Origin of the sequence: Streptomyces sp. NPDC059582 (genome assembly GCF_042735715.1) — a bacterium.
Lineage (GTDB): Bacteria > Actinomycetota > Actinomycetes > Streptomycetales > Streptomycetaceae > Streptomyces.
Map to the genome: position 1 here is coordinate 28695 of NZ_JBHWCC010000037.1, position 57671 is coordinate 86365.

The following is a 57671-nucleotide window of genomic DNA, read 5'->3' on the forward strand; positions in this document are numbered from 1 at the left end:
GAAGACGGGTTATCCGGTGGAGATGTTGGAGCCGGGGATGGATGTGGAGGCGGATCTGGGGATCGATTCGATCAAGCGGGTGCAGATTCTGGGGGCGTTGCAGGAGTCGTTTCCGGTGTCGGAGGACGTGGATCCGGAGGTGCTGGCGGAGCTGCGGACCCTCGACGACATCGCCGGGTTCCTCGCGTCGACCGTGTCCGCGTCCGCGTCCGCGTCCGCGTCCGTGGCCACCGGATCCACCCCCGGGTCGGCTCCCGCGCCCACCCCACCCCTCGCCGTCACCTACCCCCCGGCCCCCGGCATCGGCCGTACCCACGAGACCGTCACCGACATCGCCCCGCCGCACATCGTCGTCGGCGCGTACGCCGAGCAGCGCACCGCGGTCGTCGTGGACGACGGCTCGACGCTGACCCGGCCGCTCGCCGGGGCGCTGCGTGGGGACGGCTGGCGGGTGGAGGTCGTGGCGCTGCCCGGCGTCGGCACCGTCGTGTCCGAGGCGGACGCCGTGCGTCGGCTGGGGACCTGGGACGAGACCGAACTCGCCGGTGTCCTGGTGAGCGGACGGGCCGACCTGGTCGTGCAGATGGCCGCGGCCGCCGGGCCGGAGTGGGCGGAGGGGCTTCAGCGGCTCGAACACGCCCTCCTCGTCGCCAAGCACGGTCTGCCCGCGCTCAAGTCGGCCGCCGCCCGGGGCAGTCGGGCCGCGTTCGTGGCCGTCACCCGGCTCGACGGGGCGGGCGGCCGACGTGGCAGCGGTGACGCCTCCCCGCTGCTCGGCGGGGTATCCGGACTGCTGAAGACCCTCGCCGTCGAGGTACCCGAACTCTTCACCCGCACCGTCGACTTCGCACCGGAACTGGCCCCGACCACGGTCGGCGCGCGGTTCCTGGAGGAGATCGGCGACCTGTCGGCGCGGCCCGCCGAGGTGGCGCACGACACGGCGGGACGTCGTACCGTCGCACTGTCCGCCGGGCCGACGGCCGCGTACTCCGCCGAGGTGCCCGAACTCGCCGTCGACGACCTGCTCGTGGTCACCGGGGGCGCCCGCGGTATCACCGCGGAGTGCCTGCACGCCCTCGTCTCGGCGCGGCCCGTCGGCCTGCTGCTGCTCGGCCGCAGCGCGATCACCCCCGAGCCCGGGTGGGCCGTCGGGCACGAGGGCCCCGCCCTGCGCGGTGTCATCGCCCGGCGGGTCGTCGAGAGCGGGCAGAAGCCGAACCCGCGGGCCGTCGAGGCGGAGTTCCGCGAGATCACCGCCGGCCGGGAGATCACCGCCAACCTCGCCCGGCTCACCGCCACCGGCGCCCGGGTCGAGTACCTCGCCGTCGACATCACCGACGCGAGCGCCGTACGCCGGGTCCTGACCCCGTACGCCGGACGTGTGACCGGTCTCGTGCACGGCGCCGGTGTCCTCGCCGACCGGCTGATCAGCCAGAAGTCGGGCGACGAGGTCCGGCGGGTGCTCGCGACGAAGGTGCTGGGCCTGGGCAACGTCCTGGACGTGCTGCGGGGTGTCGCCGAACTGCGGCACCTGGTGTTCTTCTCCTCCGTGGCCGGGTTCTTCGGCAACCGCGGCCAGTCCGACTACGCGATGGCCAACGAGGCGCTGAACCGGATCGCCGTACGGCTCAAGAGGGAACTGCCCTCCGCCCGCGTCACCGCCATGAACTGGGGCGCCTGGGACGGCGGGATGGTCTCCGACGACCTGCGGCGGATGTTCGTCTCGCGTGGCATCGCGCTGGTGCCGCCGGCCACCGGCGCGGGACTGTTCGCCGAGCAGTTCACCACCGGGCACGGGCACGACACCGTCATCGTCACCGGACCGCTGACCCCGCTGTCCGCGCCGCCCGCGTCGCGCGGCCCGTCCTCGCTGGTCCTCGACCGCACCCTCGCGGACCTCGAGGGGCTGCCGCTGCTGACCGACCACGCCATCGGAGACCGGCGGGTGCTGCCCGCCACCGCCGCGCTGGGTGTCATCGTCAACGCCGTCGAGGCCGCGACCGGGCAACCGGTCACCGGGGGCGGCGACTTCAAGGTCTTCAAGGGTATCGCCTGGGACGAGCCCGAAGGCCGGAAGCCGCAACGGCTCCGGCTGTCGGTGGAGCGGCCCTCCGGCACGGACGGCCCCGGCACGGACGGCCCCGGCACGGACGGCGCCGATGTCATCGCCTCGTCCGTCGACTCCGCGGGGCGCAGCCGCCCCGCCTACAGCGTCCGGCTGACCGGCGGCGACCCCGGCCCGCGCCCCGCCGACCGGACGGACCTCGCGGCCCTCGCCCGGGCCGGGAACGGGTCCGACCGGGACGCGGCGCGGTTCTACCGGGACGGCACCCTCTTCCACGGCCCCTCGCTGCGCGGCCTGCGCTCGGTGCCGGTGAGCGACGAGACCCGGCTGCTGGTACGGGCCAGGCTCGCCGACGACCGGCCCGCGCACGGCGGTTACCACGGGCGGCTGCACAGCCCGGTACTCGCCGACCTGCTGCTCCAGGCCGTGCTGGTGTGGGTGCGCGAGCAGCGCGGCCGGGCCTGCCTGCCGATGGAGATCGGCCGACTGCGCCTGTACGAGGCGCTGCCGTCCGACGCGGACTTCCTGATCGCCGTCGAGGACGTACGGCCCGGCCGGACCGGTGTCACCTGCACGGTGACCGCCCTCGACCCGCGGGGCCGGGTGCTCGCGGTACTGGAGGACGTGGTGGCGGTCGAGGACGCGGAACTGGAGACCCGGTTCCGCCGGCCTGGCGGCCGGGTCGCCGCGGTCTCGGTCTGACGGCGCGGAGGCTGATCCCATGGGCACGTACGCGATCGTCGGCCTGTCCTGCCTGTTCCCCGGCGCGGCCACGCCCGACGCCTACTGGCGCAACCTGATGGACGCGGTGGACTCCCGCACGGAGGGCGGCGAGCGGATCTTCGGACCTGAGCCGCTCGGCGGGCCGGAGACCGAGGACCGGCACCGCATCTACTGCGCCCGCGGCGGCTTCCTCGACGCCGCCGACGAGGCGGACGCCTCCGCCGCACTCGAGGGATACGCACTGCCCGCCGACTACCTGGCCGGCCTGGACCGCTCGTTCCACTGGGCGCTCAGGACGGCCGCGAACGCCCTGGCCGACGCGGGTGGACCCCCCGCTGCCGCGTCCGGCCGGGCGACGGTCCGGAGGACCGGAGTGGTGTTCGGGAACTATCCGTTCCCGACCCCGGCCTCCGGCCGGACAGCGGGGAAGCTGTGGGACGCCGCGGTGACCGAGGGACTCGTGGCGGCCGGCTTCCCCGCGGCCGGGCTGCCGTCCAGTGCGGAGGACGGCGGCCCGGCCAGTGACCGGACGGACGCGCACAACCAGTGGCCCGGCGGGCTGCCCGCCCATGTGGTGGCCGCCGCCCTCGGCCTCGACGGCCCCCGGTACACCCTGGACGCGGCCTGCTCCTCGGCGCTGTACGCCCTCAAGCTCGCCTGCGCCCAACTGGCCACCGGCCGCGCCGACCTGATGCTCGCGGGCGGGGTCTGCGCCCCCGACCCGACCGTGATCCACCTGTCCTTCTCCGACCTGCACGCCTATCCGCCGGACGGCTTCAGCCAGCCGTTCGACGCCCGCTCCAAGGGCATCATCACCGGCCAGGGCGCGGCGATGGTCGCGGTGAAGCGGCTCGCGGACGCCCGTCGCGACGGGGACCGGGTGTACGCGGTGGTCGACGCGGTCGCCCTCGGCAACGACGGTCCCGGCAAACACCTCCTCCAGCCCAACGTCGACGGCCAGCTGGCGTCGTACGCCCTCGCCTACAAGGAGGCGGGTCTCGCCCCCGGGAGCGTGCAGTACGTGGAGTGCCACGCGACCGGCACTCAGCTCGGCGACCGTACCGAACTCGACGGCGTGGCACGGTACTTCGGCCAGGAAACGCTGCTCGGTTCGGTGAAGGGCAACATCGGGCACCTGCTGACGGCGGCCGGGATGAGCAGCCTGCTCAAGGTGGTCCTCGCGCTGGCGCACGACACCCTGCCCCCGACGATCGGCGTGGAACGACCGCTGCCCGGCACGGTCGCCGACCGGGTCGTCCGCGAAGTCACCCCCTGGCCGGACCCGGCCGGCGGGGTGCGGCGCGCGGGCGTCTCGGCGTTCGGCTTCGGCGGCACGAACGCGCACGTCGTCCTGTCGGGCCCCGAGGCGGTGGACACCACTGTCCCGGACGACGACGAGCACCGGCCACCGCCGCCGATGGCCGTCATCGGGATGGGCGCGCACTTCGGCGGCTTCACCACTCTCGACGCGTTCGAACGCGCCGGATACGAAGGACTCAGCGCTGTACGGGAGTTGCCGGAGCGGCGGTGGCGGGGCTTCGAGTCGGTCGACGGCGGACCTCTGGACCGGGCCGGCCTGACCGGCGCGCAGGTGCCGAAGGCCGCCTATATCGACGGGTTCGAGGCCGACGCGACCTCCTACCGCATCCCGCCCAACGACCTGGAGCACTTCAACCAGCAGCACCTGCTGATGATGCGGGTCGCCGAGGAGGCCCTGCGGGACGCCGGTTACGAGCGGGGCACCAAGGGCGGCCGCCGGGTCGGTGTCGTCCTCGGCATGGAGATGGAGCCCAGCGCGCACGGCCACGCTGCCCGCTACGCCCTCGGCCGCAAGCTGGCCGCCTGGTGCGCACGGGCCGGGCTGGACCCGGCGCCGGAGCAGCTCGCCGCGCTGACCCGGGCCGCCCGGGACGGCATCCACGACTCCATCGAGGCCAACGAGGTCCTCAGCTACATCGGCAACATCATGGCCGCCCGGATCTCCTCGCTCTGGAATCTGACCGGTCCGTCGTTCACCGTCTCCTCGGACAGCGCCGTCGGCGTCGACGCGCTCGACGCCGCCCGGCTGCTGCTGCTCGACCCGAGCGTGGAGGCGGTGCTGGTCGGCGGGGTCGACCTGGCGGCCGGCCCCGAGTCGGTGCTCGCCCGCGAGCTGCTGGAGCCCGGCAGCGTACGGGACGGGGTGCGGATCCTCGGTGAGGGCGCCGGCGCCGTGGTCGTCACCCGGCCGGGCTCCGTGCCGCCCGACCGCACGGTGTACGCGACCGTCGAGGCCCTGGCCGTGCACCACTCCGCGACCCTCGCGCCGCGGCCCGATCCGGACCTGGTGGCCGCCGCCGCGGAGGAGGCCCTCGCCGCGGCCGGACTCACCCCGGCCGACGTCGAACTCGTCGAGGCGGGAGCCGGGGCCGCCCGGCCGGAGGTCCTGGCGGGACTGACCCGGGTCTGGACGGCCGAGCGCACCGGGGGCACGCTGCGCACCGCGCTGTCGTCCGCCGCCTCGGGGGTGGGTGACACCGGGTGCGCCGCCGTGCTCGCCTCGGTGATCCGCGCCGCGCTCTGCCTGCACTACGCCTACCAGCCGGTGGCGCCGACGGACGTCGACGGGCCAACGCTCGAAGGCACCGGGTTCTTCCTCGCGGCCGACGCGCGGCCCTGGCTACGGCGGCAGCGGGAGGGCCGCCGCAGCGCCTGCGTCAGCGTCACCGGCACCGCGGGCAGCCACGCCCACCTGGTGCTGGGCGGCGCGCAGACCCGGGGCGAGGTGGCCGCCACCGACTGGGTGCGCTCCGGCGGCAGCCTGGTGGTCCCCGTCGGCGCCGACGACCTCGACACCCTGCTGCGCCGCCTGGCCGCCCTGCGGGACGCCGTCGAGTCCGGCGCCGACTGGGCCCGCCTCGCGGTGGACGAGCCGGCCGCGCTCAAGGCCGTCCTCGTCGCCGACGACCAGGCGGGACTCGTACGGCAGTTGGCACAGGCCGCCAAGGACCTGCCGGGGGTCCACGCGGCCGGCGGCGAGTGGAGCTCGCCGTCCGGGAGCTGCTTCGCGGCCCGCCCGGCCGGCGGGCCCGGAACCCGCACGGCCCTCGTCTACCCGGGCGCCTTCAACTCCTACCTCGGCCTGGGCCGCGCCCTGTTCCGCGCCTTCCCGGGGCTGCTGCCGCGCTACGAGACGCAGGCCGAGCGCCCGGCCGAGATGCTGCGCGCGCCGAGCCTGTACCCGCGCTCCCTCGGCCCGCTCGACCGGCGCGAACTCATGCGCCGCGAGGCCGAGATCATCGAGGACATCCCGCTGATGCTGGCCGTCGGCACCAGCTACGCGCTGCTCTCCACCGACCTCGTCCGCGAGGTGCTCGGGGTGCCGGTGCACGGCGCGTTCGGCTACAGCCTGGGCGAGAGCAGCATGCTGTTCGCGACCGGCGGCTGGCGCAAGGACGCCCGCGCGACCACGAAGATCGACGCCTCGCCGCTCTTCGTCGACCGGCTGCGCGGCCCGAAGCGGACGGTGCGTGAACTGTGGGGCCTCGGCGACGACGTCCCCGACGCGCAGGTGTGGGGGACGTACGTGCTGCTCGCCCCGGCCGATGCCGTGCGCGCGGCGGTCAGCGCCTACGACCGTGTCTACATCACCCACGTCAACACGCCCGACGAGGTGGTCGTGGCCGGCGACCCGGTCCAGTGCCGGGCCCTGATCGACGCCCTGGGCTGCCAGAGCGCGCGCTCACCCGCCAACCACGTCATGCACAGCCCGGTCGTGGACCGGGTCCTGCCCGAGCTCGCCGACCTCAACCGCTACCCGACGGGCGACGTGAAGGACCTGGTCCTCTACAGCAGCCGGCACTACGCCCCCGTGCGCGACTACGACCAGGACGCCGTCGCCGAGAACATCGCGATCACCCTGCGCGAGACCGTCGACTTCCCGCGCCTGGTGCACCGCGCGTACGAGGACGGCTTCCGCTGCTTCATCGAGGTGGGCCCCTCCAGCACCTGCACCCGCTGGATCCACGAGACGCTCGGCGACGCCCCGCATCTCGCGGTCCCGGTCGACCGGCGTGGCGCGCGCGGCGCGACGGACATCGCCAGCCTGGTGGCCCGCCTCGCCGCCCACGGCGTCCCCGTCGACCTGACACCGTTCCGCCCCCGTACGGCCCCGGCGCGCCGACCCGTGGGGCTGCGCACCTTCCCGGTGGGCGGGGCCCCGGTGGCACCGCTGGTCACGACGGAGGCGGCACCGGTGGTGGCGACGCTGGAGCCCGCCCGACGACCGGTGTCCGTCGCCACGGCGACCGAGGAGCGGCCGGTGTCCGGCCCGGCGACGCCCGTTGACCTGTCGGTGTCCGGCCCGGCGACGCCCCTTGACCTGTCGGTGTCCGTCGCGCCGACGCCAGTCGCCCTGCCGGTGCCGGCCCCATCGTCCGTGGCCGAACCGTCGGTTCCGGTCGTCGGTCCGTCGGTGTCGGAGCCGTCGGCTGCGGTGGCCGGTCCCGCGGTGGTGGAGCCGTCGGTTCCGGTCGCCGGAACGCCAGTGGTGGAATCGCCGGTTCCCGCGGCCCGGCAGGCCGTGGGGGGACCGCAGGTCCCGGACCGTGACCGGCCGGCCGCCGTACGGATTCCGGCACAGGGGCGGCCGCCCGCCGGCGGACCGATTCCCTCGGGGGAGCCTCCCGTCCCGGTGACCACCGGGGCCATCGACCATGCCACGGAATGGGACACCGCGATGCCGATCAGCCCCGCCGGTCAGCCCGTACCCGCGCTCACGCTGGAGCGGGAGCCGGTCACGATGCTCCCCGCCGACGCCGTCCGGCCACCGGTTTCGGCGCCGGCGCCGCCCCCTGCACCGCGGCGGCCCGAGCAGGCCGACGTACCCCCGCACCCGGCCATCTTCGGCGCCCCCCTCCCCGTACCCCCGAAACCGGACCGGCGACCGGCACCGGGCGCGGACGACCAGGCCTCCACCCTCGCCCTCGTGCGCAGTCTGCGGGCCGAGATCCTGGAGGCGCACCGCGAAGTCCTGGACGCCCAGCGGGCCTTGCGCGACGAACTCACCGCGGTGCTCGCCACCTCCGCACCGGCCCTCACGCCCCCCGCATCCGTACCCGCATCCGTACCCGCGCCGGTCGCGGAACGGGCGCCTCGGCCACCCAAGCCCGAAGGCGTCGTCTGGGACGAACAGGACCTCCTCGCGTTCGCCACCGGCAAGGTCGGCGACGTCTTCGGCCCCCGCTTCGCCCGCATCGACGGCTACCAGCGCCGCGTACGACTTCCCGCGCCGCCCTACCTCTTCGCCTCCCGCGTCACCCGACTCGACGCGGAACCGGGGGAGTTCGAGCCGTCCTTCATCCGCACCGAGTACGACATCCCCGAGGACGCCTGGTACGCCGTCGACGGCCAGGTCCCGCCCGCCGTCACCATCGAGGCCGGGCAGTGCGACCTACTGCTGATCAGCTATCTCGGCGCGGACTTCACCAACCGGGGCCAGCGCGTCTACCGGTTGCTCGACAGCAGTCTCAGCTTCCTGGGCGACCTGCCGCGCACCGGCCAGACCCTGCGCTACGACATCTGGATCGACCAGTTCGTCCGGCAGGGCGACACCCTGCTGTTCTTCTTCCACTACGACTGCTACGCCGACGGCGAGCTCATCCTCAAGCTCAACAACGCCTGCGCCGGCTTCTTCACCGACGAGGAGCTGGAGAGCTCGCCCGGCCTGGTCCAGGGCAGGGTGGTGCCCGCACCGGCGGCGGACCCGGCGCGTGCGGGCGGCTTCAAGCCGCTCGCCCGTACCGAGCGCACCACGCTCACCTCCGCCGACCTGGACGCGCTCGCCGAGGGCCGGGTCGCCGACGTCTTCGGCCCCGGCCACCGGCAGCCGCCCGGCTGCAACACCTCCCTGCGGCTGCCCGACCGCATGCTGCGGATGGCGGACGAGGTCACCCTCCTCGACCGCACCGGCGGCAGCCACGGCCTGGGCCGGATCGAGGCGGTCAAGCGACTCGTCCCGGACGAGTGGTACTTCACCAGCCACTTCCCGGACGACCCGGTCCTCGCCGGCTCCCTGGTCGCCGAGGGCGCCGTCCAGTTGCTGGAGGTGTACGCCCTCTCCCTCGGCCTGCACCTCACCCTGCCCGACGCCCGCTTCCAGCCCGTGCCGGACCTCAAGACCGAGGTGAAGGTGCGCGGACAGATCACCCCGCGCAACTCCCGCATCGAGTACCGCATCGACATCACGGAGCTGACCCTGCTGCCCCGGCCGGCGCTGGTCGCGGACGTGGTGGTGCTGCGCGACGGCACCCCCTCGATCAGCGTCACCGGACTCGGCATCCGGCTGCGCGAGAAGCCGGGCACGCCCTACCGTCCGGAGACCGCCGGCACGGTCCCGCACTTCCTGGGCCGGCTCTCCCCGGCCACCGGCGAGCCCGCCCTGCTCAACGAGTTCCACATGGCGCACGCCGCCAAGGGCGACCTGGCGACCGCGATGGGTCCCGAGTTCGAGGTCTACGCCGACAGCAGGGCCCCGTACATCCCCAACGGCGACTTCCTCTTCGTCGACCGGGTGATGCGCCTCGACGGCACCCGCGGCACCCTCGAGCGGGGCGCGGTGATGGTCACCGAGTACGACTCCCCGGCCGACGCCTGGTACTACGCCGACAACGGCCATCCGTACATGCCGAACTGCGTGTTCATGGAGTCCAGCCTCCAGGCGGCGATCCTCCTCGGCTACTACCTCGGCGCCACACTGCCCTTCCCCGAGGAGCGGTTCAGCATCCGCAACCTCGACGGCCGCGCCACCCTCGTCAAGGACATCGACCTGCGCGGGCGGACCGTCCAGCACAGCTCCACGCTGCTGTCCAGCGACCGGATGCCCGGCTCGATCCTGCAGAACTTCTCCTACGAACTCTCCTGCGACGGCGAGGTCTTCTACACCGGGGAATCCCTCTTCGGGTACTTCAACGAGAAGGCCCTCTCCCGGCAGATCGGCCTCGACAAGGGCGAGCACGTGCTGCCCTGGCTGGACCAGCGGACCGGGCGGCCGCCGGGGGTGCGCCGGGTCGACCTGCGCTCCTTCCGCGCCACGCAGTCCCGGCGGGGCGGCCCCCGGCCGGCCGGCGGCCACCTCGACCTCGTCGAGTGGGTCGACATCCTGCCCGGCACCGGTGGCGAGCACGGCCAGGGCTATCTGCGCGGCCACCGCTCCATCCGGCCCGACGAGTGGTACTTCTCCTGCCACTTCCACCGCGACCCGGTGATGCCCGGCTCCCTGGGCGTGGAGGCACTGCTCCAGGGCATGCAGGTGTACGCGGTGGAGACCGGCCTGACCGACGGGCTGCGCAACGCGCGCTTCGCCCTCTCCCGCGGCATCGAGACGACCTGGTCCTACCGGGGCCAGATCCTGCGCGACGACCCCGACATGGAGTTCGACGTGCACGTCAAGGAGATCCGCCGGGAGCCGGGCCGGATCGTCCTCGTCGGCGACGGCCACGTCTGGAAGTCGACCCTGCGGATCTACCGCCTCGACAACATCGCGATCGAGATCCACCACGACTGAAGCGGATCCGACCCGACCCGATCCCCACGCGACAGGACCCGACAGGAGACGCACCATGACCACCGAGCAGCCGCGGCCGCGGTGGAGCGGGCCCGAGGCACCCGCGGTCGGCGAGACCGGGATCCAGGAGACGCTCACGCGCCTCGACGAAGCCGTCTACGTCGTGCGCGGCCCGTACGGCCTGGGCGCGGCCGCAGGCGGGGGAGTACGGGCCGACGGCGAGCACGAGATCATCGCCGCCGTACCGGCCCTCGGCCCCGAACGGCTGGGCAGCGCCGCCTTCCTGGCCACCTACGGGGTGCGACAGGCCTACATGAGCGGCGCGATGGCCAACGGCATCGCCTCCGCCGACCTGGTGATCGCCATGGCCCGGGCCGGATTCCTCGGCTCCTACGGCGCCGCCGGACTGCTCCCCGAGACGGTCGAGAAGGCGCTGCTGCGCTTCGCCGCGGAGATCCCGGGACTGCCGTACGCCTGCAACCTGATTCACAGCCCGAGCGAGGAACGCCTCGAACGCACCGCCGTCGACCTCTGTCTGCGCCACCGGGTGCGCTGTGTGGAGGCGTCCGCGTTCCTCCGGCTCACCCCGCACATCGTGCGCTACCGGCTGGCCGGGCTGCGGGCGGGCGGTCCGCACGGGGTCGTCGCGGAGAACAAGGTCATCGCCAAGATCTCGCGCACCGAGATCGCGGAACTCTTCATGCGGCCCGCACCGGAGCCGATGGTCCGCGCCCTGCTGGAGGAGGGCGCGATCAGCGCGGAGCAGGCCCGGCTCGCCGCCCGGGTGCCGCTCGCCGACGACATCACCGTCGAGGCGGACTCCGGCGGGCACACCGACCGGCGTCCGCTGCCCGCCCAGTTGCCGGTGATCATCCGGCAACGGGACGCCCTGATGAAGGAGCTGGGCCACCCGGTGCGCATCCGGGTGGGCGCGGCCGGCGGCATCGGCACCCCGGAGGCGGCCTGGGCGGCCTTCGCGATGGGCGCCGACTACGTGGTGACCGGATCGGTCAACCAGGCCTGTGTGGAGGCCGGCACCTCCGAGAAGGTCAAGGAGATGCTGGCCCAGGCCGACCTCGCGGACTGCGAGATGGCCCCGGCCGCCGACATGTTCGAGCTGGGCGTGGAGCTCCAGGTGCTCAAGCGCGCCACCCTCTTCCCGATGCGGGCCCGGCTGCTCTACGAGCTCTACCGCGACCACGACGGCATCGACGACCTCCCGGCGCCGGTGCGCACCCGGATCGAGCAGCAGATCTTCCGGCGGCCGCTGGAGGACATCTGGCAGGACACGGTGACGTACTTCGAGCGCCGCGACCCCGCCCAGTTGGCCCGAGCCGCCGACACCCCCAAGCGGAAGGCCGCGCTGATCTTCCGCTGGTACCTGGGCATGGCCACCCGCTGGGCGACCACCGGCGAGGCCGACCGCGCCGTCGACTACCAGATCTGGTGCGGGCCCGCGATGGGCAGCTTCAACTCCTGGACGCGCGGCACCTATCTCGCGGCACCGCGCAACCGGCGCGTCGCCGACGTGGCCCGCCACCTGATGACCGGCGCCGCCTTCCACCAACGGCTGTCGCTGCTGCGCGCGGCCGGCCTGGCACTCTCCCCGGCCATCGCCGACTACCCCGTACCGCAGCCGAGCGGCGACGGCGACACGAGCCTGCGGGTCGGGCCGTGAACGCCGCCTTCACGGCCGCGGCCCGCCTCGACGGCCTGCTGGGCGATCCCTGGGCGCCGGACAACCCCTACGGATTCGCCGTCGGGACGGCCCGGGACGCCGCCGGGGAGTTCCCGACGGCCTTCGCCGCGCGGCTCGCCTCGGTGGACTTCCCGCTCGCCTACCTGCCGCCGTCCCTCGGCGGGGCGCTGCGCGGCCTCGACGACACCCTGCTGCTGGTACGGGTGGCGGCCCGGCGCGACGCCGCCGTCATGCCCGCCACCCTGCTGTCCTGCTCGGCCGTCATGACCGTCCTCGCGGCCGGCACGCCCGAGCAGGCCAAGACCGTCGCCGGCTGGGTGCGCGAGGGACGCACGATCGCGTTCGCGCTCTCCGAGGAAGAGGCGGGCAGCGACGTCCTGGCCAACCGGTGCCGGCTGGAACCGGCGGACGGCGACTGGACGCTCACCGGCGGCAAGTGGCTGGTCGGGCGGGGAGCCACCGCCGACGCGGCGGTCGTGGTGGCCCGCACGGCACCGCGCGGCGCGGCCGCCTTCACCGCGGTGCTGCTCGGCCCCGAGGATCTCGTCGACGTCCGGCGCCGGGCGGCGCAGCGGGTCACCGGCCTGCGCGGCATCGACTTCGCCGACCTGGACTTCCCGGGCACCCCGGTACCGCGCGAGGCGGTCGTCGGCGGCGTCGGCGGCGGCCTGGCCGCGGCGATGCGGGCCCAGCAGCTGGTACGGCTGCTGAGCACCGCGGCCTGTCTGGCCACCGCAGACACCGCGCTGCGTACGGCCCTGCGGTTCACCCGGACCAGGCGGGTGACCGGTGTGCCGGTCGCCGACACCGGCCACGGCGCACGAGAACTCGGCCTCGCGGCCGCCGAGTTGTTCGCCGCCGATCTCGTCTCGCTGACCGCCGCGCGCTACGCGCAGCTCTCGCCCGGCACCTTCGGGCTGTGCTCCTCCGTGGTCAAGCGGGCCGCCACCCGGCTGACCGCGTCCGCCATCGGCCGGGCGCGCGGGCTCCTGGGCGCCCGGGGGGTCCTCGGGCACGGCCCGGGCGCGATCGTGGACAAGGCACAGCGCGACAACGCGGTCGTCGAGTCGATCGACACCAGCCCGTTCGGCGTCCTGCGCGCGGTCGCCGTACAACTACCTTCCTACGCACGAGCGTTCACGGCGGCAGCGCCGTCCGACGCGGACGAGCTCGACGCGCTCCTCGCCCTCGGCGAGCGGCTGCCCGACCTCGATCCGACGGCCCTCGACCTGTCCGCACGCCCCAAGGACCTGATCCTGCTGGGCTTCGCCACCCACGCCGAGACCGTCGCCCGGACACTGGACGAGCGCGGCGCGCGGCGGGCCGCGACACTGGTGCGCTCCGTCCGCGCGGCCCTCGCCGAAACCTTCGCCACCGCGGCCGAGGCACAGCGCGACCGCACCCGCGCCCTGGGCGCCTCACCCGAACCGCTCGACCTCGCCGACCGCTGCTGCCTGCTGTACACGGCCGCCGCCGCGGCCCTGGTCTGGTGGCGCCACCCGGACCGCGGCCTGTACGGCGAGGACCCCGGCGGGGCGGGCTGGCTCACCGCCGTCCTGGCCGCCCTGCTGGCCGAGGCCGACGGCCGCGATCCGCGGCGCGCGGGTGCCGACCTGCCGCCCGCGGCCCACGCGCTCACCCGGCTCGACGCGGCACGGCTGCTGTTCACCGCGCACCCGGTCCAGCTGTCCGACGGACCGGGCACTGGACAGCCGGAGGAGCCCGAGGAGCCCGAGGCGGGCGAGGCCCACCAGGCAGGCGAGGCACGCCAGGCACGCCAGGCACGTGACGTACGTGGAGAAGGGGACGAGACGACATGACCGATCTGATCGCGCTCATGGCGGACCTGGAAGATCATCTGGGCGACCCCTGGGACGCCTCGGGACCCATGCCGTACGCCCGTGTCCTCCAGTACGACGAGGACGAGCGATACCCGCACGCGTTCGTGGACCACCTCGCCGCCTGGGGCCTGTACGACTGGATCGTGCCCGCCGGTCACGGCGGCCGGGCGGTCCACGTCGAGGACGGCTTCAGCCTCTACCGCCTCGTCGGCCGCCGTGACCCGACCTCCGCCACGGCCATGGTGCTGACCAGCCTCAGCTACATGCCGGTCTGGATCGCCGGCACCCCCGCCCAGCGCCGGCACTTCGCCGACGCCATCCGCGGCGGCTCCAAGCTGGCCTGGGGTCTGTCAGAGCGGCGGCACGGCAGCGACGTCCTCGCCAACGAGACCACCGCCACCCGTACCGACGGCGGCTGGCTGCTCAACGGCGAGAAGTGGACCATCGGCAACGCCACGGTCGCCGCCGCCGTCATGGTCTTCGCCCGCACCTCCGACAAGGGCGGACCCGGCGGCTACTCCATCTTCGCCGTGGAGAAGGCCGGCATACCGCAGGAGCAGTTGGCGCACCTCCCCGACGAACCCCTGCACGGACTGCGCGGCCTCGACATGAGCGGCGTACGCCTGACCGACTGCTTCGTGCCGGACTCGGCGCTCGTCGGCCGGGTCGGCCAGGGCCTGGAAGTGGCCCTCAAGAGCAGCCAGCTGGCCCGGACCGCGATCTCCAGCATCGCCATGAGCTGTGTGGACACCGCGCTGCGGACGACCCTCGACTTCGCCTCCGACCGGGTCATCTTCGGCGGTGCGGTGAGCGAAGTGCCGTACTCCAAGCGCCAGTTGGTGGAGAGTTTCGCCGAGCTGCTGGTAGCCGACGCGCTGACCACCGGCGCCGTACGGGCCCTCCAGCTGGCGCCCGCCCAGGTCAGCGTCTGGTCCTCGGTCGTGAAGTACTTCGTGCCGACGTTCCTGGAGGAGACGCTGGCGCGGCTCACCACCGTCCTGGGCGCCCGCTACTACCTGCGCTCCCACCCGCGCCACGGCATCTTCCAGAAGGTGCTGCGCGACTTCGCCATCTCCAACTTCGCCGACGGCAACACGGTGGTGAACCTCAAGAACATCGCTCTGCAACTCGACCGGCTGCTGGCGAGCGCCGTCGAGCAGGAGCCCGGCGCGGTGCAGCGGGCGGTCGCCGCCACGGCCCGGATCTTCGACCCCGCACAGCCGATGGCCCCCTACGAGCCCGCCGCACAACAGCTCTTCAGCCGGGGCGGGGACGACTGCGTGCTCGCCCTGCGCTCCGCCGTCGCCGAGCTGCACCGGCGGGCGGACGCGGCCCGGGGGCGCGACGCCGCCTGGCTCGCCGGATGCGGGGAGAGCGCGGGACTGATCGCCGACGAACTGCCCCGCATCGCCGACGAACACACCAAGCTCCTCGCCGAACAGGGGCGGCAGGCCGGGCAGTCGGCCGAACTGTACGACCTGGCCAAGCAGTACAGCGCGGTGTCCGCCGCGGCCGCCTGCGTCCACCTGTACCTGCACGGACGCGACAGCTTCGCGCCCGCGCTGCGCTCGCCCGCCGTGCTCCTGGTCTGCCTGGAACGGCTGCTGCGCCGCTTCCACCCCACGCTGCGGGTGACCGGCCCCGACGACATCGCCTTCGTCGCCGAGGCCATGGCCGAGGCCCACCGCACGGGCCGGCTCTTCTCCTTCCGGCCGTTCCGGGTGAGGTGGTGACAGCGCCATGCCGACGATGACAGCGGACCTCGACGCGCCGCCCGGCGACGCCGGCGATCCCCTCGCCGGCGGCGCCGACGTGTGGCTGCTCGCCGAGGACGACGTGGAGCGGTTCGCCGCGGCCACCGGCGGCCTCGAACTGCTCACCGAGGAGGAACGGGCCCGCCACGACCGGCTGCTCTTCCCGGCCGCCCGCACCCGTTTCCTCGGCGCACGGCTGCTGTCGCGCCAGGTGCTCTCCCAGTACGCCGACGTGGCGCCGGGGGAATGGCGCTTCGACAAAGGGAAGTTCGGCCGGCCGACGGTCCACGGAGCCGACTGGGGGCTCGACTTCAACCTCACCCACACCAACGGCCTGATCGCGGCCATCGTGGTGCGCGGCCGTACCGCCGGTGTCGACGCCGAGAACACCCCGGCCCGCGCGGAGGCCCTCCAGTTCGCGCCCAAGGTCTTCACCCCGCTGGAGCAGGAGGTGCTGCGCCGCGACCGGGAGGACCAGCAGGGCCACGCGTTCGCGGACTCCTGGGTCGCCAAGGAGGCCTACACCAAGGCCACCGGCATGGGCATGGCCCGCGGCTTCGACGCCTTCTCCGTGCACCGGCTGCGGGCCGGTGGACTGGCCGTCGTGGACGAGGAGATCCCCCAGGAGGAACGCCCGCTGTGGCAGATCCAGGTCCTCCAGGTGTGGGACCGGTTCGCCCTCGGCATCGCCATCCGCGCCACCGAGGACGACACCGGCCCGATCCCCGTACGGCTGCGGTCCGCGATGGCCGAACTGCTGCCCCGCCGCGCCCCCGGGGACGCGCGGTGACCGGGCGCGGACGGTGCACGGCCCCGCGAAGCCGTCGCCGTGCTGTCCACTCCCGGTCTGGCCGCTACCTGACATCGCCACCGACACCCGGGCGGCACACACGGTGTGTTGCATGGAAGGCGGGATCCGTCGACGTACGGACGTGGCCATACGGAGGACGAGCGATGCCGCCGAAGGGGAACGCGGAGCTGCTCGCGGGCTGCGCCCGTGGCGAGACCGAAGCATGGGACGAGACGGTCGACCGTTTCGGCAGACTGGTCTGGTCCGTGGCCCGCAGCCAGCGGGTGAGCCGGACGGACGCCGAGGACGTGCGCCAGCTGACCTGGTTCCGGCTGATGCAGAACGCCGACCGGATCCGTGATCCGGACCGGCTCGGCGACTGGCTCGCCACGGTCGCCCGCCGCGAGGCCATCAAGGCCGCGACCCGCGACCGGCGTCTGGTGATGATCGGGGACAGCGAGACCCTGGAGTACCTCTTCGACCACCACCGCGGGCATCACGAGAGCCCCGAGCAGATCACCCTGCGCGCCGACCGCGGCCGCGAGGTGCTGCGCGCCATCGACAGCCTCTCCGAGCAGTGCCGCGAGATGCTGCTGCGCGCGCTGGACGACCCGCCGGCCTCCTACGGGGAGATCGCCGCGGCCCTGTCCATGCCGGTCGGCTCCGTCGGCCCCATCCGCACCCGCTGCCTGCGCCGGCTACGGCGCGCCCTGGACCAGGCCGCCCAGACCGGCGAGACACCCTCGCCCGGCCCCGACGACTGTGCCCGCTGCCCCGCCCGCACCGGCCCGGCAGGCCCCGACGACGGAACGGATCCCCCGGTGACTTCCCTGACCGACATCCCGCGCCCGGCGGTGGCTTCTCGTGGCGGGATTCCGCTCCGGGTTGTCCCGGCCGGTCCCGACGTGACGGAGGTGGCGCGGTGACTTCCCTGACCGACATCCCGCGCCCGGCGGTGGCTTCTCGCGGCGGGATTCCGCTCCGGGCCCACCCGGCCGGTTGCGGCCCGGCGGAGGTGACCCCGTGACATCCCTGATCGAGACCCCGCCGGCCACGCTGCTGGTCAGCCGGGAGATCACCACCGGTGAGGAACTCGGCAGCGTCGAGTTGTCCGCGCCGGACCGGGTGGCCTCGGCCGGGCGGCGCGCCGCCGCGGCGGCCCCCGGCTGGGCGGACACGCCCGCCGAGGAACGCGCCGGGATCGTCGAGCGTGCCGCCGGCCTGCTTCAGGCCCGGGCCCAGCAGGCGCAGGACCTCCTGGTGCGCGAGGGCGGGGCCATTCCCGGCAAGGCGTACTTCGAGGTCCTCGCGGCCGCGGCGGAAATGCGGCACGGGGCCCGTCTCGCCCGCGAATCCGGCGCCGTCGACACCGCCACGGCCACCGCCACCGACGACCCGACCCGCACCGCCCGGGTCACCCGCGTCCCGCTGGGCGTGATCGGCGTGATCGTGCCCTGGAACTTCCCGCTGCTGCTCGGCATGCGGTCCGTGGGCCCGGCGCTCGCCCTCGGCAACGCCGTGCTCCTCAAGCCCGACCCGCACACCCCGCTCAGCGGCGGCCGGCTCTTCACCGAGGTCTTCGCGGAGGCCGGGCTGCCGCCGGGCGTGCTGGAGGTCGTGCACGGCGACGCGGAGACCGGGGCCGCGCTGGTGCGGGCGCCCGACGTGGCGATGGTGTCGTTCACCGGATCGACCGAGGTGGGCCGGGAGATCGGCGCCGCGTGCGGCCGGCTGCTGAAGCGCGCGGTCCTCGAACTAGGCGGCCAGAACGCCTTCGTGGTCCTCGACGACGTCGACGTGGAACAGGCGGCCGGCGCCGGCTCGTGGGGTTCCTTCCTGCACCAGGGGCAGATCTGCATGTCCGCCCGGCGCCATCTGGTGCACGCGTCCATCGCCGAGGAGTACACCGAGGCGCTGGCCCGGCACGCGGCCGCTCTGCGGATCGGCGACCCCTACCGCTCCGACGCCCAGCTCGGCCCGATCATCGACCACCGCCAGCTGACGACCGTCGCCAACGCGGTGGAGCAGGCCGTCGCCCAGGGCGCCCGGCTCGTCACCGGCGGACGACCGCGGCCGCCGTACTACCCGCCGACCGTCCTCGCCGACGTCACCGAGCAGATGGACGTCTTCCACACCGAGGTCTTCGGCCCGGTGGCCACGGTGACCGCGTTCACCGACGACGCCGACGCCGTGCGCCTCGCCAACACCTCCGACCACGGGCTGACCGCCGCCGTCTACACCGGCGACAGCGTCCGCGGCGAGGCCGTCGGCCGGCTGCTGCGCTGCGGGGTCACCCACATCGGCGACCAGACCGTCGTCCAGGACGCGGCGCTGCCGTTCGGCGGCATCGGCGCCTCCGGCAACGGCTCCGGCTTCGGCGGACAGGCCAGCCTGGAGGCGTTCACCCGCTGGCGCACCCTGACCACCAGCACCCCACCGCGCACCTACCCGTTCTGACGCTGACCCTGCCGACCCGTAGGACCGCCTCTGACCTCGTGTGACCGATCCGCAACGACCCGCCCCCCACACCCTTCGAGGAGTCTTCGTGGCAGCCAAGGTCGAGCTCGTACCCCAGGTGGCCCAACCGCCGGAGGGCACGGTCGTCTTCCTGATCGGCATGCGGATCAACAGTCTCTGGAAAGTGCACCGCTGGCTGCCGTCCTTCGTGGCGATGGTCCCGATGCTGATCGAACTGAACAAGCAGAAGGAGTACGGCCTGCTGGGCGCCCGCACCTGGCTCGGCCGGACGGTCGTCGTGATCCAGTACTGGCGCGGCATGGACGAACTGATGGCGTACGCGCACGACACGACCGCCGGCCACCGGCCCGCCTGGGCCCGCTTCAACCGCGCCGTCGCGAACAACGGCGCCGTCGGCATCTACCACGAGGCCTACGTCGTGGACCCGGCGCGCATGCACACCGTCTACCGCAACATGCCGCCGTTCGGCATCGCCAGGGCCACCACGAGCAAGCCGCAGCGGGCCACCCCGGTTCCGCGCGGCGGCAGTTGAGAGGGAGGACACCGTGTCGACCCCGACCCCGACCCCGACCCCGGGCTCCGGCCCCGTGCGGGCGGAGCAGCACGACGTGCAGTGGCGCAGGTGCGCCTCGTGCGGCACGTTCATCTACGCCAAACGCCTCGACCGCAACCGCAAGGTCTGCCCCGAGTGCCAGTTCCACTTCCGGATCCCGCCCGACGTACGGATCGGGCAACTCGCCGACCCGGGCAGCTTCGAGGCGTTCCCCGACACCCAGGCGCCCCGCGACCTGCTCGGCTTCGTCGACAGCAAGCCCTACCCGGACCGGCTGCGTGACGCGCAGCAGCGCACGGGACGGCAGGACGCCGTGCTGGCCGGACGGATGGCCGTCCGCGGACGGCAGGTCGTCGTGGTCGTCCTCGACTTCACCTTCATGGGCGGCAGCATGGGCGCCGTGGTCGGCGAGGCCGTCGTCGCCGCCGCCCGGTACGCGCTCGCCGAACGGCTGCCGCTGCTGCTGGTCGCCGCCTCCGGCGGGGCGCGGATGCAGGAGGGCGCGCTGTCGCTGATGCAGATGGCCAAGACCGCCCAGTGGGTCGCGGCGCTGCGCGAGGCCCGGGTGCCGGTGATCAATCTGAACACCGACCCGACCTTCGGCGGGGTCAGTGCCTCCTTCGCGATGCTCGGCGACGTGATCCTCGCCGAGCCGGGCGCCCTGATCGGCTTCGCCGGGCCCCAGGTCATCCGCAACACCATCCGCCAGGAGCTGCCGCCCGGCTTCCAGAGCGCCGAGTTCCTGCTGGAGCACGGCATGATCGACGCCGTCGTACCGCGCGAGAACCAGCGCGAGCACCTGGGCCGGCTGCTGGCGCTGCTCGGTCCGTCGGTCCCGGCGCTGCCCGGTCCGGCCGACCCCGCCGACCTGTTCACCCGGCCGGTGCCGAGCGTCCGGACGACCCGCGAGACCGTCGCCCTCGCCCGCGACATCCAGCGCCCCACCACGCTGGAGTACATCGGGTACGTCTTCGACGACTTCGTCGCCCTGCACGGCGACCGGGTGTTCGCCGACGACGAGGCGCTGGTCGGCGGACTGGCCCGGTTCGGCGGCCAGAGCGTCGTCGTCCTCGGGCACCAGAAGGGCCACGACACGGCCGAACTGGTGCGCAGCAACTTCGGCATGCCCGGGCCCGAGGGCTACCGCAAGGCCCTGCGGCTGATGCGCTTCGCCGACCGGTTCGGGCTGCCGGTGATCGCGTTCATCGACACCCCGGGCGCGTACCCGGGCATCGGCGCCGAGGAGCGCGGGCAGAGCGTCGCCATCGCCGAGTGCATCCTCGAACTCTCCCGGCTGCGCGTCCCGGTCGTCTCCGTCGTCACCGGCGAGGGCGGCAGCGGCGGCGCGCTGGCCCTCGGCGTCGCCGACGCCGTCCTGATCCTGCAGAACGCCTACTACTCGGTGATCAGCCCCGAAGGCGCCTCGACGATCCTGTTCGGGACCGCCGAACACGCCGGCCGCGCCGCCGACGCGCTCCGGCTGACCGCCTCCGACCTGCTGCGCCTGGGCGTGGTCGACGGCATCGTGCCGGAACCACCGGACGGCGCCCACACCGCTCCGCACACCACCGCGCTCAGGGTCAGAAGCGCCCTGGTGCAAAGCCTCGCCCCGCTGCTCGAGAAGTCCGGGGAGCAGCTCGTCGACGCACGACGGAAGCGGTTCGACCGCTTCGGGGACCCCCGACTTCAGCCCGTAGTGGACTGGGAGAAGCACGATGAGCACTGAGGTGACCAGCGCCGCCGAGGCGGCCGAGATGACAGTGGAGGAGCTGCGGGCCCAGACCCGTCTCCTCGCCCGCGAACTCCCCGGCACCCTGCGGCGGATCACCCTGCGGGCCGGGTCGCTGAGCGTGGACGTGGAGTGGGAGGCGGCACCGGCCGCGCCCCTCGCGGCCGTACCGGCGGCCGCCGCCGCCGCGGCCGCCGCGCAGGAGTCCGACCCCGACGAGACGCCGGCCGACGTCGTCCGCGTCACCGCACCCCTCGTCGGCACCTTCTACCAGGCCGCCTCCCCGGGCGCCGAGCCCTTCGTGAAGGTCGGCGACACCGTGGAGGCCGGCCAGCAACTGGCCATCATCGAGGCGATGAAGCTGCTCAACTCCATCACCGCCGAGGTCCGGGGCGTGGTCCACGCCATCCATGCGGGCGACGGCGACATCGTCGAGTACGCGCAGCCGCTCGTCGACATCGTCCCGGCGAGCTGAGGCGGCCGACATGTTCGACAAGGTGCTCATCGCCAACCGTGGCGAGATAGCGTTGCGGATCATCCGGGCCTGCCGTGACCTCGGCGTACGCACGGTCGCCGTGTACTCCACGCCCGACGCCGACGCCCGGTTCGTACGGGCCGCCGACGAGTCCGTGCACATCGGGCCCGGCGCGCCCACCGCCAGCTACCTCAACATCCCCAACATCATCGGCGCCGCCCTCAGGACCGGTGCCGAAGCGGTCCACCCCGGCTACGGATTCCTCTCCGAGGACCCGTACTTCGCCGAGATCTGCGCCGACGCCGGGCTCACCTTCATCGGGCCGCCGCCGGACGTGATGGAGAGCGTCGGCGACAAGGCCACGGCCCGCAAGCTGATGACGGCCGCCGGGCTGCCGCTGCTGCCCGGCACCACCGAACCCGTCGACTCGGCGGAGTCCGCCGAGGAGATCGCGCGGGAGATCGGCTACCCGGTCATCATCAAGGCCGCGGCGGGCGGCGGCGGGCGTGGCATCACGGTGGTGCGCCGCCCGCAGGACCTGCGCGACGCCTACGCCCGGACCCGGGCCGGTGCCCAGGCCGTGTTCAAGAACAGCGCCGTCTACATCGAGCGCTACCTCACCGGCACCCGGCACATCGAGATCCAGGTGATGTGCGACGACTTCGGCGGGGCGATCCATCTCGGCGAACGCGACTGCTCCGTGCAGCGCCGGCACCAGAAGCTGGTCGAGGAGTCTCCCGGCCCCGGCATCACGCCCGAACTGCGGGCCGGGCTCGGCGCGGCCGCCGTCGCCGGGGCGAAGGCCATCGGCTACCGGGGCGCCGGCACGGTGGAGTTCCTGCTGGAGGCCGACCCCGCGGCCCGGGACGCGTTCTGGTTCATGGAGATGAACGCCCGAATCCAGGTCGAGCACCCCGTGACCGAACTCGTCACCGGGGTCGACCTGGTGGGCGAGCAACTGCGCGTCGCCTCAGGCGCTCCGCTCAGCGTCGAGCAGGAGGACGTCGAGGTCCACGGGCACGCCATCGAGTGCCGGATCAACGCCGAGGACCCCGAGCGCGGCTTCGCCCCGACGCCGGGCCTGCTGGAGAACTACCGGGTGCCGGGCGGCCCCTGGGTGCGGGTCGACACCGACTACGTCCCCGGCTCCCGCGTCAGCCCGTACTACGACTCGATGATCGGCAAGCTGATCGTCTGGGGCCCCGATCGGAACACGGCGCTGGACCGGGCCCTGCGCGCCCTTTCCGAATTCGAGGTATCGGGCCCCGGAGTTCACACCACGATCCCTCTGCATCAGGAGATTCTCAGTCACCCCGAGTTTCGCCGTTCAGGTGTCACCACTGATTTCCTGGAACGAAAATTCTCGATCTGAAGCACCGTGCCGCACTGCGCCGTACTGCGGGAACGCTGTTCGGCGAGTCGGACGACGGGGGCATGGAAATTCTTGATCGCGCACTTTCGGGATTTCGTTCGGCGGGATCTGTACACGACCCCGGGAATTTCGAAGAGTGGGTGTTATGCATGCTTACCCGACCCGGCCCAGGAATTCTCTGCGCATCGTGGTCTCCAGCGTCTCGTCCGATGCGCACATGTGGAATCTGGTCTATCTGCAACTGCTGCTCGAGGAGGCCGGACACGAGGTCACCAACCTCGGGGTGTGCCCGCCGGACACCACCGTCCTGGACGCCTGCCGCGGCGCCGACCGGCCCGACCTGCTGGTCCTCAGCACCGTCAACGGCCACGGCCACCTCGACGGCCTGCGGCTGATCCGCGCCCTGCGCGACGACCCCGGACTCACCACGCTGCCGGTCGTCATCGGCGGCAAGCTCGGGGTGCGCGGCGCGGACGACGGCCACTTCGGACAGCGCCTGCTGGACGCCGGCTTCGACGCGGTTTTCGACGACTCCGAGGCACCGGCCGCCCGCACGCTCGCCGAGTTCGGCGCGTTCCTGGACCACCTCGCCGGTGCGGCGCCGCGCGCGCTCGCCGGGAACACGGCCGGGGCGCACTGATGCCCCGGTTCGCCGACTTCGTCCACGGGGCGGCCACGGCGGGGCGGCTCGTCGTCCAGCCGCGCATGGGCTTCGGCGAACTCGACCGGATGCGCGCCGGCCTGACCGCCGTGCGTGACTGCCGGGCCACGTCGATCGGCACGGTCACCCTGGACAGCTACACCCGTGTCGGCGACTACGCCTCCGCGCGCCGGGCCGTGCGCGACGGCGCCGAGCTCAACGGCTTCCCGCTGGAGGCGTACGGCGTGGACACGGTACGCGGCCTGCTGCGCGGGGTGTCCTCGGACGGCTTCCCGGTCCAGGTCCGGCACGGCTCCCCGCTGCCCCTGGAGCTGTTCCGGATCATGGTGGAAGCGGGCGTGGACGCCACCGAGGGCGGCCCGGTCTCGTACTGCCTGCCCTACGGCCGGGTCCCGCTGCCCGAGGCCGCAGACAACTGGGCCCGCTGCAGCGAACTCGCCGCCGCCGCCGCGGAGCCGATGCACCTGGAGACGTTCGGCGGCTGCATGCTCGGCCAGTTGTGCCCGCCGTCCCTGCTGGTGGCGCTCAGCGTCCTGGAGGGGAGGTTCTTCCGGGAGCACGGACTGCGCTCGGTGTCCCTGAGCTACGCCCAGCAGGTCCACCTCGGCCAGGACCTGGAGGCCCTGGCCGCCCTGCGTGAGCTGGCCGCCGAGCACCTCTCCGGCATCGACTGGCACGTCACCCTCTACACCTACATGGGTGTCTTCCCGCGCACCCCCATCGGCTCCTACCGCCTCCTGGAGGACAGCGTCCGCCTCGCCGTGCACAGCCGCACCGAGCGACTCATCGTCAAGACGCCCGCCGAGGCCCGCCGCATCCCCACGATCGACGAGAACGCGGAGGCCCTGGAGTTCGCCGACGCGATCGCCGGCCGGGCGCACGCCGACTGCGTGGCCGCCCACTGCCCGCCGGCCGCCGAGACCGGCCTGCTGCACGAGGCCAGGACGCTCGTGGAGGCCACCCTCGAACTCGGCCGCACCGTCGGCGCCGCCCTGGTGACCGCGTTCGCCCGCGGTGTCCTCGACGTCCCGTACTGTCTGCACCGCGACAACGCGGGCGAGGCCCGCGCGGTGATCGACGACCGGGGCATGCTCAGCTGGTCCCGGGCCGGCGGCATGCCCGTCCGGGTCCCCGCCACCGACCGCACCCCGCCGCTGACCGCCCGACGCCTGACCACGATGCTGGCGTTCAACGAACGCCGCTACGACCGCGAACACCTCGCCGGTTCCCTGCTGAGGAGCGCGGCGTGAGGGGCGGTCCGGAACGCGACGCGCCCGGCGCCACGGACGGGGACGCCGAGCGCGGCACCAGGCCCCGGCGCCGCCCCGCCACCCCCGCCCGGTCCACCGCACGCACACCGGAACCCCGCACCGACACCCTCACCGCGATCCGGGCCCGAGGTGCCCTTCGGGTGCTGGTCTCGCAAGGGCAGCCCGGCCTCTCGCTCCTGACCGGGGACGGCCGGTGGACCGGGCTGGACGCCGATGTGGCGCGGGCGGTCGCCGCCGCCGTGCTCGGGGACCCCGAGGCCGTCGAGTGGCGGCCGGCCGGGTCCGCCGAGCGGCTGAGCCGGCTCGCCGCGGGGCAGGCCGACCTGACGGTGTGCAACGTCAGCTGGACCATGGGCCGGGAGGCCGCGCACGGACTGCTCTTCGCCGGAGTCACCTGCTACGACGGAGAGGGGTTCCTGGTGCGCGCCGACTCCGGCGTCCAGGACCCGGCCGCGCTCGCCGGCCGACGCCTCGCCGTGCACGCCGGCGCCACCACGGCCGACAACCTGGCCGCCTGGTACGGGCCGCGCGGACTGGCCGTGCGGCCCGTCGCCTTCGACCAGCCCCGTCAGGCGCTGCGCGCGTACGCCACCGGGGACTGCGCCGCCTACGTCCTCGACAAGGTCGCCCTCGCCGGTGCCCGGCGCACCCTGCCCGACCCGGAGGCGCACCGGATCCTGCCGGCCGCGATCTCCCGCGAACCGATGGCCGCCGTGGTCCGCGACGACGACCCGCGCTGGTTCCGCGTCTGCCGCTGGGTGCTCCAACTGCTGGTCGCCGCCGAGTACGAGCCGCCGGGCGTCGCCCGCCGCGCGGGCCGGCACGGCCCCGCCGCCGGGCTCGACGAGCGGTGGGCCGCCCGCGTCCTCGACGCCGTCGGCGACTACGCCGACCTGTACGAGCGCAACCTCGGCCGCACCTCAGGACTCGACGTGCCCCGCGGCCCGAACGAGCTGTGGACCAGAGGCGGACTCCACTACGCCGTGCCCCTGCACTGACCCGCCGAGAGCGCAGCCGAGCGAACAGAGACGAGGTATCGCCCGTGAGCAGCACCCCCACCACCCGGCCGACCGCACCGCAGACCAGAGGAGCCCTCGAACTCACCGCCGCCATGGCACTGTCCGGCACCCTCGGCGTCTTCGTCGTGGAGTCCGGGCAGCCCAGCTTCAACGTCGTCTTCTTCCGCTGTGTCTTCGGCGCGCTCGCCCTCGCCGCCTACTGCGCGATCCGCGGCCTGTTCCACGACCACCACTTCACCCGCCGCACCTTCGGGCTCGCCGTGCTCGGCGGCGTGTGCATCGTCTTCAACTGGGTGCTGCTGTTCAGCGCGTACGGCAAGACGTCGATCTCGGTGGCCACGGTCGTCTACCACACCCAGCCGTTCTACGTCGTCATCCTCGGCCTGCTGCTGTTCAAGGAGCGGCTCGACCGCCACCAGGCCGCCTGGATCGGGATCGCGTTCGTCGGCGTGCTGCTGGTGGCCGATCTCACCGCGGCCGAGGGGCCGAGGGGCGACGCGTACCTGCTCGGCGTCGGCCAGGCCCTGCTGGCCGCGCTGCTGTACGCCTTCGCCACCGTCATCGCCAAGCACCTCAAGAGCGTGCGGCCCGAACTCACCGCCCTCACCCAGGCGTCCGTCGGCATCCCGCTGCTGCTGCCATTCACCGCGCTGGGCAGGACGGCCGGGCTCGGCGCGGACTGGGGCTGGCTGGTCGGCCTCGGCGTGATCCACACCTGTCTGATGTACATCCTGCTGTACGCCTCGTACCAGAAACTGCCCACCGCGAAGATCGCGGTGCTGTCCTTCGTCTACCCGGCCGTGGCCATCCTCGTCGACTTCGTCGTCTACGGCCATCACATCACGCCGCTCCAGGCCCTGGGCGTTCCGCTGATCGCGGTCGCGGGCCTCGGCGTGAACCTGGGCTGGCACCTGCTGCCCGCCCCGCGGCGGCGCGCGCGCGTGGACGACGCGCCGCCCGCCGCCCTGACCCCGACCGCCAACATTCTCGAGGACCCCCGATGACCCAGGTCAGTGATCCCAAGGCCGCACGGATCGCCATCGTCGGCGCCACGGGCGCCGTCGGCCACACCCTCATGGAACTCGTCGAGACCCGCGGCCTGCGTCACCGCGGCATCCGCCTCGCCGCGTCCGAGCGCTCCGCGGGCCGCCGTATCGACGTCGACGGCGGCACGAGCACCGTGGAGGACCTGGCGGAGTTCGACTTCTCCGAGGTGGACCTCGCGTTCTTCTCCGCCGGAACCTCCGTCAGCGAGAAGTGGGCTCCCAAGGCCGCCGCGCAGGGCGCGCTGGTCATCGACAACACCAACGCCTTCCGCATGGACCCGGACAGCCCGCTGATCGTGCCCCAGGTCAACGCCGACGTGCTGCTCGGCGGGCGGCCGGCCAGCGGCATCATCGCCAACCCCAACTGCTCCACCATCCCGCTGGTGCGGCTGCTCCAGACGGTGGAGCGGCGCTGGGGCATCCGGCAGGTCGTCGTCAGCACCTACCAGGCGGCCTCCGGACAGGGCCGGCACGGCATCGAGGAACTCCAGGAGGGCAGCGCGCTCGCGCTGCGCGACCCGGACGCCGAACTGCCCTCGGAGCGCTTCAAGCCGGCGCTCGCCTTCAACGTCGTCCCGTTCATCGACCGGCTGCTGGAGAGCGGGTTCACCCTGGAGGAGCAGAAGATGCTCCAGGAGTCCCGCAAGATCCTCGGCCTGCCGCACCTCGACGTCACCACCACCTGTGTACGGGTGCCGGTGGTCAACTCCCACTCCGAAGCGGTGTGGGTGGAGGCGGCGGCCCCCGTGGACCGCGCCGAACTGATCACCCGGCTCGCCGCGCTGCCCGAGGTCACCGTGCACGACCAGGACGCCCCGGGGGGCTTCCCGACCCCGCTGACCGCGGGCGACCCCGACCACGTGCACGTCGGCCGGGTGCGGGTGGCCCCGCACAACCCGCGGGGCTTCTGGCTCTGGCTGGTCGCCGACAACCTGCGCATCGGGGCCGCCCTGAACGCCGTACAGATCGCCGAGTACGTCCTGGAGCGGGGGTTGCTGTGAACGAGGCTGCCATCCTGAAGTTCGGCGGCTCCACCTTCCGAACGCACGCCGCGTACGACGACCTCGCGGCCGGACTCGACGCCCGGCTGGAGCGCGAGGGGCGCCGACTGGCCGTGATCGTCAGTGCCATGCAGGGCGAGACCGAGCAGATGCGCGGCCGGCTGCACGAGGTGAACACGCACCCCGAGGACGCCACGTCCGCCGGCATGCTCGCCACCGCAGACCTGATCAGCGCCCACCTGTTGGCCACCGCCCTGCACCGCAGGGGACGCAGCGCGACCGTGCTGGCCGGCCACCAGATCGGCCTGATCACCAACTCGTCCTTCCTGTGGGCGCGGGTCATCGAGACCGACCCCGGGCCGCTGGACCGCACCCTCCAGGAGTACGAGGTGGTCGTGGTCCCCGGCGGCCAGGCGGTGGACGCCCAGGGACGGCCCACCTGGCTGGGCAAGAACAGCTCCGACCTGTCCGCGATCGCCGTCGCCCGCGCGGCCGGCGGCGGCGCCTGCGAGATCCACTCCGACGTCGACGGCATCTACACCTCCGACCCGCACCTGGTCAGGGGAGCGCGACTGCTGCCGAACGTGTCGTACAACATGGCCGCCCTGATGTCCCTGTACGGCGCCAAGGTGCTGCACCGCCGGGCCGTGCAACTCGCCCTGCGGCACGGCATCGAGATCGTCTGCCGCTACAACCGCGCCCCGTTCTCCCAGGGCACCACGATCAGCCGGGAGGGCGCCCAGATGGCCGCCGTCGTGTTCAACCAGCGCTCGGTGGTGCTCGGTTACGACACCGAGGACGCCGCCGACTTCGCGCACGGCGTGTTCCACGCGGCCGGCATCGACACCGTCCGGCTCACCGAGAAGCCGTGGGTGGCCGTTGTGGGCGGCTATGTCGACCTGGAGACCCTTCAGCGCCGCCAGAACCTCAAACCGGGCGCCTACGTGGGGGTGCCGGTGGCCGAGATCCGCGGCTCCAAGGTCACCACCCACATCGCCGAGAGCGGCGAGGACGCCCTGCACCTCGCCCAGCGCCTGCACGACACGCTCGACCTGCCGATCGCGGGCCCCGTCCCGCAGCCGTCCCTCGCGGGAGTGTGACGCCTGTGACCTTCGCCGACCTCGAACTGCCCGACCCGGTCAGGAACGCCCTCGGCGCCCTGCTGCGCCGGCTGCCCGACCCGACGCACGACGTCGACCTGGCACTGACCCGATACCACCAGGCCTTCTCCGTCCTGCCCACCGAAGTCCTCCAGCAGATCATCGACTTCGGCCGGCACAACGACGCCCCGGGCCTGATGCACGTGCGGAACCTGCCGTGCGACGAGGACCTCCCGCCGACCCCCGCCGACGGCGGACCCGCGGCCGGCCGGAGCACCTTCGTCGCCGAGGGCGTGCTGCTGGGGCTGACCGGACTGCTCGGCGAACCGATCGGCGTGCTCACCGAGAAGGCCGGCCGACTCGTCCACGACGTGGTCCCGGTGCCGGAGGGAGCCCACGCGCAGACCAACCAGGGCTCCGCCGTCTTCCTCAACTTCCACAGCGACATCACCTACGACACCATCGGCCGCTACGACCTGGCCAACCCCGACTTCCTGGTCCTCAACTGCCTGCGCGGCGCCCCCGACGGCGACGCCGTGACCTACTACGCGGACGCCCGCGCCCTCTGCCGAGCGCTGCCCGAAACGGTGGTCGAGACGCTGCGCAGCCCCCTGTACCGGCTCAACGCGCCCGGCAGCTACACCCGGGACGTGGCCCAGGGGGAGGAGGTGCTGTCCGAGCCGGTACCGCTCGTCAGCGGCGCGGACCGTTTCCCCGAGATCGCGGTCTCGGCCAACGGCGTGCGCGCCCTCACCAGAGGTGCGCAGACCGCCCTCGACGCGTTCCAGGAGAGCTGCCTCGGCGTCGCCGACGCGGTGACGCTGCGGCCGGGACAGGCTCTGCTGATCAACAACCGCAAGGGCGTGCACGCCCGTTCCACGTTCCGCGCGGCCTACGACGGCCGGGACCGCTGGCTGCAGCGCACCTACATCCGCCGTAACCTGTGGAACGTGCGGTACCGGGCCACGCCCGAGGACCGCCGGGTGCACTACTGAGTTCCCGACATCTCGCGCCCGACATGACGTTCTCAATTCGGCGCGCGGGAAACATGAGTTCGCTCCGGAGTCGGTGCCCTACGCTGGAAAGGCGATGAGTACGACAAGTGGACGGGCACCGAACCGGATCGATAAGAGGGCGTGGGGTGGGGAGTTGACGGACGGGATTCCTCTTCTGGGCGACCTTGCGGTGACGGCCTATGAAATGGCCTTACGCAAAGGCCACTTCGAGGACGAGGAGATCGCCGCCGGACTCGGCGCGGAAATCGGCCGGGTCGCGGAGGCCCGCAAGGCTTTGCAGGAACTGCGTCTGCTGAGCCCGACCGCGCCCGGCCGGCCCGTCGTCCCGCTCGATCCGGAGGTCGCGGAGGCCGAGCTGGTGACGCCGCTGGAAGTGGCGATCGCCCGGCGCCGTCGCGAGATCGTCCGGATCCACCAGGAGCTGCGCTCCCTCGCCGTCAACTACCGTTCGCGGCACAGCGGTCCCGCCGGTGACGTGCCCATCACCGTCCTCGACGACTTCGAGGAGGTGCGCCGTGAGATCGACCGCGCCCGCTACGGCTGCACCGAGGAGCGGATGAGCCTCCAGCCCGGCGGCGGGCGCCCGCCGGAGCTGCTGGAGGCCGACCGGGAACACACCCTGGAGCTGCTGCGCCGGGGTGTCCGGGTACGCACCCTCTACCAGCACACGGCCCGCACCAGCCTCGCCACCCGCACCTACGTGCAGGAGATCAGCCGGCAGGGCGCCCAGGTGCGGACCGCCGAGGAGCTCTCCGAGCGCCTCATCATCTACGACCGCAAGGTCGCCTTCATCCCCAAGGAGCGCACCGGCAGCGAGCCGCCCGGGGCCGCGGTCATCACCGAGCCCACGGTCGTCGGCTATCTCTGCCGGTCCTTCGAGGCGGTGTGGCAGATCGGCCGTGCCTTCGAGGTCGACCACCAGGCCGCCGAGTACCAGCACCTCGCCGAGGAGGTGCGGCTGTCCATCATCCGCCTCATGGCCCTCGGGCTGAAGGACGAGGTCATCGCCCGCCGTCTCGGCATGGCGACCCGGACCTGCCGCCGGCACATCTCCGCGATCATGGAGGAAATGGGTGCCGTCAGCCGTTTTCAGGCAGGCCTGATGATTGGCCGTCAGGGACACGTTTTCGGTGCGGAATTGGCCCCCGAGGCCACTGCGGATGGCAGCTAAAGGACGCCCCTGACCGCAATGTGACATCACCGGAGCATGGTGCTCGTGGCCGTGCCGGTGATTTCCTGGAGAGAGAATTCCAGCCGGTGTCGGCCCATGCAGGGAGAAGACCATGGATATCAGGCAGCTGGCGGCGTTCCACAAGGTGGCCACGCTGCTGAGCTTCTCGAAGGCGGCCACCGAGCTGAAGTACGCGCAATCCAGCGTCACAAGCCAGATAAAGGGGCTTGAGATGTCGCTCGGAGTGGACCTCTTCGACCGTCTCGGTGGCCGTATCCAGCTGACGGAGGCGGGCCAGCGGCTGCTTCCCTACGCCGAACAGATGCTCACCCTGGCCGGGGAGGCGCGAGGTGCCACCGTCGGCACCGGAGAGCCCGCGGGGGTGCTGACCGTCGGTTCGATGGAGTCCATCACCTCGTATCGGATGCCTCCGTTGCTGGAGTTCTTCCACCACCGCTATCCGGCGCTGCACATCGTGCTGCGGCCCAGTCTGTGCGCCGAGACCTGCCACGCGCTGCGGCAGGGCATGTTCGACATGGGCTTCCTGATGGAGGCCGAGACCCAGCACCCGGGCGTCCAGACGGAGGTGCTCGGCTCCGAGCCGCTCATCGTCGTCGCCGCCCCCGACCACCCCCTCACCAAGCTGCCGAAGGTGACCACCGACGAACTGCGCCGCACCCAGGTCATCTCCGCCGAGGCGGGCTGCGCCTACCGCGAGCTGTTCGAGGCGGAACTCAACGACGGCACCGGAGAGGCGCTGCCGTTCCTGGAGTTCGGCACCATCGAGTCCATCAAGCGCGGGGTTGCCGCCGGGCTCGGCGTCACGCTGTTGCCTGCGGCCTGTGTGCAGGACACCCTGGAGGCCGGCCTCCTCGTGAAGCTGGACTGGGAGATCCCCTTCCAGGTCTTCACCATGCTCGCCTGGCGCCGTGGCAAGAACCTCACCCGCGAGATGCGCGTCTTCGTCGAGCAGTCGATCCGCTTCCTGGCCGAGGAGTACGGGCGCTGACCTCGGTCGTGGGGGCACGGCACGAAGGCCCTCCCATGCGACGGGAGGGCTGCCACCGGGCCCCCCTACTCCTGGGCCACCGGACGCAGTTCGCGCAGCGTGCTGCGCAGCATCCGGACATGGTCGTCGGCCGTGGCGAGGCCGAGGCCCATGGTGTTCAGGCACAGGTGCGTCGCTCCCAGATCACGCCAGCCGGCCACGAAGTCGGGCCATTTGGACTCCGGTACCTCGGAGAGGTCCAGCCGCGCCTCGACGCCGAGCCGCGAGGCGTCCCGGCCGGCCGCCAGCGCGTACGACCGCACCCGCCCCACCATGGCGCGGGCCGTCTCGTCCGGCGGCCGGTGCGGCAGCCAGCCGTCACCGATCTCCCCGGCCCGGCGCAGCACGGGCTCCGCGTTGCCGCCGAACCACACCGGGATCGTGCCGCGCACCGGCCGGGGCAGGATCCCGGCGTTGTCCACCCGGTCCCAGCGCCCCTCGAAGGTGACGGTGGGCCGCTCCCACAGCGCCCGCAACAGCGCGACCTGCTCGGCGCTGCGGGCGCCGCGGTCGGTGAAGGGCACGCCCAGAGCGTCGTACTCCACCTTGTTCCAGCCCAGCCCCACTCCGAGCCGCATCCGGCCGCCGCTCAGCACGTCGACCTCGGCGGCCTGCTTGGCCACCAGCGCGGTCTGCCGCTGCGGCAGCACCAGGACGCCGGTGGCGAGTTCCAGGGTGCGGGTGGCCGCGGCCAGGAAGCCGAACAGCACGAAGACCTCGTGGAAGAGGTCGTCGTTGGTGAAGCCGTACCAGCCGGGCCGGGTGTCCGTCCCGGCGCCCAGCACATGGTCGAAGGCGACCACGTGCTGGAAGCCGATCTCCTCCACGGCCTGGGCCCAGTCCCGGACCGCGCCGGGGTCGGCGCCGATCTCCAGGTGCGGGAAGACCGCACCCACGCGCATGTTCCTGCGGTGCTCCATCGTCGGGCCGTTATCCGATACCGGCCAGACCCCAGCCGTCGTCCTCCCCGGACGTCGTTCGCCTGTGCAACCCGTCCGTGACGTACACCATGGGAACCTCCTTGTCGGTCTTGTCGGTCGATCCGGCCGTCGGCCCACCCTCCCCACCTGGCCTGTCGTCCCGGGGAGCGGCCCACAGGCCCGTCCCGCACTCCGTCACACCATGGATGACACTGCGTCAAGTGACCGGTCGGATCACAAAACTGACGTAGTACCCGGGGCGAGCTCACAGAGTCGGGGGAGCCCCCCGCCGGGGCGCGCGTTCCCTCCCGCCAGGTCGTTAGCGTCGGCCGGGACCGCGTGTCCGAAGGACCGTGTGCCCACCGTCTCCCCAGCGTTTCCCCCCGGAGTCGCCCATGAGTTCCGCGGAAGACCGTCTCGACGTGATCGAGACCTGCACCAGGATGCTGTGGCTCGTCGACCTTCGACAGTGGGACACCCTCCCGGCCGTGCTCGCCGAGAAGGTGGCGCTCGACTACACCAGCCTCTTCGGCGGTGAGCCGGTCGTCCGCACCCGCGCCCAGGTCATCGCCGACTGGTCCGCCGGGCTCGGGCACCTGCGGGCGACGCAGCACCTGATCGGCAACCAGATCGCCGAGGTGCACGGCGACTCGGCCCGGCTCACCGCCCACTTCCAGGCGATGCACCTGCTGCCCAACCCCTACGGCTCCGCCACGTGGACGCTCGGCGGCCGCTACCGCTTCGACCTGACCCGCACCGGGGCCGGCTGGCGCATCACCGGCGTGGTGATGACGGCGCTGTGGGCGGACGGCAACCAGCAGATCATGACCGCCCCGGACAACGGGGACAGTGACCAGGAGACGACATGAGCGAGCTCACCGAACAGACCCGGGACGTCGCCAAACGGTGGTTCGCCGCCCTGACCGGCGGCGACTTCCCCGCCGCGCTCCAGCTCCTCGCCGACGACGTCGAGTGGATCAACTACCGCGTGGTGCCCGGCTACAACGACGACATGAAGTGGATCGGCACCGTGCACGGCCCCGAGGCCGTGGCCGGCACCGTGCAGGTCTTCGCCGGACAGTGCGACGTGATCTCCGAGGAACTGCTCGACCTCGTCGTCGAGGGCGAGAAGGCCGCGGGAGTCATCCACGAGATCTCGCGGGTCAAGGAGACCGGCGTCGACTTCGAGATCATCTTCACCCACTGGCTGACCGTGCGCGACGGCCGGATCGTCCGCTGGGAGTCCCACACCGACCCCTCGCAGATCATCCGCGCCATCCGCGGCGACGCCCCGCAGGGCGGCGGCTCATGAGCGCCGAACTGATCGCCGCCGTACGCGGCCGCGAGAGCGCCGAGGTGCGGCGGCTGGTCTCCGCAGGCGCCGACCCCGGCACCCGCGAGAGCGCGTCCGGACTCACCGTGCTGATGATCGCCGCCGGCCAGGCCGACCCCGCCACCATCGGTGTGCTGATCGCCGCGGGCGCCGACGTGCACACCGCCGACAGCCGGGCCGGTGCCACCGCCCTGCACAAGGCCTGCCAGGGCGGCGACCTGGACGTGGCCCGCCAACTCGTCGAGGCCGGCGCCTTCGTCGACGCCGTCGCCCCGACCACCGGCCACACCCCGCTGATGGACGCGCTCTGGTACAAGTACCCCGACCTCGTCGAGTACCTGCTCGCCCAGGGCGCCGGGCTCAAGATGCACACCCACTACGGATTCTCGCTCGAAGAGCACTTCGCGTACGAGCTGAACGTCAACACCTTCGGCAAGGACAGGCTGCTGCGCGCCGAGCAGCTCCTGAAGGAGCGCCGCGAGCACGACAGCGAGACCGTCGAGGCCCAGCCGCTGATGGCGGCCGTCTCCGCCGGGGACACCGAGCGGGTCCGCGAGCTCCTCGCCGCCGGCGCCGAGGTCGACGCCCGCCACCCGCGGCTCAACGGGTTCAACGACGCCCACACCCCGCTGCTCGTCGCCTCCCGCGACGGCCACGCCGAGATCGTCCGGCTGCTGCTCGACGCGGGCGCCGACATCAACGCCGTGGAGCCCTGCTTCGGCGCCGTACCGCTGCACAAGGCCGTCTACAACGGCCACGCCGGCATCACCGCCGACCTGGTCGCCCGCGACGGCATCGACCTCGACTTCCAGGGCGCCACCAACGGCTACGCCCCGCTGCACGACGCCCTCTGGCACGGCTACGCCGACTGCGTGACCGCGCTGCTCGACGCCGGCGCCCGCCTCGACCTGGTCGGCCACGACGGCAAGACGCCGCTCGACCTGGCCACCGAGGTGTTCGGCCCGGCCGACCCGATCACCGAACGGATCGCGGCGCCGGCCGCGCCTCGAATCCCGTAGCCGATCCCGGCCGGAAGGAATCCCCATGCTGTTCTACGTCCAGATGCGCTGGAACCACGAGGGACGCATCACCCTCGACGAGCTCTGGGAGGTCGAGCGCGAGGAGGCCGAGCACGCCCAGGAGACGCTCGACTCCGGGTTCGCCGTCGGCCTGTGGAAGGTCGCGGCGCAGAAGCGCGTCATAGGGATCATCGACGCCCCCGACGCCGAGGAGCTCGACCGCACCGCGCTCGGCCGGCTGCCGATGCGCGAGTACCTCGAATTCGAGGAGGTCTGGCCGCTGCGCGACTACCTGGGCTTCGCCGAGGACGTCAAGAAGGCCTACAAGGTCTGATCACCAGACCCACCCGGAGGCAGTCATGATCCACCAGTTGATCTTCGCCCACCCCAGGCCCGGAATGACCGAGAAGGAGTTCCAGGACTACTGGGTCGACGTGCACGCGGTGCAGTACGCCAGCAAGATCCCGCAGATCAGGAAGTACCTCATCGACACCCGGATCCCCTTCGGCCCCGAACCGGACGACCCGCTGTGGAGCGGGATCGCGGAGATCTGGCTCGCCAACGACGAGGAGCAGCTCGCCTCCCTCCAGACCCCGGAGTTCCTCGAGGGCGCCCGGCTCGACGAGCCGAAGTGGGCCGCGTTCTGGCGCAGCGTCGTCCTGGACACCGACGCCCAGGTGCTGCGCGCCGGCGACCACCCGGCACCGGAGGAGGGCGTCAAGCTGGTCGTCCTCGTCAAGCGCACCAACGGCACGACCGTGCCGGAGTTCCGTGAGCGCAGCCTCGGCGAGCACGCCGCACTGGCCCTGGAGATCCCCGGTCTGCGCCGCTACCTCCAGTGCTTCACCCGCGACGGCGCCTACGCGGTCGGCGAGTCGCTCCTGGACGCCGCGTACCTGCTCTCCTTCGACAGCGTCGAAGCGCTCGAAACGGCCGCGGAGTCACCCGAGTTCACCAAGGCCTTCGACGACCTGACCCGATTCGTGGAGCCCCGCTACATCCACCGGATGGCGGTCCGCGAGCACTGGATCATCGGCTCCGAGGACAGCTGAACCAGGCCGGAGACCAGGACCCGCGACACCCACCCGACCGAAGGCGGTGCACGTGACCACACCCAAACAGCCCGAGCGGAGCGGGCCCCGTACCGGTCTCGCCCTGGCGACACTGGGCCTGGGCGCGTTCGTCATCGGCACGGCGGAACTCGTCGTCGTCGGTCTCCTGAACCTGATCGCCGACGACTCCGGCGTCTCCGTGGGCACCGCGGGCCTGCTGGTCACCGCCTACGCGCTCGGCATCTGCTTCGGCGGACCGCTGCTCACGGCGGTGACCATCCGGCTCGGCCGCCATCCGCTGCTGTGCGGGTCGCTCGCCGTGTTCCTCGCCGCCAACACGCTCGCCGCCACCACGACCGGCTTCGGCCTGCTGGTGGTGGCGCGCGTGATCTGCGGCGCCGTGCACGGACTGTTCATCGGGGTGGCGACCGTGTTCGCCGCGCACCTGCTGCCGCCGGGCCGCGAGGGCCGCGCCGTGGCCATGGTGATCGGCGGGGTCGCCGTCTCGACCGTGATCGGCGTGCCCCTGGGCACCCTGGTCGGACAGGCGGCCGGCTGGCAGGCCACCTTCGTCGGCATCGTCGCGCTGACCGCCGTGGCCCTCGTCGCCACCCTGCTGTTCGTCCCGAGGCTCGGCGTCACCGGTCCCGCCGGCCTCGGCCCGCAGGCCCGGTACGCCTTCGCGCCCCGGGTCCTGGCCCAGCTCGGCGTCGGACTGCTGATGATCGGCGGCCAGTTCACCGCGTTCACCTACCTGGGCACGTACCTGGAGGACGTCACCGGCATCTCAGGCGGCACCGTCAGCGTCTTCCTGCTGGTGTACGGCCTGGCCAGCGCTCTCGGCGTGTTCTCCGGCGGCCGGTTCGCCGACCGGGGCGCCGCCCGCACCCTGCTCGCGGCCAATGTCCTGCTCGCCGTCACGCTCCTCGCCCTGCGCTTCGTCGGCGAACACCCGGTACCCACCGCCATCGTCGTCGCCGTGTGGGGCCTGGTCGGTTTCGGCCTCATGCCCTCCTTCCAGCTGCGGGTGATCACCCTGGCCGGACCGGGCGGCGACCTCGCCGCCACCTTCGGCGCCTCGGCCATCAACGCGGGCGTCGCCGTGGGCGCGGCGGTGGGCGGCTGGGCCGTCGCCGGCCACGGCGTGGACTCCGTGGTCGTGGTGGGGCTGACCGGCGTCGCCGTTGCGATCCCCGCGAACTGGGCGGTCGGCCGGCTGCGACCCGTCCCGGCCACCCCGCCCGCCCCCGCGGCGGCCGCCTCCGACACCACGGTGGCCGCCCGACGTTGAACGACCGGCGCCCCGCGCGCCGGACGACACCGCACCACACGCACAGAGGAAGGCACGGCCAGTGACACCGACAGCAACGATGCGCGCCGCCGTCATCGACCGGTACGGACCGCCCGAAGTACTGCGCATCGCGCGGGTACCCCTGCCCGAGCCGGGCACCGGAGAGGTCCTCGTCCGGGTCGGTGCCGCCGGGGTCAACGCCATCGACTGGCTGAGCCGGGCGGGCCGGGGCGTACGCCTCCCGCAGTTCCCCGGCGTCCTCGGCTGGGACGTCGCCGGCACCGTGGCCGCCACGGGACCCGGCGCCGGCCCCCTCCGGGTGGGCGAGCGGGTGTTCGGCACGGTCCGCTTCCCGCGACCGGCGGGCGGCTACGCCGAGTACGTGGCCGCGCCCGCCGACCAACTGGCCCGCACCCCCGACGCGGTGGACGACCGCACCGCGGCCGGCGCCGCCATGCCCGGCCTCACCGCGTGGGAGGCGGTGCACGACCACGGCGCCGTCGCCCGCGGACAACGCGTCCTCGTGCACAGCGCCGCCGGCGGAGTCGGCCACGTCGCCGTCCAACTCGCCGCGGCACAGGGCGCGGAGGTCATCGCCACGGCCTCCGCCCACAACACCGCCTTCCTCACCGACCTCGGCGCCCACCAGGTCGTCGACTACACCAAGGACCGCTTCGAGGACCTCGTCAGGGACGTCGACGTGGTCATCGACCCACGAGGCGGTGACGACTTCCGCCGGCTCCTCGCCACCCTGCGCCCCGGCGGGATCCTCGTCACGCTCAAGGGCGAACAGCCCGACCACACCGCGCTCGTGCGGTCCCGAGGAGTCCGCGCCGGCTACGTGTACGTGGCACCGGACGGCTCCGCCCTGGACCGGATCGCCCCGCTGCTCGCCGACCGGCGGCTGCGGATCGGCATCGAGCGGGCACTGCCCCTGGAGGACGCCGCCGAGGCACACCGCGTCGGCGAACAGGGACACGTGCGCGGCCGGCTCGTCCTCGACACCGGCTGACCCACCCACCCGACCGACGGCACCCGCACCCCGGAGCACCCCCGCACAGTTCCCCATCCCCGAAGCGAATTCGGAGGTCGTGATGACCACGGACACGGAGAGCGCGGCAGCGCCCTCGACCGCCTACCCGCCCGGAAACGTCATTCACCAACCGGCGGGCACCGGCCCCACCATCTGGTTCGGCGACGCCATCTACACGTTCAAGGCCGAGAAGGACAACACCAACGGCGTCATGACCCTCGCCGAGGCGTCCGTGCCCCCCGGCAGCGGCCCGCCCCCGCACATCCACCCGCACGCCGACGAGGGGTTCTACATCCTCGGCGGGGAGATCGAGTTCCTCAACGGCGAGAGCACCTTCATCGCCGGCGAGGGCGACTTCGTCTACGTCCCCCGCGGCACCCGGCACCGCTTCCGCAACGTCGGCCTGCACGTGGCGAGGCTGCTGTTCTTCTTCACCGCCGCGGGCATGGAGGGCTTCTTCAGGGAGCTGGGGACCGAGGCCGTCAAGGGTGAGTCCCCGACGCCGTTCACCCCCGCACAGCGCAAGCGGATCGTCGAAGTCGCACCCAAGTACGACCTGAAGCTCGCACCCTGACCGCGCTGGGAGGCGTGACCCACATGAGCACCCTGGAGACCATCCGGTTCCACCTGCGGGAGGGTGTCGCCGACGCCGACTTCCTCGAACTCAACCGCTCCGTCGAGAACGACTACATGGCCAAGCGGCCCGGTTTCGTGGCCCGCACCACCGCGCGGTCCGCGGACGGCGAGTACCTCGTGACCGTGCACTGGAAGACGGCCGAGGACGCCGAGGCCACCATCGCGGCCTTCTTCGGCGCCCCCGAGACCCAGGGCTTCATCGGCGCCGTCGACGTGTCCACCGTGCAGTCGGGCCGCTACGAACTCGTCGAGCACTAGTCGCGTACCCGCGGATACGAGGAGAAGTGATGCGCCCATGGCGTCACCAACGACACCCCGCACACCGACGGCCGCCGTACGCGCGCTGAAGAACGGGCTGCGCGGCCGCGTTCTGGCACCCGAGGACAACGGCTACGAAGAGGCGCGCGGCGTCTGGAACGGCGCCGTCGAGACCCGTCCCGAGATCCTGGCCCGGTGCGCGGACGAGCAGGACGTGGCACACGCCGTGTCCGTCGCCCGCCGCTACGACATACCCCTGTCCGTACGCGCCGGCGGACACGACTGGGCCGGCCGGTCCCTGCGCCAGGACGGTCTGGTGATCGACTTGACGGCGATGCGCGGCGTCGACCTCGACCTCGCCGCCCGCACCGCGTGGATCAAGGGCGGCACCCGGGCCGGCGACTTCATCGACGGCACCCGGGCGCACGGTCTGGCACCGGTCACCGGCACCGTCAAGGCGGTCGGCGTGGCCGGGCTGACGCTGGGCGGCGGCTACGGACTGCTCGCCGGTCAGTACGGGCTCGCCCTGGACAGCCTCATCGAGGCGCGCGTCGTCCTCGCCGACGGCCGCACCGTCACCACCAGCGCGGACCAACTGCCCGACCTCTTATGGGCGTTACGTGGAGGCGGCGGCAACTTCGGCGTCGTCACCGCGCTCCGCCACCGGCTCCATCCGCTCAGCACGGTCTTCGCGGGAATGCTGCTCTACCCGCTGGACCAGGCCACCGGCGTACTGCGCCGCTACCGCGAACTGGTCGCGGAGGCCCCGGACTCACTCACCGTCATGACCGGGTTCTTCTGCGGCCCCGAAGGTCGGCCGCTGCTGTTCCTGCTGCCGGTGTGCTGCGGCTCGCCCGAGCTGGGGCGCTCGGTCATCGACCTGTTCGAGGGCATCGGCCGGCCGGTCGTCGGCCAGGTGCTGCCGATGGAGTACGCGGGCGTACTCGGCATGTTCGACCAGGTCGTCGTCGACGGCCGGCACAACGAGGTGCGCACCCGCTGGCTGGAGGGGCTGACCGAGGACTCCGCCGAGGTGCTGGTGGACGCCGCCGCCCGGATCACCTCCCCGTACTCCGGGATCTTCGTGCACCACTTCCACGGCGCCGCCGGCCGGGTCCCCGTCGACGACACCGCGTTCGCCCTGCGCCGCGACCACCTCCTCGTCGAGGTCGCCGCGGCCTGGGACCCCGCGCGCACGGCGGCGCCCGACGCGGGGGAGAAGCACCGCCGGTGGGCGCGCGAGGCGGCCCTGCAGCTCGACCCGTACGCGCTGCCCGGCGGCTACCCGAACCTGCTCGGCCCCGACGAACAGCAGCGCACCCTGGCCGGCTTCGGCCCGCACGTCGACCGACTGCTCCGCACGAAGGAGCGCTACGACCCGGACCACGTGTTCAGCGCGGTGGCCGCGCTCGGTCCGACCGCCCCCAACCCAGGAGATTGATCACCGTGACCGAAGAGTCGAGCACCCCGAAGGGGGTGCGGACGGTACGGGACGCCACGCTGGACGTCCTCCGCGAACTCGGCCTGACCACCGTCTTCAGCAACCCCAGCCACACCGAGATGAAGCTGTTCGAGTACTGGCCCGAGGACGAGTTCCGGTTCGTCATGGGCCTCCAGGAGGCCAGCGTCGTGGGCATGGCCGACGGCTACGCCCAGGCGACCGGCGAGCCCTCGCTCGTCCTCATCAACGGCGGACCCGGCCTCGGCAACGCGATGGGCGGTGTCTACACCGCCGCCTCCGCCCACACCCCGATGGTGATACTCGGCGGGCAGCAGGCCCGCAAGATGCTGCTCGGCGAGCCCTTCCTGGTCGCCAAGGACGCCACCCAGCTGCCCAAGCCCTACATCAAGTGGGCCGGTGAGCCGGCCCGCCCGCAGGACGTGCCCGCGATGATCGCCCAGGCGTACCACATCGCCAAGCAGTCCCCGCAGGGACCGGTGTTCGTCGCCGTCCCCGAGGACGACTGGGTACGTCCGGCCGACCCGGCGCCGCTGCGCGTCGCCTCCGTCGAGAGCGCGGTCGTGCCCGACCCGGCCGTCCTCGCCCGGATCGCGGACGCCCTCGACGGGGCCGAGCGGCCCGGCCTGATCGCCGGCCCGACCGTGGACGCCCAGGGCGCCCGGGGCGCGCTGGTCGAACTGGCCGAGAAGCTCAACGCCCGGGTCTGGGGCAGTCCCGTGTGGCCGCGCGGCAGCTTCCCCGAGAACCACCCGCTGTTCGCCGGGGTGCTCCCCCCGATCCCCGAGCTGATCAACGAGCGGCTCGCGGCCCAGCACGACGTGGTCGTGGTGCTCGGCGCGCCCGCCTTCACCCTGTTCACGGCCTGGGACCTGTTCTCCACCGAACCGGCGGACCTCGACCAGAGCGCCCGCCCGACGCTGCCGGACTCGGTCACCTTCCTGCACGTGACCGACAATCCGGAGGCGGCGGCCGCGACCCTGGCGCAGACGAGCTTCGTCGCCCCGCCCGGACCGGTGGTCGAGGGACTCGTCCCGCTGGTGAGCGAGCGCGAGCGGGTGGCACTCGCCCCGGTGCGCGAGCCGGTACCGGTGCCCGAGGCCTCCGACCCGCTCAGCCAGGCCTACCTGTTCCACGTCCTCTCCCAGGAACTGCCCGACAACGCGGCCCTGTTCGAGGAACTGCCGATCGCCCGCGCCGACTTCCACGAGCAGATCCCGCTCGGTGCCGACCACGGCTACTTCGCCACGGCCAGCGGCGCCCTCGGCTTCCCGTTCGCGGGCGCGGTGGGCTACGCCCTGGCCCGGCCCGACCGGCGGGCCGTGGTGGTCGTGGGCGAGGGGTCGGCCCAGTACACCCTGCACGCGATGTGGACCGCGGGACAGCACAACCTCCCGGTCACCTTCGTCATCCCGAACAACGCCGGTTACCTGTCCCTGAAGTACTACCTCCAGGACCAGAAGTCCTGGCAGAAGGGCTGGGACCTGAGCGGCGTCGACATGGCGCAACTCGCCCGCGGCTTCGGCATCCGAGGCGAGCGCATCGAGTCGGCCGACGGTCTGCGCGAGTCGCTGCGCGACGCCCTGAACGCCGACGGCCCGGTCCTGCTCGACGTCGTCGTCGCCGACCCGGGCCTGTTCCGCCTCTGACCGCCCGCCCCGCCCCACCCAGCACGGCCCCCGGACGCCTCCCGCCGAGCGGGGGGCGTCCTTCCGTACCACGGCACACCCACACCCACACCGGACCAGGACCACGGCTCCCGCGACACCCCGGCTCCACCCCCTGACATCGAGCGCACCCCACGGCCCCCGAGTTCCGGGCCAGGACGGCAGTTCCGCGGCCCCTCGCGCCGGGCCAGGACGCCAGATCCACGGCCCCTCGCGCCGGGCCGGGACGCCAGATCCACGGCCCCCGCCGGGCCAGGACGGCAGTTCCAAGGCTCCGCGCTTCTGCCGGTCGGCAGTTCCGCGGCCCCTCTCGCCCGGCCGGGACGCCGGATCCACGGCCCCCGCGCAACCGAGCCAGGACGCAGCGGCCCGCGCCCCGTACCGAGCCAGACCCGTGCCGAGGTGCCGCGCCACGGCTGCCGTGACGCGCCCCGCCGTGCCGAGGGTGGTGCCCTCGCCCCCGCGGGACGGACACCGGCCGGCTCCGCCGCTAGCCCCGGTACCGCGCCCGTACCGCCCGGCCGGGCCCGCCCGGGCCCCACGTCGCCCGGGCCCGGCCCGGCCCCGTGCTCCGCCGGGCGGCGGTGTGCCGTCGTAGGCAACCACTCGTATCCACCGAAGAGGGACACCCCGCCCATGCCCCGCACCCCACCCCCGGACGCCCGCCGGCCCGAGGGAATCCCGCGCCCCGGACCCCCGACACCGCGAGACGGCCGGTACGGAGCCACCGGAAGACGGGACGGCGACGCGGACGACGCCGACCGATGTCCGGCGACCCTGCGCTGGGCGGCCGCCGTCGGCAACGCGGACTGGCATGTCACCGCGCCCCTGCTGATGACGCTGGCGACCGCCCTCGGCACCGGGATCGACCTGGTGACGGCGGCCGTCGGCGCGTACTCCCTCGGGCACGGCCTGGCGCTGCCGCTGTGGGGGCGGGTCGCCGACCGGCACGGACCGGGCCGCACCCTGCGCTCGGGCCTGGCGCTGGCCGCCCTGGCCTCCGCGGCGAGCGCGCTGTGCGCGGCCGGCACCGCATGGCTGGTGCTGCGCGCCCTCACGGGCGCGGCGTTCGCCGCGGTGACCCCGGCCGTGGCGCTGTACTGTCACGAGGCCGGCGGGACCGCGAGGGCCAGACAGCGGCGGTTCGCCGACATCCTCGCCGTGTCCGCGGCGAGCGCCGTCGTGGCCCCGCTCTACGCCGACGCCGTCGGCCGACTCGCCTCCTGGCGCCTGGTGTTCGCCACCCTCGCCGTCCTCGCCGCCGTGGTCGGGCTGTGCTCCGGCGCGCTTCCCGAACCACCCCCCGTACCCCGGGCCGCACCCACGCCCAGGGCCACCGCCCGGCGCGGCTCCGGCCAACTGCGCCGCCTCTGCCTCGTGTTCGCGTGCGGTACCGCGGAGGGCGCCGTGCTGCTCGCCCTGCCGGCCCTGCTGGCCCCGGCCCTCGCCGCACGGGGGGAGAGCGGCGGCACGGCGGTCGCCGTCGCCTACGGGGCGAGCGTCCTGGGCGGCAGCGTGCTGCTGCGCCGCCGCGCCACCCGCGACTCCCCGGCCGTGCTGCTGGCGGCCGGCGGGCTGCTCGGCGTCGTCGCCGCCCTCACGGGCGCCGCACGGCAGACGCCGGCGGCGCTCACCGGTTGCGCCGTGCTGCTGGGCCTGTCCTGGACCCTCCTGCACACCACCCTCCAGACCTGGCTGCCCCGGCTGCTGCCGGCCGACCGACGGGCCACCGCGGCCTCGCTGTTCGCCACGGCGGGAGTGCTGGCCGGCGGCCTGGCCGTGGCCCTGGCCGCCCCGCAGCTGGAGGCCGGCCGGGTCTCCGTGGTCTTCCTCGCCGCCGCCGCGGTGTGCGCCCTGATGACCTGCTCGGTGGCCGCGTCGGCCCGGCGCTGGACAACAGGCCTCGTCGTGCGCCGATTTGCCGTAGTGCCGCCTGCCACTTCGGGATGTGCGGTGTCGTCCAGGGTCCCGCCTGGTAGCGGCCAAACCCCGAAAACTAGACATGAGTTCGGCAGTTCGCGTGTACGAATTGACCGCCGAACGAGAGGAACCCCCATGAGCAGGCGCATCCTCGTCGTGCTGTCCGAGTACGGCTACTGGGGCGAGGAACTCATCGGCCCCCTGGAAACCTTCGACAAGGCGGGCTACCACATCACGTTCGCCACCCCGACCGGCAAGCGCCCCGTCGCGCTGCCCCCGAGCTACGACCCCGACTTCATCGACCCGCCCCTCGGACGTTCCGTGACGACGCCCGAGATGGCGGCCAAGGTCAAGGCCGTCGAGGCCTCCGACCGCCTCGACAACCCCCTCGACCTGTCCTCCTGGCTGCCCGAGCTGCCGTACCGCTCGAAGCCGTACTTCCTGCGTGACTGGGAGGCGTACAACAGCCGCCTGGGGAAGGTCCGCGAGCAGATCGCCGACCGGTACGACGCGCTGCTCATCGTGGGCGGCAGCGGCCCGATCGTCGACCTCGCCAACAACGGCCGGGTGCACCAGCTGATCCTGGCCTTCCACGCCCTGGACCTGCCGATCGCCGCCGAGTGCTACGGCGTGACCTGCCTGGCCTTCGCCCGCGACCCGGGCGACCGGCAGAGCATCATCCGCGGCAAGCACGTCACCGGGCACTGCATCGAGTACGACTACCTGGACGGCACCGGGTTCGTCGGTACCGACTTCAACATGGGCCCGCCGCCGTACCCGTTGGAGTACATCCTGCGCGACGCCACCGCCCCAGGCGGCGCCTACCACGGCAACTTCGGCCATGTGACCTCGGTGATCGTCGACTACCCGTTCATCACCGGACGCTCGACCCCCGACTCCTACCTCACCGGCCAGAAGACCGTAGAGGTGCTCGACCACGGGCTGCGCCAGTGGGGCTTCAAGGCGTCGTAGCCGCCGCCGACCACCCAGCTCCCACGAGAGACGGAGAGACCATGGACAGCAGGCCGGCGCGGGCAGCCTTCCTGGAGCAACTGGTCGCCGACGGGGTGCCCTACATGTTCGGCAACCCCGGCACGGTCGAGCAGGGCTTCCTGGACGAACTGCGCCACTTCCCCGGAATCGAGTACGTGCTGACCCTGCACGAGTCCGTGGCCGTCGGCATGGCGGACGGCTACGCACGCGCCACCCGCCGCCCGGCCCTCGTCCAGCTGCACTCCGGTGTGGGCCTCGGCAACGGCATCGGCATGCTGTACCAGGCCATGCGCGGCCACGCGCCGCTCGTGGTCGTGGTCGGCGAGGCCGGACTGCGCTACGAGGCCATGGGCGCGCAGATGGCCGCCGACCTGGTCGGCATGGCCGGACCCGTGACCAAGTGGGCCGCCCGCGTGGTGGACCCGGACTCGACGCTGCGGGTGCTGCGCCGCGCCTTCAAGGTGGCAGGCACCCCGCCCTACGGTCCGGTCCTCGTGGTCCTGCCGGCCGATGTGCTGGACCGGCACACCGGCGAGGAGGCGGTGCCGGTGTCGTACCCCGACACCGCCTCCGCTCCGGACCCGGGGGCGCTGTCCCGCGCCGCCGGGCTGCTGGCCGGGGCGGAGCGCCCGATCGTCGTCGCGGGCGACGGCATCCACTTCTCGGGGGCGCACGAGGAGCTGGCCCGGCTGGCCGAGGTGTGGGGCGCGGAGGTGTGGGGGGCGGACTGGGCCGAGGTCAACCTGTCCGCCGATCATCCCGCCTACGCCGGCCAGCTCGGTCACATGTTCGGCGAGAGCAGTCGCCGCGTCACCGGCGCCGCCGACGCCGTACTGCTGTGCGGCACCTACGCGCTGCCGGAGGTCTTCCCGGCCCTGGACGGCGTGTTCGGCCGGGGTGTGCCGGTGGTCCACATCGATCTGGACACCGACGCCATCGCCAAGAACTTCCCCGTCGACGTGGGCCTGGTGGCCGACCCGAAACGCTCCCTGGCGCTGCTCGCCGACGCCCTCGGCGCGCGGATGAGCGACGCGCAGCGCGACGCGGCGCAGGAACGACTGCGCCGGGGCGCGGCCGAACGGACCCTGACCCGCGCGGTCGCGGCCCAGCAGGTGAAGGAGCGTGCGGCAGCCCTTGACCTGCCGCACGTCGCGTTCGCCGAGGAACTGGCCGCCCGGCTGCCCGCCGACGCGGTCCTGTTCGACGAGTCGCTGACGGCGAACCCGGCCCTTTTCGGGCCGCTCCCGGCGGCCGTGCCCGGCCGCTGGCACCAGACCCGCGGCGGCTCGCTCGGCGTCGGCGTCCCCGGCGCGCTAGGCGCCCAGCTGGCGAACCCCGACCGCACGGTGGTCGGCTTCACCGGCGACGGCGGCAGCATGTACACGTTCCAGGCACTGTGGACGGCGGCCCGGCACGGCATCGGGGCGAAGTTCGTCATCTGCAACAACAGCAGCTACAAGCTGCTGGAGGACAACATCACGCAGTACTGGCAGGAACAGGACATCCCCGCGCACGAACAGCCGGAGATCTTCGATCTCTCGCGGCCCGCCATCGACTTCGTGGCTCTGTCGAGGTCCCTGGGCGTGCCCGCGGTGCGCGTGGAGAAGCCGGGCCAGGTGGCGGCCGCCGTCTCCGACGCGCTGTCGAACCACGGCCCGTTCCTGATCGACCTGGTGACCGGACGGGGGAAGGGGCAATAGCCGTGCGCTTGTCGGGGCACAAGATCGCCGTACTGATGGAGAGCGACTTCTACGAACCCGAGATCCTCTACTACCGGCACCGCTTCCCCGAGGAGGGAGCGGAGGTGCACTTCCTGTCCCGGCTGTGGGGCGAGAAGGAGATGACCTTCCGGGGTCACGAGCACCGGATGCCGTTCACGGTCACCGAGTCCTTCGAGGACGTCGACGAGTTCGCGCTGAAGGAGTTCAGCGCCGTCATCGTCCCCTCGGGCATCGTCGCCGACCGGCTGCGCTACACCGAGGATCCCGGGCGGCTGCCGCCCGCCTCGCAGTTCCTGCGCCGGGCGTTCGCGGACCCCGCCATCGTCAAGGGCGTGATCTGCCACGGCATGTGGCTCGCGGCACCGGTGCCGGCCCTGGTCCGGGGCCGCCGCGCGGTGGTGCACAACAACCTGCTGGGCGACCTGCGCAACATGGGCGGGGTCTACGTCGACGAGGACGTGGTCGTCGACGACGACCTGGTGACCGCCCGCACCGGAGAGCACTGCCACCTGTTCGCCCGCACGATCATCGAGCAACTGGCCGTCCGGGCCAGGCCCACCACGGTGCCGCTGTCATGAGTGCGCTGACACAGCACGGACCGGCCGCTGTGGGCGGGGGAGTCCCCGCCCCGGCGCGCTCGTGGGCGGGGAGGGCCGGGCGCCGCGCCGAGGCGGATCCTCCCCCCGCCGACGCGGTGCTCGGCCCGCTGCTGCCGGCCGTCGCCGCCCGGCTCGCGACGGTTCGCGGATACCGCGGACCGGGCGCGGCCGGGCTGCGCCCGTACGCGGTGACGGTGGTCCACGAGGGCACCGCGGACCTCGTCGTCGCCGTGGTCGCCGAACGCGGCCGCGGCGTCCGCCACCAGCTCCTCCTCGGTGTGGGCCGCGAACTGCCCGCGCGCCTGCGGGCCGCGGCCCTCGGCACGGTGGACCACGGTCCCTGGGCCGGACGGCGGGTGTACGACGCCGTCGCGGACCCGGCGCTGATGGGCGTCCTGCTGCGCGCGCTGGCGGCCCGCCGGGTTCCCGGCCTGCACCTGGAACCGGCCACCCTGTACCCGCTCCCGGTCGGCCTGGTCCCGCGTCCGCTGAGCGGCGGACCGGACAACACGGCGGTGGTGTACGGCGACCGGCTGCTGCTGCGGCTGCACCGCAGCCCGTCGCACGGCCCCGACCCGGAGTCCGACGTGCTGCGCGCCTTGGCCGGCCAGGACTGCCCGCGCACCCCACGCCTGTACGGCACCCTGTACACCGATGTCCCGGGTCGCGGCCGGCTGCCCCTGGGTCTGATCGAGGAGTTCGTGCCCGGCGCCGAGGACGGCCGGCACAGCGCGCTCCGGTACGCGCACCACCATCTCGCGGACTCATCCGGCGGCACGGGCGGCTTCACCCCGTACGCCCACGCGCTCGGCCAGGCCGTGGCGGAGGTGCATCTCGCACTCGGCCGCGCCTTCCCGCGCCGCCGGATGAGCCCGGTGGAGGTGGCCGAGGACGTGTTCCGGATGCGGCGCCGGCTCGCCGAGGCGGTCGCGGAGGTCCCGCAACTTGCCCGCAGCCGCTCGCGGTTGGCCGCCGTGTTCGACGAGTACGGCCGACAGGGCGGCCGGGGCGGTCCGGTCGCCGTGCAGCGCACGCACGGAGGCCTGCACCTGGGCCGGACCCTGTACGCCGAGGGCGGCTGGCGGGTCGTCGGCTTCGACGGCGACCCGGCCGCCCCCGTCGCCGAACGCGCCCTGGCACAGCCCGCGTTGCGCGATGTCGCGGGCATCCTGCGTTCGTTCGACCAGGCGGCGCACACCGTCCTGCGTGAACTCGGCGACCCTGACGCGTCCGGTGCAGCTCGCGTGTCCGGGGCGCGCGGCGAACCCGCGGACATCGCCCGGCACACCGGCCGCCGGCATCGCGCGGCGGCCTGGTCGCTCGGCAACCGGCGTGCGTTCTGCGCCGGTTACACGAGCGCCGGAGGCGAGGACCCGTCCTCCCGCACCGCCCAGCTGGACGCGTTCGAGGCGGATCTGTCGGTCCGTGAGGCCCTGCACCGGGCGAGAGTCAGGACGCAAGGGCCGCCCGGTCCGCCGCTTGCCGGGCAGCGGTTCGCGAGTGCGGTGCGCTGATGAGGACCAACGGGGGAGCGGTGCTCATACGGACCCGCGGTGGAGCACGGCGGGCCGGACGGACGGCCCGGCCGTGCTCCGGATCAGCCGTGCCCCTGCTGGGCCAGCGACTGGGCGGGGTCGTAGGTCATCGGCATGCCCGAGGCCTGAAGGGCCTGGTCGTAGGCTTCCAGAGCCTCCTGTGCGCGGCTCTGACGCTTCCACACGTCGCCGATGCGCCGCCATTCCTGGGCGGTCTCGTACGAGGGTGCGAAGTGCCGCAGCTGGCGGGTCGCCGCGTGCAGGGCCTGCAGGCCCTCGTACGTCTCCTCCCGCAGCAGATGGATCTCGGCCAGTCTGACCCGTGCTCCGACGGCCTCGACCCGTGGGCCCGAGCTGAGCAGTCCGAGGGCGCGCCGGGCATGGGAGACGGCTTCGTCCCATTGGCCGAGCTGGGTGCTGGCGTCGACCAGAATGAGTTCGCAGCGGGCCTGTTCGACGGCCGTGCCGAGCTCGGCGAGGGTCTGTCCGGCGTCCTCCAGGAGGTGCCGGGCGCGCGCCGGGTCGGGGTGGTCGGACTGGAGTTCCAGCCAGGCCACGTTCGTCCGGAGCATGGCCACGTGGCGCAGGTTGTCGTCGTCGGCCATCATCGCCAGCGCCCGTTCGGTCAGGGCGAGGGCCTCGGGGAGCTGCCGCCGGGACAGGGCGACCAGCCCGGCGTTCCAGTACACGGAGCCCCGGCCGGCCCGTCCGCCCTTGTCCTCGGCGACGGGGAGCAGTTTCTGGGCGAGCAGGTGGGCCCGGGTCAGGTCGCCGCGCATGACGTACGACCCGATCAGGGTCGAGCCGACCTGGATGTGGTCCACGGTCACGTCGAGACCGAGGGCGTCCAGCCGGGTCAGCGCCCGTTCGCCGATCTCGATGCTGAGGGTGACGTCGCCCATGTTGCGGTAGCAGCGGCTCAGGGCGACCGAGACCCGGCACCATTCGTCGGAGCCGGCCGCCAGAGCCGGATCCTTGCTGAGTTCCTCCAGCACGGGGATCGCGGCCTCGATGCGGTCGAGCTTCTCCAGCGCGGTCGCCTGGCCGATGCGGGCCCGCAGCAGCATCGACGCGTCGAGGAGGGCGGGCTTCGCGAGGAGTTCCCCGAAGGCCTGGAGCGCCTCGCCGTTGTCACCGTTGCGCAGCGCCATTTCGGCGAAAGAGAGCTTCAGCCGGGCGTCTTCCAGAGCATGGTCGTCGCGACCGGTGCGGAGATGGTCCGGGGAACAGCGCAGTTTGCTGGCGAGAGTGGTCAGTACAGCATCCGAGGGAGCCCTTTTGCCTGATTCGATGAGCGAGATGTAGCTCGCGGAGATATCCGTGGAAGCCAGATCCTGCTGCTTCAGGCCGAGTTTGACCCGTAGGTCCCGGATGCGCCTGCCCACCTGGACCGGAGAGATGCCTTCCACGTGATCCATTTGGCTTCCCAGGGTGAGCACATGACTTGAGATGTCATAGATCACAATACCAGCATGACTGGGTCACGCCAATGGGTTCGGCCGCACCAGGGCCGGTCACGGCCGGAAATCTGGTGTTCCGCTTACCCGGGCGTTCGACCCCTATCAGGAAATGGAAACTCCGGTTCTGTTATCCGCAGTTTTACGAATTAGGCCTTGACTTCCACGGTAATCATCGCTTGACTATCACTGTAAAGAAACCCTTTCAAGGAATGGGGAAACGGAGTGAATTCGAAATCGGTCGCATTTCTCGTCGCGTTCCTGTTCGCGCTGGGTCTGATCGGCGGCGGCGTCTACATCGCAGCAGGTGACCCCGCGGCCGCGACGGTCAAGCAGGCCAAGGAGAACGGTCCGGGAGCCTGCTGCTGAGCGCTCCGCCGACCGGTCCTGGCCGGCCGCGCACGGGAACCGCCCTACGGCGTCCCACGTCCCGTGAGCGGAAAATGACAGGCAACTGAACGGCCTTTCCCCGCAGTTGTCTCCACCGTCTCGGGGAATTCCCGTTCGCACCGCCACCGCTGTCCCGGCTCGAGCGACTCGAACACCGGGCAACGTGGCCTGAACCCGCACCCTGCCGCGCCGTGGCCGGCCGCGGGCACGTCGCCACGCAGCACCACGGACGAACGCGCTCGCGCCACCGCGGGATCCGGTACCGGAACCGCGTCGAGCAGCGCCCGGGTGTACGGATGGCCGGGCCGCTCGAACACCGCACGGACCGTGCCGGTCTCGATGACGCGACCGGCATGCATGACCGCGACCCGGTCGGCCAGCTGCCCGACCACGGCCAGGTCGTGCGAGACGAAGAGACACGCAGGGCCCGGGTCCTCCTTCAGTCTGCGCAGCAGATCGAGGATCCCGGCCCGTACGGACACGTCCAGTGCGGACACCGGTTCGTCCAGCAGCAGCAGCTGTGGTTCGACGGCCAAGGCGCGGGCGATGGCGATCCGTTGACGTTGCCCACCGGAGAACCGGTGCGGATACGCGACGGCGTCGCCCGCGCCCAGTCCCACCAGACGCAGCACCTCCGCGACCCGCGTGGTCACGCGCTCGGCCGGCGCCCGCTGCACCAGCAGGGGCTCGGCGACGATGTCGCCCACCGTCATCCGCGGATCCAGACTCGACATCGGATCCTGCAGGACGATCTGCACCGCGCCCCGCAGTCGCCGTGCCGAGGCACGGGAGAGCGTCGCGGTGTCCTGCCCCAGGACCTCGATCGTGCCGCGCTGCGGTGACCGCAGGGAGATCACCTCCAGGAGCGTGGTGGACTTCCCGCAGCCCGACTCGCCCACCAGCCCCAGGGTCTCCCCCCGGCGCACCTCCAGGTCGACCCCCGCCACCGCCCGCACCTGGGCGCCACGGCGGCGGGGCGCGGGAAAGGACCGGGCGAGACCAGCGATCCTCAGCACCGGCTGCGCCCCGGCCGCCCGGGCCCCGGCGGCTGTCCCGCTCGCCCCGGCCGTCCCGTTCGCGGCGCCTGTCCCGGCCGTCGCGCTCGCCGACGGCGGTGCCGCTGACGGCCGTACCGTCGAGCACCCCGCCGTCGGCCGCCCCGGCACCGAGCGCCCCACCAGCGACGCCGGGAACAGCGCGCCCGCGCTGTGCGCCGCGGCCTCCTCCACCCGATGGCAGGCTGCCAAGTGACCGTCCGCGCCACTGAGTTCGGGCCGCCGCTCATAGCACCCGGCGACGGCGAGCGGGCAGCGCGGCGCGAAGGCACAGCCCGGCTCCGGGACACCCGCCGTGGGCGGCGCACCCGGCATGGGCGTGGGCGGCTCGTCCCGGTCGAGCCGGGGCACGGACCCGATCAGCCCCTTCGTGTACGGCATCCGGGGCCGGGCGAAGAGCTCCTCGGTGCGGGCGCTCTCCACGATCCGCCCGCCGTACATCACGGCCACCCGGTCCGCCGTACCGGCCACCACCCCCAGGTCATGGCTGACCAGCAGCAGCGCCGCTCCCGTCTCTCGCCGGGCGGTCACCAGCGCCTGGAGCACCTGTGCCTGCACGGTGACGTCCAGGGCGCTGGTGGGTTCGTCGGCCACGATCACGTCGGGCCGGTTCGCCATCGCCATGGCGATCATCGCCCGTTGCCGCATCCCGCCGGACAGCTGGTGCGGATAGGCGTCCGCCGTCCGGCGCGGCTCCGGCACCCCCACCGCGTCCAGCAGCTCGACCGCCGCGCGACGCGCCGACCCCCGTCCCGGCCGGGGTCGTTGGTGTATGCGCAGCGCCTCGCCGAGCTGGTCCCCGATCCGCCGTACCGGGGTGAAGGCGGCCAGCGCGTCCTGGAACACCATGGCGATGTGCCGACCGCGCAGCCGGGCCAGCTCGCCCACGGCCAGCCCCGTCACCTCCCGGCCGAGCAGCCGTACCGACCCGGTCATCGCCAGCCCCGGCGGGCACAGCCCGAGCAGCGCGAGCGCGGTGAGGCTCTTGCCCGCCCCGGACTCGCCCACCAGCCCCAGGACCTCTCCCCGGCTCAGCCGCAGATCGACCCCGTGCACCAGCGGCAGCGCGGGCGAGCGGCGCGAGCCGGGCCGGCCGACCCGCAGCCCGCGCACGTCCAACAGCACCTCGCCCGCGTACGCCTCGCCCGGCCGGGCGGTGCCCCGGGGCGCCCCGGGTGCCGTCGTCATGCCGCCGGGCCGGGGGCGAGGGCCGCCGCCGGGTCGGCCGGGGCCAGTGCGTCACGCAGGGCCTCGCCGATGAGGTGGCAGGCCAGCACGAGCAGGACCAGCAGCCCGGCCGGGAAGAAGAACATCCACGGATACGTGGTCGGGACCTCCGAGGCGTCGGCGATCAGCGTGCCGAGCGAGACGTCGGGCGGCTGCACCCCGAAACCGAAGTACGACAGCCCCGTCTCGCTGATGACGGCGCCGGCCACCGCGACCGTGGCGTCCGTCACGAGGAAGGACGTCAGGTGCGGCAGGATGTGCCGCCGCATCACCGTCACCGGCCCGACCCCCATGTACCCCGCCACCAGCACGAACTGACGTTCCCTCAGGGAGCGGGTCATGGCCCGTACCGCCCGCGCGGTGACCATCCAGCCGAAGGCGGCCAGCAGTCCCGCGTACGCGAGCCAGCCCAGGGTCCGCAGCCGTGGCGCCGCGATCACCAGGACGAGGAAGGCCGGCACGACCAGCATCAGGTCCACCAGGAACATCAGTGCCCGGTCCACCCAGCCGCCCAGATATCCCGCGCACACCCCGACCGCCGTTCCGAGCCCCGTCGCGGCCACCGCCACCAGCAGCCCGATGAGCAGCGACTTCTGCAAGCCCCGCACACACTGGGCGAACACGTCCTGGCCGATCCGGTTGGTGCCGAACCAGTGCCGCGCCCCCGGCGGACTGCGCAGCGCCGTGTAGTCGACGTCGGCGTACGACCGTCCGGACAGCTGCGGACCCGCGAAGGCGAGCACGAACAGCCCGAGCAGCAGCAGCGCCCCCGCCACGGCCGAGGGGGAGCGCAGCGGCCCGCGTCTCACGCGAACCGGACCCTGGGGTCGAGCGCGGCGTGCAGCACGTCGGCGGCCAGGCCCGCCAGCAGCACGAGGGCGGCGCCGAACACCTCGATGGCCACCACCGCGTTCACATCCCCCTTCTGCACCGCGTCCACGAACCAACTGCCCATGCCGTGCCAGCCGTAGATCTTCTCCGTGAACACGGCACCGGTGAACAGCGTCAGGAACCCGAAGGAGAAGAACGCCGTCAGCGGGATCAGCGAGGTCCGCAGCCCGTGCCGCAGCAGTGCCCGGCCCGGCGTGAGTCCCTTGGCCTGCGCGGTGCGCAGATGGTCGGACGACAGCACGTCCAGGGTCGCCCCCCGCTGGTAGCGGCTGTACGCGGCGACGGCGCCGAGGGCGACGGAGATCGTGGGCAGGACGAGATGGGCCCCCGAGTCGCGGAGCCGGTCCAGGAAGCCGCCCTGGAGACCGGGCGTCCGCTCGCCCGTGTAGCGGATCACCGTGTGTCCCGCCGAGTCGTTGACGGAGACCGCACCGGCCTGGAGCAGCAGCCCGAGCACGAACGGCGGCACCGACAGCACCGCGAACGAGAACAGCGTCAGCGCCCGGTCGGGCAGCCGCCCGCGTCGCACCGCCGCCCACACCCCGGCCAGCACCCCCAGCACGGCACCCACCACCGTGCCGGCCACCAGCAGCCGTACCGTCACCCCGACCCGGCGACCGAACTCCGTGTCCACGGACGCCCCGTCGAGCGTACGGCCGAGGTCCCCGTGCAGGGCCCGCCAGGACCAGTGTGCGAACCGCTCGGTGACCGGGGACCGTTCGCTCAGCCCGAGTTCGGCGAGCCGTCGGTCGACGACGGCCGCGGCCGGCCGGGGCGTTCGCTGCTCGTAGTAGGACCGCGGATCCAGCGCGGCCGAGGAAAGCCAATAGCAAAGAAAAGTTGACGCCAGAAATAGCAGGAGGCAGTTCACCAGACGTTTTGACAATAAGGCCAACAATCAGCGCTCCCCGCTCCCCGACTTCATCGTCTTGACATGGGCCAATGTTAAGCTCCGGGACCGTTCCACGGGGGAGGTGGAGAGCGATGGCAACGACGAAGTCGCCCGCGTGCCATGGGCTGTTATGGCCCTTGTCGGTGTGGGTCGCCCTTGCCGGACTGTTGGGCGGATGCACTTCGTCACACGGGGGAAACACCCCCGACGAACGGGATTCCCACGCCGCCGTTCCCGCGTACGACCACGCCGATGTGAACGCCCGTCCCCGGGACGAACTCCGCGAGGGCGGCACCCTCACCCTGCCCGTCGGCCAGTGGCTCACGCAGTTCAACTACTACCACCTCGACGGCAGCCTCGACGACGCCCTGACCGTCGTGAACCTGCTGGAGCCGCGCATGTTCAGCCGCGACGCGCAAGGCACCCCCCACCCGGTGCCCGCCTACCTCCGCTCCGCCGCCGTCACCGCCGCCTCCCCGCAGACGGTCACCTACCGGCTCAACCCCGACGCCACCTGGTCCGACGGACACCCGCTCGGCTGGCGGGACTTCGCCGCCCAGTGGCGCGCCCTCGGCCGCGGCGACCAGCGCTACGAGGTCTCCGACCCCAGCGGGTACGAGGACATCGCCTCGGTGACCGAGGGCGCCGACGCGCACGAGGTCGAGGTCACCTTCGAACGGCCCTTCGCCGACTGGCAACGGCTGTTCACCCCGCTCTACCCGGCGGCCGCCTTCGGCACCCCGGAGCAGTTCAACGACGGCTGGCGCGGCCGGGTGCCGGTCACCGCGGGCCCCTTCAAGGTTGGATCGCTGGACGAGACCGACAAGACCCTCACCGCCGTGCCCGACCCGCACTGGTGGGGCACCCGTCCGCTCCTCGACCAGGTCGTCTTCCGCACCCTCGACCCCACGACCGCCGTACAGGCCTACCTCAACGGGGAGATCGACGCCGTCAACGCGGCGGCCGCCGACCTGTACGACCGGCTCGCGGGCGCCGACGACACCGACATCCGTACCGGCTCCGCCTGGGACGACGTCCAGGTCGCCCTCAACGGCGCCTCCGGCCCCCTCGCGGACGTCGGGGTGCGCCAGGCCCTGCTGCGGGCCGTCGACCGGCGGGCGCTGGCGGAGGTGGCGGGCGAGGGGCTGCCCGTCGGAGTCCCGCTCCTTGGCAACCACTTCTTCATGGCCAACCAGCCGGGATACCGCGACAACTCCGGCGAGCTCGGCACGTACGACCTGGAGGCGGCTGAGCGCCTCCTCGACCGCAGCGGATGGCGCCGCGGCGACGGCGGCGGCACCCGCAGCAAGGGCGGCCAGGAGCTGAAGCTGCGGTTCGTCCTCAGCCAGGCCACCAACCGCCTGGGTCTCGATCTCTCGCAGCTGATCCAGCAGATGCTCGGGCGGGCCGGGATCGCGGTGGAGATCCAGAAGGTCCCCGCCGACGACTATCTGTCGAAGTACCTCAACCCCGGGAACTTCGACCTCGCCATCTTCCGGTTCACCGGCCAGACCTATCCCAGCTCCCTGTACCCGGTCTACCGGCAGCCGGAGGGCGGCCTCGACTACGAGAACTACGGGCGGATCTCCAGCCCCGCCGTGAGCGCCCTGCTGAACGAGGCGGTCCACACCCTCGACGCGGGACGACGGCGGCAGCTGTACAACCAGGCCGACGCCGGGATCTGGGAGCTGGCCCACGACATCCTGCTCTACCAGCGCCCGCAGGTCCTCGCCGTCCGCGCGGGCCTCGCCAACTACGGCGTCCCCGGCCTCGGTGACATCGACTACACCGCCGTCGGCTGGGAACGCTAGTGCCGTGGCAGGCAACGTTCGCCCGTGAAGGAGCGGCGTCCGGTGCGTGCTCCCGGCGTGCCGGCCGGAAGTCCTCGTACTGGGCGTACTCGGGCTTTCGTCCGGTGCGGCGGGAGTGCGTGCCGGGCGTCGCGACGGGGCGAACGTTGCCTGCTGC

Annotated in this window: 43 protein-coding genes and 1 pseudogene; 39 read left to right on the plus strand and 5 right to left on the minus strand. The window is 72.9% G+C overall.

Annotated elements, in window-relative coordinates:
- From ACFV0T_RS27730 to ACFV0T_RS27830, 21 genes are all read left to right on the plus strand, one after another.
- Nucleotides 1-2767, plus strand: a 2767-nt coding sequence (locus ACFV0T_RS27730; protein WP_385784592.1) for an SDR family NAD(P)-dependent oxidoreductase, incomplete at its 5' end; no start/stop codon positions are given.
- A gap of 19 nt (nucleotides 2768-2786) precedes the next feature.
- Complete coding sequence (locus ACFV0T_RS27735; RefSeq protein ID WP_385784595.1) at nucleotides 2787-10331, plus strand: beta-ketoacyl synthase N-terminal-like domain-containing protein; 7545 nt, start codon at nucleotides 2787-2789, stop codon at nucleotides 10329-10331.
- Nucleotides 10332-10386: 55 nt separating this feature from the next.
- On the plus strand, nucleotides 10387-12009 hold the full coding sequence (locus tag ACFV0T_RS27740; RefSeq protein ID WP_385784597.1) for a PfaD family polyunsaturated fatty acid/polyketide biosynthesis protein: 1623 nt from the start codon (nucleotides 10387-10389) through the stop codon (nucleotides 12007-12009).
- Complete coding sequence (locus ACFV0T_RS27745; RefSeq protein WP_385784600.1) at nucleotides 12006-13850, plus strand: acyl-CoA dehydrogenase family protein; 1845 nt, start codon at nucleotides 12006-12008, stop codon at nucleotides 13848-13850. The genes ACFV0T_RS27740 and ACFV0T_RS27745 overlap by 4 nt, the downstream gene beginning before the upstream one ends.
- Nucleotides 13847-15604, plus strand: a complete 1758-nt coding sequence (locus ACFV0T_RS27750; RefSeq protein ID WP_385784603.1) for an acyl-CoA dehydrogenase family protein — start codon at nucleotides 13847-13849, stop codon at nucleotides 15602-15604. The genes ACFV0T_RS27745 and ACFV0T_RS27750 overlap by 4 nt, the downstream gene beginning before the upstream one ends.
- A gap of 7 nt (nucleotides 15605-15611) precedes the next feature.
- On the plus strand, nucleotides 15612-16415 hold the full coding sequence (locus tag ACFV0T_RS27755; RefSeq protein WP_385784605.1) for a 4'-phosphopantetheinyl transferase family protein: 804 nt from the start codon (nucleotides 15612-15614) through the stop codon (nucleotides 16413-16415).
- 164 nt (nucleotides 16416-16579) lie between these two features.
- On the plus strand, nucleotides 16580-17341 hold the full coding sequence (locus ACFV0T_RS27760) for an RNA polymerase sigma factor (protein ID WP_385784608.1): 762 nt from the start codon (nucleotides 16580-16582) through the stop codon (nucleotides 17339-17341).
- Nucleotides 17342-17438: 97 nt separating this feature from the next.
- On the plus strand, nucleotides 17439-18872 hold the full coding sequence (locus ACFV0T_RS27765; protein WP_385784611.1) for an aldehyde dehydrogenase family protein: 1434 nt from the start codon (nucleotides 17439-17441) through the stop codon (nucleotides 18870-18872).
- Nucleotides 18873-18960: 88 nt separating this feature from the next.
- Entirely contained in the window at nucleotides 18961-19425 is a 465-nt protein-coding gene (locus ACFV0T_RS27770; protein ID WP_385784613.1) for a DUF4188 domain-containing protein, read from the plus strand.
- 13 nt (nucleotides 19426-19438) lie between these two features.
- Nucleotides 19439-21172, plus strand: a complete 1734-nt coding sequence (locus ACFV0T_RS27775; protein ID WP_385784616.1) for an acetyl-CoA carboxylase carboxyltransferase subunit alpha — start codon at nucleotides 19439-19441, stop codon at nucleotides 21170-21172.
- On the plus strand, nucleotides 21162-21650 hold the full coding sequence (locus ACFV0T_RS27780) for an acetyl-CoA carboxylase biotin carboxyl carrier protein (protein WP_385784619.1): 489 nt from the start codon (nucleotides 21162-21164) through the stop codon (nucleotides 21648-21650). The genes ACFV0T_RS27775 and ACFV0T_RS27780 overlap by 11 nt, the downstream gene beginning before the upstream one ends.
- A 10-nt stretch (nucleotides 21651-21660) precedes the next feature.
- Nucleotides 21661-23022, plus strand: coding sequence for an acetyl-CoA carboxylase biotin carboxylase subunit (accC, locus tag ACFV0T_RS27785; RefSeq protein WP_385784621.1), 1362 nt, complete (start codon nucleotides 21661-21663; stop codon nucleotides 23020-23022).
- Nucleotides 23023-23167: 145 nt separating this feature from the next.
- Entirely contained in the window at nucleotides 23168-23662 is a 495-nt protein-coding gene (locus tag ACFV0T_RS27790; RefSeq protein ID WP_385784624.1) for a cobalamin B12-binding domain-containing protein, read from the plus strand.
- On the plus strand, nucleotides 23662-24933 hold the full coding sequence (locus ACFV0T_RS27795; protein WP_385784626.1) for a methylaspartate mutase: 1272 nt from the start codon (nucleotides 23662-23664) through the stop codon (nucleotides 24931-24933). The genes ACFV0T_RS27790 and ACFV0T_RS27795 overlap by 1 nt, the downstream gene beginning before the upstream one ends.
- Nucleotides 24930-25952 carry a transporter substrate-binding domain-containing protein gene (locus tag ACFV0T_RS27800; protein ID WP_385784629.1) on the plus strand — a complete coding sequence of 341 codons (1023 nt, stop codon included), beginning with the start codon at nucleotides 24930-24932 and terminating at the stop codon, nucleotides 25950-25952. The genes ACFV0T_RS27795 and ACFV0T_RS27800 overlap by 4 nt, the downstream gene beginning before the upstream one ends.
- Nucleotides 25953-25996: 44 nt before the next feature.
- Entirely contained in the window at nucleotides 25997-26977 is a 981-nt protein-coding gene (locus tag ACFV0T_RS27805; protein ID WP_385784632.1) for a DMT family transporter, read from the plus strand.
- Nucleotides 26974-28020: an aspartate-semialdehyde dehydrogenase gene (locus ACFV0T_RS27810; RefSeq protein ID WP_385784635.1), complete on the plus strand. Its 1047-nt coding sequence runs from the start codon at nucleotides 26974-26976 to the stop codon at nucleotides 28018-28020. Before ACFV0T_RS27805 ends, ACFV0T_RS27810 begins: the two co-directional genes overlap by 4 nt.
- On the plus strand, nucleotides 28017-29120 hold the full coding sequence (locus tag ACFV0T_RS27815) for an aspartate kinase (RefSeq protein ID WP_385784638.1): 1104 nt from the start codon (nucleotides 28017-28019) through the stop codon (nucleotides 29118-29120). Before ACFV0T_RS27810 ends, ACFV0T_RS27815 begins: the two co-directional genes overlap by 4 nt.
- Nucleotides 29121-29125: 5 nt before the next feature.
- Complete coding sequence (locus ACFV0T_RS27820) at nucleotides 29126-30115, plus strand: TauD/TfdA family dioxygenase (RefSeq protein ID WP_385784641.1); 990 nt, start codon at nucleotides 29126-29128, stop codon at nucleotides 30113-30115.
- Between the two features lie 205 nt (nucleotides 30116-30320).
- Nucleotides 30321-31307 (plus strand): LuxR C-terminal-related transcriptional regulator, encoded by a 987-nt coding sequence (locus ACFV0T_RS27825; protein ID WP_385784644.1) that lies wholly within the window; start codon nucleotides 30321-30323, stop codon nucleotides 31305-31307.
- A 112-nt stretch (nucleotides 31308-31419) separates the two neighbouring features.
- On the plus strand, nucleotides 31420-32316 hold the full coding sequence (locus tag ACFV0T_RS27830) for a LysR family transcriptional regulator (RefSeq protein ID WP_385784647.1): 897 nt from the start codon (nucleotides 31420-31422) through the stop codon (nucleotides 32314-32316).
- 65 nt (nucleotides 32317-32381) lie between these two features.
- Here the strand turns inward: ACFV0T_RS27830 and ACFV0T_RS27835 are convergent, their stop codons facing one another.
- Entirely contained in the window at nucleotides 32382-33275 is an 894-nt protein-coding gene (locus ACFV0T_RS27835) for an LLM class F420-dependent oxidoreductase (RefSeq protein ID WP_385784650.1), read from the minus strand.
- A 395-nt stretch (nucleotides 33276-33670) separates the two neighbouring features.
- On the opposite strand from ACFV0T_RS27835, the gene ACFV0T_RS27840 reads away from it, so the two are divergent.
- From ACFV0T_RS27840 to ACFV0T_RS27915, 16 genes and pseudogenes are all read left to right on the plus strand, one after another.
- The gene (locus ACFV0T_RS27840) at nucleotides 33671-34144 is read left to right on the plus strand and encodes a nuclear transport factor 2 family protein (RefSeq protein ID WP_385784653.1); all 474 of its coding nucleotides are present in this window, start codon (nucleotides 33671-33673) and stop codon (nucleotides 34142-34144) included.
- Nucleotides 34141-34587, plus strand: a complete 447-nt coding sequence (locus tag ACFV0T_RS27845) for a nuclear transport factor 2 family protein (RefSeq protein WP_385784656.1) — start codon at nucleotides 34141-34143, stop codon at nucleotides 34585-34587. The genes ACFV0T_RS27840 and ACFV0T_RS27845 overlap by 4 nt, the downstream gene beginning before the upstream one ends.
- Nucleotides 34584-35627, plus strand: coding sequence for an ankyrin repeat domain-containing protein (locus tag ACFV0T_RS27850; RefSeq protein WP_385784659.1), 1044 nt, complete (start codon nucleotides 34584-34586; stop codon nucleotides 35625-35627). Before ACFV0T_RS27845 ends, ACFV0T_RS27850 begins: the two co-directional genes overlap by 4 nt.
- Nucleotides 35628-35652: 25 nt before the next feature.
- Complete coding sequence (locus ACFV0T_RS27855; protein WP_385784662.1) at nucleotides 35653-35961, plus strand: muconolactone Delta-isomerase; 309 nt, start codon at nucleotides 35653-35655, stop codon at nucleotides 35959-35961.
- Nucleotides 35962-35986: 25 nt separating this feature from the next.
- Entirely contained in the window at nucleotides 35987-36679 is a 693-nt protein-coding gene (locus ACFV0T_RS27860) for an EthD family reductase (RefSeq protein WP_385784665.1), read from the plus strand.
- A gap of 52 nt (nucleotides 36680-36731) precedes the next feature.
- A complete protein-coding gene (locus ACFV0T_RS27865; protein WP_385784667.1) occupies nucleotides 36732-37970 on the plus strand; it encodes an MFS transporter in 1239 nt (412 codons plus the stop codon).
- Nucleotides 37971-38031: 61 nt separating this feature from the next.
- Nucleotides 38032-38982 (plus strand): NADP-dependent oxidoreductase, encoded by a 951-nt coding sequence (locus ACFV0T_RS27870; RefSeq protein ID WP_385784670.1) that lies wholly within the window; start codon nucleotides 38032-38034, stop codon nucleotides 38980-38982.
- An 82-nt stretch (nucleotides 38983-39064) separates the two neighbouring features.
- Nucleotides 39065-39577, plus strand: a complete 513-nt coding sequence (locus ACFV0T_RS27875) for a cupin domain-containing protein (RefSeq protein WP_385784673.1) — start codon at nucleotides 39065-39067, stop codon at nucleotides 39575-39577.
- 23 nt (nucleotides 39578-39600) lie between these two features.
- Nucleotides 39601-39897 (plus strand): hypothetical protein, encoded by a 297-nt coding sequence (locus ACFV0T_RS27880; RefSeq protein WP_385784676.1) that lies wholly within the window; start codon nucleotides 39601-39603, stop codon nucleotides 39895-39897.
- A gap of 37 nt (nucleotides 39898-39934) precedes the next feature.
- On the plus strand, nucleotides 39935-41338 hold the full coding sequence (locus ACFV0T_RS27885) for an FAD-binding oxidoreductase (RefSeq protein WP_385784679.1): 1404 nt from the start codon (nucleotides 39935-39937) through the stop codon (nucleotides 41336-41338).
- Nucleotides 41339-41343: 5 nt separating this feature from the next.
- Nucleotides 41344-43005: a benzoylformate decarboxylase gene (gene mdlC, locus ACFV0T_RS27890; RefSeq protein WP_385784682.1), complete on the plus strand. Its 1662-nt coding sequence runs from the start codon at nucleotides 41344-41346 to the stop codon at nucleotides 43003-43005.
- 654 nt (nucleotides 43006-43659) lie between these two features.
- Nucleotides 43660-44790, plus strand: a pseudogene (locus ACFV0T_RS27895) (MFS transporter); the annotation flags it as partial.
- A gap of 288 nt (nucleotides 44791-45078) precedes the next feature.
- Nucleotides 45079-45915, plus strand: a complete 837-nt coding sequence (locus ACFV0T_RS27900; protein ID WP_385784738.1) for a type 1 glutamine amidotransferase domain-containing protein — start codon at nucleotides 45079-45081, stop codon at nucleotides 45913-45915.
- A 41-nt stretch (nucleotides 45916-45956) separates the two neighbouring features.
- A complete protein-coding gene (locus ACFV0T_RS27905) occupies nucleotides 45957-47636 on the plus strand; it encodes a thiamine pyrophosphate-binding protein (protein WP_385784684.1) in 1680 nt (559 codons plus the stop codon).
- Nucleotides 47637-47638: 2 nt separating this feature from the next.
- The gene (locus ACFV0T_RS27910; protein WP_385784687.1) at nucleotides 47639-48235 is read left to right on the plus strand and encodes a DJ-1/PfpI family protein; all 597 of its coding nucleotides are present in this window, start codon (nucleotides 47639-47641) and stop codon (nucleotides 48233-48235) included.
- Nucleotides 48232-49770: a hypothetical protein gene (locus tag ACFV0T_RS27915; RefSeq protein WP_385784690.1), complete on the plus strand. Its 1539-nt coding sequence runs from the start codon at nucleotides 48232-48234 to the stop codon at nucleotides 49768-49770. Before ACFV0T_RS27910 ends, ACFV0T_RS27915 begins: the two co-directional genes overlap by 4 nt.
- Before the next feature lie 83 nt (nucleotides 49771-49853).
- Here the strand turns inward: ACFV0T_RS27915 and ACFV0T_RS27920 are convergent, their stop codons facing one another.
- Nucleotides 49854-51209, minus strand: a complete 1356-nt coding sequence (locus tag ACFV0T_RS27920) for a helix-turn-helix domain-containing protein (RefSeq protein ID WP_385784693.1) — start codon at nucleotides 51207-51209, stop codon at nucleotides 49854-49856.
- A gap of 264 nt (nucleotides 51210-51473) precedes the next feature.
- Here ACFV0T_RS27920 and ACFV0T_RS27925 point away from each other — a divergent pair, with 264 nt between their 5' ends.
- Entirely contained in the window at nucleotides 51474-51617 is a 144-nt protein-coding gene (locus ACFV0T_RS27925; RefSeq protein ID WP_385784696.1) for a hypothetical protein, read from the plus strand.
- A 44-nt stretch (nucleotides 51618-51661) separates the two neighbouring features.
- Here the strand turns inward: ACFV0T_RS27925 and ACFV0T_RS27930 are convergent, their stop codons facing one another.
- From ACFV0T_RS27930 to ACFV0T_RS27940, 3 genes are read right to left on the minus strand one after another with little or no spacing between them, the layout of a single operon-like run.
- A complete protein-coding gene (locus tag ACFV0T_RS27930; protein WP_385784699.1) occupies nucleotides 51662-53881 on the minus strand; it encodes a dipeptide ABC transporter ATP-binding protein in 2220 nt (739 codons plus the stop codon).
- Nucleotides 53878-54729 carry an ABC transporter permease gene (locus tag ACFV0T_RS27935; protein ID WP_385784702.1) on the minus strand — a complete coding sequence of 284 codons (852 nt, stop codon included), beginning with the start codon at nucleotides 54727-54729 and terminating at the stop codon, nucleotides 53878-53880. The genes ACFV0T_RS27930 and ACFV0T_RS27935 overlap by 4 nt, the downstream gene beginning before the upstream one ends.
- Nucleotides 54726-55682 carry an ABC transporter permease gene (locus ACFV0T_RS27940; RefSeq protein ID WP_385784705.1) on the minus strand — a complete coding sequence of 319 codons (957 nt, stop codon included), beginning with the start codon at nucleotides 55680-55682 and terminating at the stop codon, nucleotides 54726-54728. The genes ACFV0T_RS27935 and ACFV0T_RS27940 overlap by 4 nt, the downstream gene beginning before the upstream one ends.
- A 275-nt stretch (nucleotides 55683-55957) precedes the next feature.
- Between ACFV0T_RS27940 and ACFV0T_RS27945 the strand changes: the two genes are divergently transcribed.
- Nucleotides 55958-57514, plus strand: coding sequence for an ABC transporter family substrate-binding protein (locus tag ACFV0T_RS27945; RefSeq protein WP_385784708.1), 1557 nt, complete (start codon nucleotides 55958-55960; stop codon nucleotides 57512-57514).
- The last annotated feature ends 157 nt before the right edge of the window (nucleotides 57515-57671 follow it).

What these genes read in the sequence shown, in the direction of transcription:
- ACFV0T_RS27735 (WP_385784595.1), top strand. Translation starts at nt 2,787, where the DNA reads ATGGGCACGTACGCGATCGTCGGCCTGTCCTGCCTGTTCCCCGGCGCG.
- ACFV0T_RS27740 (WP_385784597.1), top strand. Translation starts at nt 10,387, where the DNA reads ATGACCACCGAGCAGCCGCGGCCGCGGTGGAGCGGGCCCGAGGCACCC.
- ACFV0T_RS27750 (WP_385784603.1), top strand. Translation starts at nt 13,847, where the DNA reads ATGACCGATCTGATCGCGCTCATGGCGGACCTGGAAGATCATCTGGGC.
- ACFV0T_RS27755 (WP_385784605.1), top strand. Translation starts at nt 15,612, where the DNA reads ATGCCGACGATGACAGCGGACCTCGACGCGCCGCCCGGCGACGCCGGC.
- ACFV0T_RS27760 (WP_385784608.1), top strand. Translation starts at nt 16,580, where the DNA reads ATGCCGCCGAAGGGGAACGCGGAGCTGCTCGCGGGCTGCGCCCGTGGC.
- ACFV0T_RS27780 (WP_385784619.1), top strand. Translation starts at nt 21,162, where the DNA reads ATGAGCACTGAGGTGACCAGCGCCGCCGAGGCGGCCGAGATGACAGTG.
- accC (WP_385784621.1), top strand. Translation starts at nt 21,661, where the DNA reads ATGTTCGACAAGGTGCTCATCGCCAACCGTGGCGAGATAGCGTTGCGG.
- ACFV0T_RS27790 (WP_385784624.1), top strand. Translation starts at nt 23,168, where the DNA reads ATGCATGCTTACCCGACCCGGCCCAGGAATTCTCTGCGCATCGTGGTC.
- ACFV0T_RS27795 (WP_385784626.1), top strand. Translation starts at nt 23,662, where the DNA reads ATGCCCCGGTTCGCCGACTTCGTCCACGGGGCGGCCACGGCGGGGCGG.
- ACFV0T_RS27810 (WP_385784635.1), top strand. Translation starts at nt 26,974, where the DNA reads ATGACCCAGGTCAGTGATCCCAAGGCCGCACGGATCGCCATCGTCGGC.
- ACFV0T_RS27825 (WP_385784644.1), top strand. Translation starts at nt 30,321, where the DNA reads ATGGCCTTACGCAAAGGCCACTTCGAGGACGAGGAGATCGCCGCCGGA.
- ACFV0T_RS27830 (WP_385784647.1), top strand. Translation starts at nt 31,420, where the DNA reads ATGGATATCAGGCAGCTGGCGGCGTTCCACAAGGTGGCCACGCTGCTG.
- ACFV0T_RS27835 (WP_385784650.1), bottom strand. Translation starts at nt 33,275, where the DNA reads ATGGAGCACCGCAGGAACATGCGCGTGGGTGCGGTCTTCCCGCACCTG.
- ACFV0T_RS27840 (WP_385784653.1), top strand. Translation starts at nt 33,671, where the DNA reads ATGAGTTCCGCGGAAGACCGTCTCGACGTGATCGAGACCTGCACCAGG.
- ACFV0T_RS27845 (WP_385784656.1), top strand. Translation starts at nt 34,141, where the DNA reads ATGAGCGAGCTCACCGAACAGACCCGGGACGTCGCCAAACGGTGGTTC.
- ACFV0T_RS27850 (WP_385784659.1), top strand. Translation starts at nt 34,584, where the DNA reads ATGAGCGCCGAACTGATCGCCGCCGTACGCGGCCGCGAGAGCGCCGAG.
- ACFV0T_RS27855 (WP_385784662.1), top strand. Translation starts at nt 35,653, where the DNA reads ATGCTGTTCTACGTCCAGATGCGCTGGAACCACGAGGGACGCATCACC.
- ACFV0T_RS27860 (WP_385784665.1), top strand. Translation starts at nt 35,987, where the DNA reads ATGATCCACCAGTTGATCTTCGCCCACCCCAGGCCCGGAATGACCGAG.
- ACFV0T_RS27875 (WP_385784673.1), top strand. Translation starts at nt 39,065, where the DNA reads ATGACCACGGACACGGAGAGCGCGGCAGCGCCCTCGACCGCCTACCCG.
- ACFV0T_RS27880 (WP_385784676.1), top strand. Translation starts at nt 39,601, where the DNA reads ATGAGCACCCTGGAGACCATCCGGTTCCACCTGCGGGAGGGTGTCGCC.
- ACFV0T_RS27885 (WP_385784679.1), top strand. Translation starts at nt 39,935, where the DNA reads ATGGCGTCACCAACGACACCCCGCACACCGACGGCCGCCGTACGCGCG.
- ACFV0T_RS27900 (WP_385784738.1), top strand. Translation starts at nt 45,079, where the DNA reads ATGAGCAGGCGCATCCTCGTCGTGCTGTCCGAGTACGGCTACTGGGGC.
- ACFV0T_RS27905 (WP_385784684.1), top strand. Translation starts at nt 45,957, where the DNA reads ATGGACAGCAGGCCGGCGCGGGCAGCCTTCCTGGAGCAACTGGTCGCC.
- ACFV0T_RS27915 (WP_385784690.1), top strand. Translation starts at nt 48,232, where the DNA reads ATGAGTGCGCTGACACAGCACGGACCGGCCGCTGTGGGCGGGGGAGTC.
- ACFV0T_RS27920 (WP_385784693.1), bottom strand. Translation starts at nt 51,209, where the DNA reads ATGGATCACGTGGAAGGCATCTCTCCGGTCCAGGTGGGCAGGCGCATC.
- ACFV0T_RS27930 (WP_385784699.1), bottom strand. Translation starts at nt 53,881, where the DNA reads ATGACGACGGCACCCGGGGCGCCCCGGGGCACCGCCCGGCCGGGCGAG.